The organism is Hymenobacter puniceus, assembly GCF_014333525.1.
Lineage (GTDB): Bacteria > Bacteroidota > Bacteroidia > Cytophagales > Hymenobacteraceae > Hymenobacter.
Window position 1 is genome coordinate 518285 of record NZ_JACSCX010000001.1, and the last position, 56929, is coordinate 575213.

56 protein-coding genes and 1 riboswitch (2 of these 57 cut by a window edge) are annotated in these 56929 nt (G+C 59.5%); of the genes, 33 read left to right on the top strand and 23 right to left on the bottom strand.

All coding sequences use genetic code 11. The features are described 5' to 3' along the window. Positions 1-998, bottom strand: the 5' portion of a protein-coding gene (gene aroC / locus H8B14_RS02130; protein ID WP_187313978.1) for a chorismate synthase. 79 nt of this gene lie to the left of the window's left edge; the window shows 998 of its 1077 coding nt (coding positions 1-998); its start codon is at positions 996-998; its stop codon lies beyond the left edge, outside the window. 188 nt (positions 999-1186) lie between these two features. Next, a complete protein-coding gene (locus H8B14_RS02135; RefSeq protein WP_187313979.1) occupies positions 1187-2575 on the bottom strand; it encodes a BatD family protein in 1389 nt (462 codons plus the stop codon). Between the two features lie 398 nt (positions 2576-2973). On the opposite strand from H8B14_RS02135, the gene H8B14_RS02140 reads away from it, so the two are divergent. The 5 genes from H8B14_RS02140 to H8B14_RS02160 all read left to right on the top strand — a co-directional run bounded on the left by H8B14_RS02140 (position 2974) and on the right by H8B14_RS02160 (position 6821). After that, complete coding sequence (locus H8B14_RS02140; RefSeq protein ID WP_187313980.1) at positions 2974-3711, top strand: ferritin-like domain-containing protein; 738 nt, start codon at positions 2974-2976, stop codon at positions 3709-3711. A gap of 32 nt (positions 3712-3743) precedes the next feature. Next, on the top strand, positions 3744-4610 hold the full coding sequence (locus tag H8B14_RS02145) for a ferritin-like domain-containing protein (protein ID WP_187313981.1): 867 nt from the start codon (positions 3744-3746) through the stop codon (positions 4608-4610). Between the two features lie 166 nt (positions 4611-4776). Next, positions 4777-5493, top strand: coding sequence for a ferritin-like domain-containing protein (locus H8B14_RS02150; protein ID WP_187313982.1), 717 nt, complete (start codon positions 4777-4779; stop codon positions 5491-5493). 13 nt (positions 5494-5506) lie between these two features. Beyond that, the gene (locus H8B14_RS02155; RefSeq protein ID WP_187313983.1) at positions 5507-6373 is read left to right on the top strand and encodes a ferritin-like domain-containing protein; all 867 of its coding nucleotides are present in this window, start codon (positions 5507-5509) and stop codon (positions 6371-6373) included. A 253-nt stretch (positions 6374-6626) separates the two neighbouring features. After that, positions 6627-6821 carry a hypothetical protein gene (locus H8B14_RS02160; protein WP_187313984.1) on the top strand — a complete coding sequence of 65 codons (195 nt, stop codon included), beginning with the start codon at positions 6627-6629 and terminating at the stop codon, positions 6819-6821. An 84-nt stretch (positions 6822-6905) separates the two neighbouring features. Here the strand turns inward: H8B14_RS02160 and queG are convergent, their stop codons facing one another. Together queG and ruvB are read right to left on the bottom strand one after the other, a co-directional pair. After that, positions 6906-7841, bottom strand: coding sequence for a tRNA epoxyqueuosine(34) reductase QueG (gene queG, locus H8B14_RS02165; protein ID WP_187313985.1), 936 nt, complete (start codon positions 7839-7841; stop codon positions 6906-6908). A 145-nt stretch (positions 7842-7986) separates the two neighbouring features. Continuing rightward, positions 7987-9033, bottom strand: coding sequence for a Holliday junction branch migration DNA helicase RuvB (gene ruvB / locus H8B14_RS02170; protein WP_187313986.1), 1047 nt, complete (start codon positions 9031-9033; stop codon positions 7987-7989). Positions 9034-9232: 199 nt separating this feature from the next. On the opposite strand from ruvB, the gene H8B14_RS02175 reads away from it, so the two are divergent. Further along, a complete protein-coding gene (locus H8B14_RS02175; protein WP_187313987.1) occupies positions 9233-10210 on the top strand; it encodes a hypothetical protein in 978 nt (325 codons plus the stop codon). A gap of 108 nt (positions 10211-10318) precedes the next feature. Here H8B14_RS02175 and H8B14_RS02180 read toward each other — a convergent pair whose 3' ends face one another. After that, positions 10319-10648, bottom strand: coding sequence for an HIRAN domain-containing protein (locus H8B14_RS02180; RefSeq protein WP_187313988.1), 330 nt, complete (start codon positions 10646-10648; stop codon positions 10319-10321). A gap of 247 nt (positions 10649-10895) precedes the next feature. Between H8B14_RS02180 and H8B14_RS02185 the strand changes: the two genes are divergently transcribed. After that, the gene (locus H8B14_RS02185; protein ID WP_187313989.1) at positions 10896-11357 is read left to right on the top strand and encodes a DUF4268 domain-containing protein; all 462 of its coding nucleotides are present in this window, start codon (positions 10896-10898) and stop codon (positions 11355-11357) included. 21 nt (positions 11358-11378) lie between these two features. After that, the gene (locus tag H8B14_RS02190; protein WP_187313990.1) at positions 11379-11735 is read left to right on the top strand and encodes a hypothetical protein; all 357 of its coding nucleotides are present in this window, start codon (positions 11379-11381) and stop codon (positions 11733-11735) included. 313 nt (positions 11736-12048) lie between these two features. Here the strand turns inward: H8B14_RS02190 and H8B14_RS02195 are convergent, their stop codons facing one another. The 3 genes from H8B14_RS02195 to H8B14_RS02205 all read right to left on the bottom strand — a co-directional run bounded on the left by H8B14_RS02195 (position 12049) and on the right by H8B14_RS02205 (position 14424). Next, entirely contained in the window at positions 12049-12399 is a 351-nt protein-coding gene (locus tag H8B14_RS02195) for an acyl carrier protein (protein ID WP_187313991.1), read from the bottom strand. A gap of 16 nt (positions 12400-12415) precedes the next feature. Further along, the gene (locus tag H8B14_RS02200) at positions 12416-13114 is read right to left on the bottom strand and encodes a hypothetical protein (protein ID WP_187313992.1); all 699 of its coding nucleotides are present in this window, start codon (positions 13112-13114) and stop codon (positions 12416-12418) included. Between the two features lie 74 nt (positions 13115-13188). After that, complete coding sequence (locus tag H8B14_RS02205; RefSeq protein WP_261989846.1) at positions 13189-14424, bottom strand: acyl-CoA dehydrogenase family protein; 1236 nt, start codon at positions 14422-14424, stop codon at positions 13189-13191. 256 nt (positions 14425-14680) lie between these two features. Between H8B14_RS02205 and H8B14_RS02210 the strand changes: the two genes are divergently transcribed. Further along, on the top strand, positions 14681-15757 hold the full coding sequence (locus H8B14_RS02210) for an NAD(P)-dependent alcohol dehydrogenase (RefSeq protein ID WP_187313993.1): 1077 nt from the start codon (positions 14681-14683) through the stop codon (positions 15755-15757). A gap of 90 nt (positions 15758-15847) precedes the next feature. Here H8B14_RS02210 and H8B14_RS02215 read toward each other — a convergent pair whose 3' ends face one another. Beyond that, the gene (locus H8B14_RS02215; protein ID WP_187313994.1) at positions 15848-18343 is read right to left on the bottom strand and encodes a TonB-dependent receptor; all 2496 of its coding nucleotides are present in this window, start codon (positions 18341-18343) and stop codon (positions 15848-15850) included. A gap of 59 nt (positions 18344-18402) precedes the next feature. Then, a riboswitch (TPP riboswitch) is annotated at positions 18403-18509 on the bottom strand. Positions 18510-18774: 265 nt separating this feature from the next. Here H8B14_RS02215 and H8B14_RS02220 point away from each other — a divergent pair. Further along, positions 18775-19020, top strand: a complete 246-nt coding sequence (locus tag H8B14_RS02220) for a hypothetical protein (protein ID WP_187314539.1) — start codon at positions 18775-18777, stop codon at positions 19018-19020. Between the two features lie 152 nt (positions 19021-19172). Here H8B14_RS02220 and H8B14_RS02225 read toward each other — a convergent pair whose 3' ends face one another. The 4 genes from H8B14_RS02225 to pnuC all read right to left on the bottom strand — a co-directional run bounded on the left by H8B14_RS02225 (position 19173) and on the right by pnuC (position 21929). After that, complete coding sequence (locus H8B14_RS02225; protein ID WP_187313995.1) at positions 19173-19589, bottom strand: GNAT family N-acetyltransferase; 417 nt, start codon at positions 19587-19589, stop codon at positions 19173-19175. A 1-nt stretch (position 19590) separates the two neighbouring features. After that, positions 19591-20466, bottom strand: a complete 876-nt coding sequence (locus H8B14_RS02230) for an aldose 1-epimerase family protein (protein WP_187313996.1) — start codon at positions 20464-20466, stop codon at positions 19591-19593. A 195-nt stretch (positions 20467-20661) separates the two neighbouring features. Further along, positions 20662-21195 carry an AAA family ATPase gene (locus tag H8B14_RS02235; protein WP_187313997.1) on the bottom strand — a complete coding sequence of 178 codons (534 nt, stop codon included), beginning with the start codon at positions 21193-21195 and terminating at the stop codon, positions 20662-20664. A 107-nt stretch (positions 21196-21302) separates the two neighbouring features. Next, positions 21303-21929, bottom strand: a complete 627-nt coding sequence (pnuC, locus tag H8B14_RS02240) for a nicotinamide riboside transporter PnuC (protein ID WP_187313998.1) — start codon at positions 21927-21929, stop codon at positions 21303-21305. A gap of 116 nt (positions 21930-22045) precedes the next feature. On the opposite strand from pnuC, the gene H8B14_RS02245 reads away from it, so the two are divergent. The 4 genes from H8B14_RS02245 to H8B14_RS02260 all read left to right on the top strand — a co-directional run bounded on the left by H8B14_RS02245 (position 22046) and on the right by H8B14_RS02260 (position 26424). After that, a complete protein-coding gene (locus H8B14_RS02245) occupies positions 22046-22369 on the top strand; it encodes a rhodanese-like domain-containing protein (RefSeq protein ID WP_187313999.1) in 324 nt (107 codons plus the stop codon). Between the two features lie 95 nt (positions 22370-22464). Then, positions 22465-25134, top strand: a complete 2670-nt coding sequence (gene hrpB / locus H8B14_RS20985; protein WP_187314000.1) for an ATP-dependent helicase HrpB — start codon at positions 22465-22467, stop codon at positions 25132-25134. Between the two features lie 59 nt (positions 25135-25193). Then, the gene (locus H8B14_RS02255; protein WP_187314001.1) at positions 25194-25562 is read left to right on the top strand and encodes a hypothetical protein; all 369 of its coding nucleotides are present in this window, start codon (positions 25194-25196) and stop codon (positions 25560-25562) included. A 67-nt stretch (positions 25563-25629) separates the two neighbouring features. After that, the gene (locus H8B14_RS02260; protein ID WP_187314002.1) at positions 25630-26424 is read left to right on the top strand and encodes a DUF2490 domain-containing protein; all 795 of its coding nucleotides are present in this window, start codon (positions 25630-25632) and stop codon (positions 26422-26424) included. A gap of 44 nt (positions 26425-26468) precedes the next feature. On the opposite strand, the gene H8B14_RS02265 is transcribed toward H8B14_RS02260, so the two are convergent. Both H8B14_RS02265 and H8B14_RS02270 read right to left on the bottom strand, forming a co-directional pair. Next, the gene (locus tag H8B14_RS02265; protein WP_315984793.1) at positions 26469-27308 is read right to left on the bottom strand and encodes an FRG domain-containing protein; all 840 of its coding nucleotides are present in this window, start codon (positions 27306-27308) and stop codon (positions 26469-26471) included. Positions 27309-27493: 185 nt separating this feature from the next. Further along, on the bottom strand, positions 27494-28339 hold the full coding sequence (locus H8B14_RS02270) for an oxidoreductase (RefSeq protein ID WP_187314003.1): 846 nt from the start codon (positions 28337-28339) through the stop codon (positions 27494-27496). Positions 28340-28577: 238 nt separating this feature from the next. Between H8B14_RS02270 and guaB the strand changes: the two genes are divergently transcribed. The 8 genes from guaB to H8B14_RS02310 all read left to right on the top strand — a co-directional run bounded on the left by guaB (position 28578) and on the right by H8B14_RS02310 (position 39009). Continuing rightward, the gene (guaB, locus tag H8B14_RS02275) at positions 28578-30050 is read left to right on the top strand and encodes an IMP dehydrogenase (protein ID WP_187314004.1); all 1473 of its coding nucleotides are present in this window, start codon (positions 28578-28580) and stop codon (positions 30048-30050) included. 201 nt (positions 30051-30251) lie between these two features. Then, positions 30252-32354 (top strand): PP2C family protein-serine/threonine phosphatase, encoded by a 2103-nt coding sequence (locus H8B14_RS02280; protein WP_187314005.1) that lies wholly within the window; start codon positions 30252-30254, stop codon positions 32352-32354. 14 nt (positions 32355-32368) lie between these two features. After that, on the top strand, positions 32369-32698 hold the full coding sequence (locus tag H8B14_RS02285) for an STAS domain-containing protein (RefSeq protein ID WP_044016181.1): 330 nt from the start codon (positions 32369-32371) through the stop codon (positions 32696-32698). Between the two features lie 29 nt (positions 32699-32727). After that, positions 32728-33144 carry an ATP-binding protein gene (locus tag H8B14_RS02290; RefSeq protein ID WP_187314006.1) on the top strand — a complete coding sequence of 139 codons (417 nt, stop codon included), beginning with the start codon at positions 32728-32730 and terminating at the stop codon, positions 33142-33144. Positions 33145-33376: 232 nt separating this feature from the next. Beyond that, positions 33377-35686, top strand: coding sequence for a peptidylprolyl isomerase (locus tag H8B14_RS02295; RefSeq protein WP_187314007.1), 2310 nt, complete (start codon positions 33377-33379; stop codon positions 35684-35686). 293 nt (positions 35687-35979) lie between these two features. Continuing rightward, positions 35980-37368: a peptidylprolyl isomerase gene (locus H8B14_RS02300; protein ID WP_187314008.1), complete on the top strand. Its 1389-nt coding sequence runs from the start codon at positions 35980-35982 to the stop codon at positions 37366-37368. Positions 37369-37487: 119 nt separating this feature from the next. Then, positions 37488-38459, top strand: coding sequence for an AAA family ATPase (locus H8B14_RS02305; protein ID WP_222840528.1), 972 nt, complete (start codon positions 37488-37490; stop codon positions 38457-38459). 109 nt (positions 38460-38568) lie between these two features. Further along, positions 38569-39009, top strand: coding sequence for a hypothetical protein (locus H8B14_RS02310; protein ID WP_187314009.1), 441 nt, complete (start codon positions 38569-38571; stop codon positions 39007-39009). Between the two features lie 163 nt (positions 39010-39172). Here H8B14_RS02310 and H8B14_RS02315 read toward each other — a convergent pair whose 3' ends face one another. Continuing rightward, on the bottom strand, positions 39173-40066 hold the full coding sequence (locus H8B14_RS02315; RefSeq protein ID WP_187314010.1) for an SDR family NAD(P)-dependent oxidoreductase: 894 nt from the start codon (positions 40064-40066) through the stop codon (positions 39173-39175). 235 nt (positions 40067-40301) lie between these two features. Between H8B14_RS02315 and H8B14_RS02320 the strand changes: the two genes are divergently transcribed. Further along, the gene (locus H8B14_RS02320) at positions 40302-40859 is read left to right on the top strand and encodes a GNAT family N-acetyltransferase (protein ID WP_187314011.1); all 558 of its coding nucleotides are present in this window, start codon (positions 40302-40304) and stop codon (positions 40857-40859) included. Positions 40860-40864: 5 nt separating this feature from the next. On the opposite strand, the gene H8B14_RS02325 is transcribed toward H8B14_RS02320, so the two are convergent. Further along, positions 40865-42016 (bottom strand): hypothetical protein, encoded by a 1152-nt coding sequence (locus H8B14_RS02325; protein ID WP_187314012.1) that lies wholly within the window; start codon positions 42014-42016, stop codon positions 40865-40867. A gap of 294 nt (positions 42017-42310) precedes the next feature. Here H8B14_RS02325 and recA point away from each other — a divergent pair, with 294 nt between their 5' ends. From recA to tsf, 9 genes are all read left to right on the top strand, one after another. After that, positions 42311-43360 carry a recombinase RecA gene (gene recA, locus H8B14_RS02330; protein ID WP_261989887.1) on the top strand — a complete coding sequence of 350 codons (1050 nt, stop codon included), beginning with the start codon at positions 42311-42313 and terminating at the stop codon, positions 43358-43360. Positions 43361-43521: 161 nt separating this feature from the next. Beyond that, positions 43522-44349 (top strand): DUF3108 domain-containing protein, encoded by an 828-nt coding sequence (locus H8B14_RS02335; RefSeq protein WP_187314014.1) that lies wholly within the window; start codon positions 43522-43524, stop codon positions 44347-44349. 226 nt (positions 44350-44575) lie between these two features. Continuing rightward, complete coding sequence (locus H8B14_RS02340) at positions 44576-45277, top strand: response regulator transcription factor (RefSeq protein ID WP_187314015.1); 702 nt, start codon at positions 44576-44578, stop codon at positions 45275-45277. A 131-nt stretch (positions 45278-45408) separates the two neighbouring features. Continuing rightward, complete coding sequence (locus H8B14_RS02345; RefSeq protein ID WP_222840529.1) at positions 45409-46506, top strand: sensor histidine kinase; 1098 nt, start codon at positions 45409-45411, stop codon at positions 46504-46506. Between the two features lie 87 nt (positions 46507-46593). Next, positions 46594-47307 carry an RluA family pseudouridine synthase gene (locus tag H8B14_RS02350; protein WP_187314016.1) on the top strand — a complete coding sequence of 238 codons (714 nt, stop codon included), beginning with the start codon at positions 46594-46596 and terminating at the stop codon, positions 47305-47307. 239 nt (positions 47308-47546) lie between these two features. Continuing rightward, the gene (gene rplM, locus H8B14_RS02355; protein ID WP_044016164.1) at positions 47547-47999 is read left to right on the top strand and encodes a 50S ribosomal protein L13; all 453 of its coding nucleotides are present in this window, start codon (positions 47547-47549) and stop codon (positions 47997-47999) included. A gap of 38 nt (positions 48000-48037) precedes the next feature. After that, positions 48038-48424 (top strand): 30S ribosomal protein S9, encoded by a 387-nt coding sequence (gene rpsI / locus H8B14_RS02360; RefSeq protein WP_187314017.1) that lies wholly within the window; start codon positions 48038-48040, stop codon positions 48422-48424. Between the two features lie 18 nt (positions 48425-48442). Beyond that, positions 48443-49210: a 30S ribosomal protein S2 gene (rpsB, locus tag H8B14_RS02365; protein ID WP_187314018.1), complete on the top strand. Its 768-nt coding sequence runs from the start codon at positions 48443-48445 to the stop codon at positions 49208-49210. Between the two features lie 132 nt (positions 49211-49342). Beyond that, the gene (tsf, locus tag H8B14_RS02370; protein WP_187314019.1) at positions 49343-50179 is read left to right on the top strand and encodes a translation elongation factor Ts; all 837 of its coding nucleotides are present in this window, start codon (positions 49343-49345) and stop codon (positions 50177-50179) included. 597 nt (positions 50180-50776) lie between these two features. On the opposite strand, the gene H8B14_RS02375 is transcribed toward tsf, so the two are convergent. The 6 genes from H8B14_RS02375 to H8B14_RS02400 all read right to left on the bottom strand — a co-directional run bounded on the left by H8B14_RS02375 (position 50777) and on the right by H8B14_RS02400 (position 56406). Then, a complete protein-coding gene (locus tag H8B14_RS02375; protein ID WP_187314020.1) occupies positions 50777-51847 on the bottom strand; it encodes a DUF3089 domain-containing protein in 1071 nt (356 codons plus the stop codon). Between the two features lie 82 nt (positions 51848-51929). Continuing rightward, positions 51930-53066, bottom strand: coding sequence for a hypothetical protein (locus H8B14_RS02380; protein ID WP_187314021.1), 1137 nt, complete (start codon positions 53064-53066; stop codon positions 51930-51932). 127 nt (positions 53067-53193) lie between these two features. Continuing rightward, entirely contained in the window at positions 53194-53919 is a 726-nt protein-coding gene (locus H8B14_RS02385; protein WP_187314022.1) for a hypothetical protein, read from the bottom strand. Between the two features lie 53 nt (positions 53920-53972). Continuing rightward, positions 53973-54218: a hypothetical protein gene (locus tag H8B14_RS02390; RefSeq protein WP_187314023.1), complete on the bottom strand. Its 246-nt coding sequence runs from the start codon at positions 54216-54218 to the stop codon at positions 53973-53975. Positions 54219-54436: 218 nt separating this feature from the next. Continuing rightward, entirely contained in the window at positions 54437-55429 is a 993-nt protein-coding gene (locus tag H8B14_RS02395) for a YeiH family protein (protein WP_187314024.1), read from the bottom strand. Between the two features lie 74 nt (positions 55430-55503). Further along, positions 55504-56406, bottom strand: a complete 903-nt coding sequence (locus H8B14_RS02400) for a LysR substrate-binding domain-containing protein (RefSeq protein ID WP_187314025.1) — start codon at positions 56404-56406, stop codon at positions 55504-55506. Positions 56407-56511: 105 nt separating this feature from the next. On the opposite strand from H8B14_RS02400, the gene H8B14_RS02405 reads away from it, so the two are divergent. Continuing rightward, positions 56512-56929, top strand: partial view of a S9 family peptidase gene (locus H8B14_RS02405; protein WP_187314026.1) — the 5' portion only. The gene runs 1634 nt beyond the window's last position; the window shows 418 of its 2052 coding nt (coding positions 1-418); its start codon is at positions 56512-56514; its stop codon lies off the right edge, out of view.

A 56929-nucleotide genomic window follows, 5' to 3' on the forward strand; every position in this document is an offset into this window, starting at 1 on the left:
CGCGGCAGCACGCACGGGTCGTGGCGGCCACGGCCAGCCAGGCTGATAGCCTCGCCCTGGTCGTTGATGGTGGCCTGAGGCTGCAGAATAGTGGCTACAGGCTTGAAGGCGACCCGAAAGTAGATATCCTGCCCATTAGAAATGCCGCCCTGAATGCCCCCCGAATGATTGGTATGGGTGCGCACCTGCCCGGTTTCGTCAGTATAGAATGGGTCGTTGTGCTCGGAGCCGAACAGCAGCGTGCCCGCAAAGCCAGAGCCGTACTCGAAGCCTTTCACGGCGTTGATGCCCAACATGGCCCGGCCCAGCTCGGAATGCAGCTTGTCGAACACTGGCTCGCCGAGGCCGGCCGGCACGCCCGTCAGCACGCCCGTCACGAGGCCGCCTACCGTGTCGTGCCGGTCGCGGGTCTGGCGGATCAGCTCGGCCATGCGCTCAGCCGTTTCCGGGTGCGGGCAGCGCACTGGGTTCGAGTCGATCAGGCGCAGGTCCAGCTGCTCATAGCCTACCGGCACGGCCACCGCGCCCACCTGCGACACGTAGCTCTGCACCCGAATACCTTGCTGCTCAAGCAACTGCTGGGCCACAGCGCCGGCGGCCACGCGGGCAGCTGTTTCGCGGGCCGAGCTGCGGCCGCCGCCGCGGTAGTCACGCCGGCCGTATTTCTGGTCGTAAGTGTAGTCTGCGTGCGAAGGGCGGTAGGCGTGCTCGATGTGGGAGTAGTCGTGGCTGGCCTGGTCCTGGTTGCGGATGTAAAGGCTAATAGGCGTGCCCGTGGTTTGGCCTTGGAAAATGCCCGACTGTACCTCCACCCGGTCGGCCTCCTGGCGCGGCGTGGTTAGGTCGCTCTGGCCGGGCCGGCGCCGGTCCAGCGCCGCCTGAATAGTTTCGGTGGCCACTACCAATCCCGCCGGACAGCCGTCAATCACCACTCCAATTCCCGGCCCGTGCGATTCTCCAAACGTGGTAATACGAAACAGCGAGCCGAAAGAATTCATGGGATGATGTGATGATGTGATGATGTGATGATGTGACAGGTGACAGGTGACAGGTGACAGGTGACAAAGGTAGCTGTCCTGCTGAGCCTGGGCTGAACCTTAATTACGCGCAGGCGGAAAGGGCAGCAATTATTCTGCAGTAAGGAGGCCTTCTGCAGCTTCAGAATACTGAGTCCCCTTATCACCTGTCACCTTTTCGCCTGCCACCAGCCCCAGCTGGCAACAGCCAGCAACCCAGCCAGAATATAAGTGGCGTAGCGGCGCACGTCGCGGTAGGCATCCAGCGGCTGCAGGCGGTTGCTGGCATCAAAGAGCACCGTTTGGTAAAATGGGTCGTCGGTGTGAGCCCGGAAAGCCAGCTCGGTCCGGACGGCGCCGCGCACGGTGGGGCGCAGTTCTGGCCGCAGCGTATCGTAGCGCCCGGTTGCGGGGTCGAAATATATCAGTTGCAACAGGCTGTCGAGAGGCAACATGCCTGGCTGGCGTGCTACCAGCCGGTACTGGAACGCCTTGCGCCCCCCTACCCGGCCGGTCTGGCGGGTTACTTCCTGCTGCACATCGGGCCCGTACACTTCCAGGCCCGGCCGGGGCTGTACCAGCGGCGCATTCAGGGCCGCCAGATTGCCTTCCCCTTCCACCCCAAACGTGTACGTGAAAGCCTGCCCCGTGCGAAACGCGGTGCGGTCAATAGCTTCGCGGAGCTGGTAGCTGCCCACAGCTACTTGGTCGCGTAGCGGGTGCGGCGGCAGGGGCTTTACGGCAATGGTGCGAGCGGCGGCACGGTAGGTTTTGTAGCCTTCCATGCGGTTGTCAAGGCCCTCCGCAGGCTTTTTGGCTAAACGATACTTCACCATCTGCAGCGCCACCTCCCCAAACACCAGCGGCTCGGTGTTAAGCGGGTAATATTCGGCCTCGTAGAGACGGTAGCGCAGAAATGGCTTGCCGCCCATCGTTACTGGCTCCGGCACTATCTCCTGCTCGTTGAATGCCTCTTCCCAGGCAGTACGCTGCCGCAGCTGACGCAGAATACCTGGCAACTGGCCCGGAAAGTTGTAGAAATCCAGTAGCCCTTGGTCGGAGGGCGTGAGGTAGAAATATAATCCCAGGTGCACGCCTTCCCCCACGTACACGCTAGTTTTGTCGGGTACCAAGGCTAGAAAAGCGTTGTCTTTGGGCTCGACGTACTCCTGCGGTTTAGGCTTACCAAACAACAGATCCATCAGGCCAATGCCCTGCGGCGCTCCGCCGGCCGACGGAGCAGGCGCTGCGGTTGGCGCGGGAGCTACCACTAGCTTGGCTCCGGCCGAGCGCACCACTTGCCCGTTTACGGTCAGGGAAAACGGTTTGAGGGTGTATTCACCTTCGGCATAGGCGGCGTAGCGCTGCGTAATCGTCAGTTCAGTGGTTGTGCGGCCCTCCACAATGCGGGTGGTGGTGGTACTGGACTTACCGCTTTTTTTGAACCCTTCCAGATCAGGAAAAGCCGAATACCGCTCTAGCGTAGCGCCGCTCAGCTTAAAGCTGATAGTGAAGTACTCTGTTATGGGAAAGGTTGTACGGCCCAGCTCCAGCTTCACTTGGAAACTGGTAGTAGCAGGCGGCTTGGCGGGCGGCTGTGCTCTAGCAACTGGCGGCCCAACAGCAAGGCACAGCAAAAAGATTACCCAACCTACAAACCGAAGCATACTGTGTCTTATCAACTCCAAAATTACGCTAAAAAGCCTTCTTGGCGCTAACCCCTTGACCTGACCTATTTTGCTTGCAGCAAACACCTGTATTACTGTAAATTATCTATACCCATTACTATGAATAAGGTGCAAAATTTTGGCTTACTACAATCCCTGCACAGAGGGGCGTCGTAAGTGAAGCCAAATACCCAATTCTACCTCTATTTCTTTTTCAGAAAAAGCTTCTTTTCAAAGACTAGCAAGGTAGTTCACCGCCGAAACATTCCCCTTACCAAATTTTCTACTCCATGTCCGACAACCTCAAAAAAGGTGGCGAAGAGGCTGATTTCACCAAGCCTCTTCACGTCCCAATCCAGCGCCGTTCGTTCTTCATGTATGCTGGCGCCACTGCTGGCGCTACCGCTTTGCTGCTCTCAGGCTGCGACGACGACGATGACGACAATGGCACCACTCCTGCCGGTACCGTAAATCTAGGATCGGGCGACGTGGGTGTATTGAACTATGCGTATGCCTTAGAGCAATTGGAAGCTGCTTTCTATGCGCAGGTAATTGCTACTCCTTACGCCAACATTACCACGGATGAGCGCGCAGCACTGACGGCTATTTCCCGCCACGAAGCCATTCACCGCGACTTTTTCAAAGCCGCCATTACGGCTGTTGCTCCAACCCAGGTCATCCCGGGTTTGACGCCAAATTTCAGCACCGTGAATTTCAACGACCGTAACTCGGTACTGACCACGGCTCGCACGTTTGAAGATCTGGGCGTAGCGGCCTACAACGGCGCTGCTCGTCTTATCCAGAGCCCAACGTATCTGCTGCTGGCCGGCAAGATTGTTTCGGTGGAAGCCCGTCATGCTGCTTACATCCGCGACTTGCTGACGCCCGGCAGCTTTGCTGCCGCTACCTCCGCCAGCGGCACTGTAGACGCCAATGGTCTTGACCAGGCGTTTACCGTAACGCAGGTACTGGCTGCCGCTCAGCCGTTCATCCGGGAAACTATCAACGGTGCCAACGTAGGTAGCTAATTCTCCTTTTCCAACCCTGAATCTTCTCTTGTATGAATCTCTTCAAATTAATCTCTGAGCTGGAAAAGGCAGATCCTGAAATTATGGACCGCCTCACGCACCGTCGTAGCGCCCTCACGGCCCTCGGTGACATCAGCAAGAAGATGGCCCTGGCGGCTGCTCCGATTGCCATCGGCTCGGCGTTCAACAAGGCCATGGGCCAGAACACGCTGACCGCAGTAAACGATATCCTGAACTACGCGCTGCTGCTGGAGCGCCTGGAATACAGCTATTACAACCAGGCGTTGTCGGCCGCTACTCTCACGGCTGCACTCACGGGTACTGCCCGTACGTCCGTTGAAACCATCCGCGCCCACGAGTTGGCTCACGTTAGATTGTTAGAAACGGCTCTGGGCGCTGCAGCAGCCCCGGCGCCGGCCAACTTCAACTTCGGTACTGCTTTCGCAACGTATGCCAGCTTCCTCGGCACGGCTCAGGCCCTCGAAGACACAGGTGTGCGTGCCTATAAAGGCCAGGTAAATAACATCCCCCGTACTCTCAACCCAACAGTAGGTGGCAATACGGTGAACCTGCTGACGGTAGCTGTGCAGATTCACTCGGTAGAGGCCCGTCACGCAGCGCATATCCGCTATATGCGCCGCGGTGCCACTGCCGGCAACCAGACCACCATCTTCCCTTGGATCAATAACGCTGATGCAAATGGTGTTCCAGCCGTGGTATATGGCGCCGGCAACCCGGTAGCTACGTTCCCGGCGGAGAGCAACGTTTCGCAAGGTGGCCTCACGCTGACTACCATCGGCACGACCACCTACGCTGCTGAAGATGTAAGCGCTGCTTTCGACGAAGGCCTCGACAACACGACCGTAACGGCAATAGCCCGGGCTACGGCCACTTTCTAAGCGTCTGCTGCGCAGGTTCTAGAATTGCTTGCAAAAGGGCACTCCATAATGGGGTGCCCTTTTTTGTGCAACCATTTTTCCTGTTAGAGCATCCCATCTTAACAGGCTATCTTTGTTAGGTTGGTGCCAGGCTGTTTTCTGCTTCGGAACCGCTCAATTCTTTCTTATGCACACTCCTTCCTCTCCGGCGCGGATGCTTGCCCGCCGCTCTTTCTTTCGCGTAGCCGGAGCCGGTGCGGCAGCTACGGCGCTTGTGTTGACTGGCTGCGGCGACGATGATGACCCGGCACCTGTTGTTGGCACCAATTTGCTCAGCTTGGGTAGTTTTGTCGCCACACCTACCAGCAGCCCCAACTTGTCGGTGCTCAACTACGCTTATCTACTGGAGCAACTGGAGGCTGCATTCTATGACAAGGTAGTGACCACGCCCCCTACTGATCTGCTGCCGGGTGAACTGGCTTACCTCACCGACCTGCGCGACCATGAGCTGATTCACCGCGAGTACCTGAAGTACGCCCTTGGCACCTCAGCCTACGACAGCACGCTGGCTACGCCGCTGGTTTTCGACTTCTCTACCTTCACGCTCACTACCCGCGCCGGCGTGTGGGCTGCTGCTCGCCAGCTAGAAGAAATTGGGGTGGCTGCTTATAACGGCGCGGCCAAATACCTGACCTCGGCTGAGTACCTGAATGCCTTGGGCAAGCTGGCTTCAGTGGAGGCCCGGCATGCCGCTCTGGTCCGCGAAGTATTGCAGCCTGGCTCCTTCGCCGACAACGTGGGCACCACTGGCCTTGATGACGCCAAAACGCCGGCCCAGGTGGTGGCGTTGATTCAGCCCTTTGTGCCAGTAACCATTTCCACGGCAAACCTGCCGACCACTTAAGGCACTGCTTGCTATGTATCTTTTGAAGCTTCTGGCCGAACTGGCTACTACCGATTCATTACAGCTGGAGCAGTCGGCACCGCGCCGTGCCGCACTGGAAAACCTTGGCCGTTTTAGCGCCAAAACCCTGGCGGCTGCGCTGCCGCTAGGTTTGGCTGCACTTCCAACTCAGGCGGCCACCACCACCATCATCGACTCGCTGACCGTTGCACTGCAGCTGGAGCGGCTGCAGGAGGCTTTCTACACGCGGGCACTGGCAGCCCCGGCAGGCTTCTTCCCTGCCGATGCCACTGTTCGGGCGTCCATCGTAACGATGCAGCGCCAGCAGCAGCAGCATATCACGCTGCTCACTGATGCCATCACCAACTCGGGCGCTACGGTGCCGGCCCGGCCTAACTACGACTTCACGGGCAGCCGCAATGGCACGCAGCCTGCCTTTTTTGCGTCAGTGTTCAGTAACTTCGATGACTTCCTGCGGCTTGCGCAGCTGCTGGAAGATGCCGGTGTACGGGCTTATAAAGGACAGGTGGAGTTTCTGATGGGCAATACCTTTATTCTGCAGACTGCTTTGCAGATGCATTCCACAGAAGCCCGGCACGCAGCCCGCATCCGCCTGATCCGACAAAAGCGCGGCGCTGTAGTGAAGCCCTGGCCCAGCCCAGCCGACGCCTCCATTACGGTTGCCGGAAAAACGGACGTCGTATATAGCGGAGAAAATGCGCTTGAGCAGTCAGTACCCAGCTACCGGCCTGTGCCGTTCCGGCTGCTGCCTATCGGCTTCCCGGGCACCAACATCCTGACACAGGGCGTACCAGAGGCATTTGACGAGCCGCTCACCACAGCGCAAGCCAGCAGTATACTGGCGTTATTTTCTTATTAAGCTTTCTGTTTCGGCATCGTCCAGTACGCCAAGGGAACGACATTTGTCGTTCCCTTTTTTGTTCGCGGCTCAAAGCCCTGATAGGGCTTGGCCATAATCCTGTTTGAACCAAACGAGGTTTTTTTTGTAGTTTTCAACAAAATATTGAATACTCCCCGGCACGGGGCCGACTGTTTTTTACTGGCTCCGTATAGCTTGCCTGCCATCCTTCCATACTCCACCCACCCCACCAGAACACAATATTTAACCTGAGATGCTAGAATACGCTAAAACCATCCTGCTGAAAGTAAGCTTCGACAAGATTCTCTTCGAGAAGGAGCTTCGCAAGGCGTTACGTACTATGCTCCCCGACGAACTGCTGCAACTCAAAGCATGGTGCTACGAGCAGTTTTCTACTCTCTACCGCCGGATCCTGAACCGTGTATTCACGCAGGCTACCCCGGCTTAACAAGCTCCTATCACAAAGCAGAACTGCCCCGGTCACCACAAGTGGTAGCCGGGGCAGTTCTGCTTTATCAAAGCTTCAGCAAGTTCACTCCTCACCCACGACAAACCGGATATTGCGCGTGAGGCCCGCGTAGCCGGTGCGCTTCACGGCCGACTGCCTAAATAGCTCCGAAAACAGCTCGTGCGTGATTTCCTGCCAGTCCGTGGCCGACAGGTCTCTCAGGCCAGGGTGCGGGCTGAACTGCGGCTCCTGGTGGGGCTTACTGAATCGGTTCCAGGGGCACACATCCTGACAGATGTCGCAGCCGAACACCCAATTGCCGAATTTACCGTCTACTTCACGCGGAATCTGGTCTTTCAGTTCGATGGTGAAGTAGCTGATGCATTTGCTGCCATCTACTACATAAGGCTCCGTAATAGCCTGCGTGGGGCAGGCATCCACGCACTTGGTGCAGGTGCCGCAGTAGTCCTTGATGGGTCCGTCGTAGTCCAGCGGCACGTCCACAATCAGCTCGGCAATAAAGAAGAAGCTGCCGGTGCCGGGTCGGATCAGGTTGGAATTTTTGCCAACCCAGCCCAGCCCACTCTTCTTGGCCCAGGCCTTGTCCATCACCGGCGCCGAATCGACAAAACAGCGCCCACCTATTTCTCCAATTTCCTCCTGCATGTCGGCCAGCAGCGTTTTCAGCTTGTCTTTGATGACGAAGTGGTAGTCGCGGCCGTAGGCGTATTTGCTGATTTTGAGTGTGTCGTCGGGCTGCTGCGTTTCCTCAGGCGGGTAGTAGTTGAGCAGCAACGAAATCACCGACCGGGCCCCATCCACGAGCAGGCGCGGGTCGAGGCGCTTATCGAAGTGGTTGGCCATGTAGGCCATCTGGCCGTGCATGTTCTGGTTCAGCCAGCTTTCGAGGCGCGGGGCTTCTTCCTCCAGAAACCCGGCCTCAGAAATCCCGCAGTACATAAAGCCCAATTCCGCCGCGCGGCGCTTGATGAAGGCGGTATAATGGGCGGTAGGTAACACGAGAGCTGGGTAGATAAGCCACAAAAATACATCATCCTGAGCACAGCAAAGGACCTCACCACGCCGAAACGACAATCGACTCACGACTCGTTCCAACGCAGCAAGGTCCTTCGCTGTGCTCAGGATGACAAGAGCAGCTACCGGCTTAGCTGAACAACTCCCCGGTAGTGGTGTTGCCGCGCAGGTGCTGCGGCATAGCGCGGCCGAGGTGCAGGTAGGCAGCTTCGGTAGCCTCGCGGCCGCGGCTGGTGCGCTTGATGTATCCTTCCTGAATCAGGAAGGGCTCGTACACTTCCTCGATAGTTTCGCCTTCCTCGCCGCAGGCCGTGGCAATGGTGCTGATGCCCACCGGCCCGCCTTTGAACTTGTCGATGATGGTGGTCAGAATGCGCTTGTCCATGTCGTCGAGGCCGCGGGCGTCCACGTCGAGGGCGTTAAGTGCAAACTGAGCAATGTCCATGGTGATGCTGCCGTCGCCTTTCACCTGCGCAAAGTCGCGGGTGCGGCGCAACAGGTTGTTGGCAATACGCGGCGTCCCGCGCGAGCGGCGGGCAATTTCGTAGGCGGCATCTTCGTAAATCGGAGTGCCCAGAATTTCGGCCGAGCGCTGCACAATGCTGGTCAGCAGCTTGGAATCATAGTATTCAAGGCGGGAGCTGATGCCGAAGCGGGCCCGCAACGGTGACGTGAGCATACCCGAGCGGGTGGTGGCCCCAATCAGCGTGAACGGCGACAGCGAAATCTGCACCGACCGCGCATTCGGACCCGAATCGAGCATGATGTCAATGCGGTAGTCTTCCATGGCCGAGTAGAGGTATTCCTCTACCACGGGGTTCAGACGGTGGATTTCGTCGATGAACAGCACGTCGTGCGGCTCCAGGTTGGTAAGTAGGCCGGCCAGGTCGGAGGGCTTGTCGAGCACCGGGCCGCTGGTCATTTTGATGCCCGACTGCAGCTCGTTGGCGATGATGTGCGAGAGAGTGGTTTTGCCCAGGCCGGGAGGACCGTGCAGCAACACATGGTCGAGGGCGTCGCCGCGGCGGCGGGCGGCGGCCACAAACACCTTCAGATTCTCGACCACCTTGTCCTGGCCCGCGAAATCGTCGAAGGAAAGCGGCCGGAGCGCCTTGTCAATGTCTTTTTCGGTGGCGTCCATGTGGTCGTCGCCGCCGGTGAGAAATGGTTCGCGCATGATGCGGAGAGTAAAAGTTGGTAGCAGCAAGGTAACACCTGCGCCCGGCAGATTGTGCCCTTTTTAGCAAAAAAATAGCGCAACTCTATTATTTACTAATATGGATAGCAAAATCATGTATCCGGCAGGGCGGCAGCGCGTCATCGGCGGCATCTGCGCGAGGCGCTGCCTACCTTTGCCGTCTTCCGCCTGTTGCCTTATGCCTACGCCCTCCACTCCTTCTGACTGGCTGCACGCCATTCCAGCCGACTTCTACGACCAGCTGGCGCACTGCCTTTCACTGCACGGCATGGCCTGCGCCGAGCTGCTGAGCCGCCCGCAGGATGCGCCGCTGCTACAGCTGACGGCCCTCACCGGCCTCAACACCCTGCGCGTAGCCGAACTGAACACCATTGCCAGCCACGAACAGCTACTGCAGGCCCTGGAACAGCAGCCCCGCGCCCTCTACGACCTGCTGCTGCTGGGCCGCCTCACCCTCGACACCAGCCTGGCCGCTCCCGTGCTGCAGTATGTGCAGCGCCAGATGGCTATCGACGCCGACCAGTTACAGGCGCTGAAAACGTACTGCCTAGAGCTGAGCGGCGCTTTTCTGGCGCTGCTGGAAGAACACCTGCCCGGCACGCCGTCGTTGGGGCTGCACCGGCTGGGCGTGGAGGAAGCGTTTGCGCACTATGTAGCGGCACATCCGGCCCCGGCGCCGGTAGCGGCCACGGTGCGCTTTTCGGAGCCGCAACTGCAGATGATGCGGCTGGCCCTGCTGCTGGTACACTCGCTGCCGGAAGCCGGCGAGCATCCGTTCCTGACTGCTGTGGCTGCCCTGGAGGATTTGCGCCCGGCCGCACTGGAGCCGATGATAGCACGCTTGAGCACGCTGGAGCCCGGCGCAGAGTTTGCGCTTTCTATGCCGGAGCTGGTGCAGCTTTATCAGGCCATGCAGGTGTGCGGCATGGTGTTCGTGAGCGAGGTGCTAGAAAAGGTTGGCCTAGGCAGCGTGTTTCCAACTCTTCCGCCCGAAGAATCGGCTGCCTCTACGCCTGCCACCACCGAGCCCAGCGGCCGGCAGGCAGTAGGCGAAATGGTGAGCGGCTTTACACGCTGGGTGCAATACACATTCCCGCAGGAGCCCGCCCTACACAAAGCCCGTGAGCAAGTGCTGGCCTTAGCCGATTCTCTTTAGGGCTTCGGTGTCAGGGCCTGGAAAAAAGGCTTGGTTCTTAGGTCGTTGAATGCAGTGGAGCACAATTACCTAATCACCAAGCCCTATTTCCCAGGCCCTAACCACCAGCTACCGCGGCATCAGCACTTCGATTTCCAGGTGCAGCCACTCGTCTTCCCAGGCTTTGTGGGTGAGGCGGCTGGTCAGCGGAAAACCGGCGTCGAGCATGCGGGCCACGGTTTCGTTGTGGCCTTCGGGCAGGTAGCCCAGCCAGAACGGCTCCGCACCTTCAGTCAGCACGCGCACGGCCCAATCGTCGTAGGCGCTGTCGGCTTCGCGCTGCAGTGCGAGGCGCTGGCCGGCTTTCAGCTGGGGCTCAAACTCGCGCAAACCAGGGCGGTGTGTGGTGCCTGCCACCAGGCATTCAAGCAGAATCAGGGAATCGGAGGTTTTGGGCATGGAGGAAAGCCGTTGTGAGGCGGTAAAATACGGAGCAAAACGGGTTTTCAGCTGCGGACCTGGCAAGTTGCGCGGGCGGCAGCCGGCAGGCAGCTTGTTTGTTGCCTGCTGCACTCATTGCCCGGTTGGCCTGATTGCGCGTACTACCCTGCCCGGTAACCCGTCTTTCCACCGCGCCTGGCCTTATCCTGCCCAACCAAGCTGACTGTGCCTTACCATTTCACCCGGGATTTTACCTTTACGGCTCATGTATAGCAAAACCGAAGTAACGCAACTCCGTCAGGCATTCTGGACCACTTTCGGCCAGTATATGGCGCCGGTGCCTTCCGCCGAGGGCGTGCCCACTAACTGGATCAATTACAAAACTGGCCTCAAGCACGTGCACTTCCGCCTGCACGCCGACGCCCGCCACGCCACCATAGCCATCGAGCTGACGCACCCGGACGCCGGGGTGCGGGAGCTGTTCTTTGAGCAGCTGCGCGAGCTGAAGACCATGCTACAAGAGGCCGTAGGGGAACCCTGGCGCTGGGAAGCCGACACCACCGACGCCAACGGCCAGCCCATCAGCCGCGTATTCGCGGAACTGACGCCCGTAAACCTGTTCAGCCGCGACGACTGGCCCGCCCTGATTTCGTTCTTCAAGCCCCGCCTGATGGCCCTGGATGAGTTCTGGAGCACCGGGCAATACGCTTTTGACGAGTTGCGGTAAGGTTTTTGAACGGCGGATAGCATGAAAAAATCTATCCTCTATCTACTCGCACTACTGGCCATATATAGCAGCCTGGCTTTCCATCCTAAACCAACCTCCGAGGAGGGCTACATGCTGCTGACGCTGCATACTGGGGGCCGTCCTGCGCTGGTTTCCATCTCCCCCACCGGGGAGCAGCACGAATACCCGTTAATCAAAAAGACCAAAGGGTCGCATGATTATCACGCGCAGCTCATGCTGAAGCTCAACGAGCTGCGGCAGCAAGGCTGGACCGTGGTGCAAATGCAAACCACCGAATCCGTAGTTCCGGATCTGCAACACCCACTGCTGAGCCCGGATAAGCTCAATACGCTCACATTTCTGCTGGAAAAACGGTAAGCTTTGGTAATTCCAACTTGACTCTGGGTTGTATTTATCAATTGGAGTTTAGTTGGCATTCTTAATCCATGCCCAAGTCGTTGGTGAAGCTGTCTGTTAGCCGGATTTCGGGCACCAGCACGCCGCACCGGTCGCTGGTGAGGCCGACGACGGCCCGCTGCACCTCGTAGAGCGTAGCGGGCTGTGGCAGTAGCAGCTGGTAGTTCTGGGCCAGCAGCCACTCCGTGAGGTCGGCGACGGTGCTTTGGGCCCAGTCGGGTGAAAGTGGCGGCGGCGTAGGGGGCGCTGGCGTAGCTCCGAACAGGCGCTGCCATCAGCCCGGCAGACGGGGCGGCCAGCCGGTCTGAGCCAAATCGGGCATTTGCAACTGCAGGCAGGCGGCCAGGTCCTGGGTTCGCGCCTTGTTGGCACCCAGCAGCTCAAGCTGGGTGAGCATTGTGGCCTCGGAGAGGGCCGGGTGGCGCGGAGGCAGGCACGCCAGCAGGCGCGCGAGTAGCTGGTCGTACACTGCCGTGCGCACCGGGTCGGCGGGCAGGCCTTTCAGATGGGAAATGACCGCCGCGGCCTGCTCCACGGTGCCGATTGTTTCCGCCACCCGGTTCGGGATGGCCAGTTGTAAATGCTCCTCAAAAGCAACGATAAGTTCAACGGTATCGAGGCCCATAATGATTGTTTGGCTACTAACTCACCCAACTACGCAGCGGCCGCACTTTGCGCCATTTGCCCTGGCGGCGCTTCAGCACCCACGTTTCGCCACTGCCGCACAGGCTGCCACAGGTAGTGGAGATTTCCACGATTACGGTCTTCCCATCACGAGAGAAAAGAGGGGACGTCAGGTATGAATAGTCATGCGTTTTGTAGCGTTGTTCCAGCGTACTTAAAAAAATAAATGGCTCTTCTGATCGATTTACTATTGCCCGAACTGTGTCGGCCGAAACAACCTGATGGCCGGGTAAAAACCGTTGTTCTAGCCCAAAACCTGAGGAATAATTCATTTGGAGCCGCATATAAGCCGTGTCAGCCGGCGACAACAGGCGGCGGTTGCATAGTTCCTGCAATGTCCAGCCATCCTCCTGAGCGGCATACTGATATGGAGGATTACCTAGCGCCGGAAGCAGGCTATGTTCCAACAGCACTCGGCTGATATAGAAATCGGCGTGCGCCATGCCTTTGGGCGACATATCGGTGCTGGATTGCGCTAGCAGCTCCCGCACAAACCCATACAGCACGCTGTCGGACACCAGCAGGCGCGGCGCCCCCCACCGCCGCTCCGGCTTTAGCTCCGGCGGCGGCGGGTACGCCACCCGCAGATACACCGCGCAGAACACGGCCCCCAGCAACAGGGCGGCACCCAGGAAACGACGGGTATCGGCTTGCATAGTCGAGTAGATAACAAATAAAAAACGGCCGCCCTGCTTCCAGAACGGCCGTTTGAAGATACGCGGGCAGACGCTTACTTGAAGGCCTGAATGCCGGTAATATCGGCGCCGGTGATGAGCAGGTGGATGTCGTGGGTTCCTTCGTAGGTCACCACCGACTCCAGGTTCATCATGTGGCGCATGATGGGGTATTCGCCGGTGATGCCCATGCCGCCATGAATCTGGCGGGCTTCGCGGGCAATGTGCAGGGCAATTTCCACGGAGTTGCGCTTGGCCATCGAAATCTGGGCCGAAGTGGCCTTACCTTCGTTTTTGAGCACCCCGAGGCGCCACACTAGCAACTGGGCCTTGGTGATTTCGGTCAGCATTTCGGCCAGCTTCTTCTGCTGCAACTGGAAACCGCCAATCGGCTTGCCGAATTGCTCGCGCTCCAGCGAGTACTTCAGCGCCGACTCGTAGCAGTCGATGGCAGCACCGATGGCACCCCAGGCAATGCCGAAGCGGGCCGAGTCGAGGCAGGAAAGCGGGCCGCGGAGGCCATCGATGTTGGGCAGCAGGTTTTCCTTCGGGATTTTCACGTTGTCGAACACCAGCTCGCCGGTGGTGCTGGCGCGCAGGCTCCACTTGTTGTGGATTTCGGGGGTAGTGAAGCCTTCCATGCCGCGCTCCACGATAACACCCTTGATGCGGCCGGTTTCGTCTTTGGCCCACACCACCGCTACCTGGCACTCGGGCGAGTTGCTGATCCAGAGCTTGGCCCCGTTCAGCAGGTAGTAGTCGCCCATGTCCTTGATGTTGGTGGTCATGCCACCGGGGTTGGAGCCGTGGTCGGGCTCCGTGAGGCCGAAGCAGCCCAGCCACTCGCCGGAGGCCAGCTTGGGCAGGAACTTCTTGCGCTGCTCTTCCGAGCCGTAGGCGTAAATCGGGAACATCACCAACGAGCCCTGCACCGAGGCCGTGGAGCGCATGCCGGAGTCGCCGCGCTCAATCTCCTGCATAATCAGGCCGTAGCTGATGTAGTCGAGGCCGCCGCCGCCGTACTCGGTGGGAATGGTGGGCCCGAACGCGCCCACGTCGCCGAACTTGCGCACGATTTCCGACGGAAAATGCGCGTCCTGCGCCCACTTCTCGATGTTGGGGCTGATTTCCTTCTTCACGAAGTCGCGGATGCTCTGGCGGATGAGCTTGTGCTCCTCGGTCAGCAGGCCGTCGAGGTCGAAGTAGTCGGTGAAGCCGGCGGCGTTGGTGCTGCCTTTTTGGGCAGAGTGGGCCTTCGACTGCGGGGAAAGTACGTCAGCTTCGGATGACATGGGGCGGTATGTTAGGAGGATGGGGGGGAGTTTCAGCAAAGATAACAGGCGAGGCTGAACTACGTTTGCCGGGCTCCTGCCCGCCCCGCCCGCCCGGGCCTGGCAATTGCCCCAAATCTTTTGGGAGCCGGCCGCTAACTCCGCTTTCCGGATTGCGTTAAAAAGGGCCCTGACAGGGGTTACAGGGGCTTTAAGCGCGACCGTAGCCCCCGGCCGGGGCCCCTATCTTTCACCTTCCTACTCCTGTTCTTCCTCTATGGAACCCATCAAAACCAAAGCGTACGGCGCCAGCAACTCCATCTTCAGCGGGCTGTCGGAAATGGAAATCGAGCGTCAGGCTCCCAAGGCCGACGAGGTGCACATCGACATCCTGTACTGCGGCGTGTGCCACTCCGACCTGCACCAGGTGAAAAACGACTGGCACAACACCATCTACCCCTGCGTGCCGGGCCACGAGGTGGTGGGCCGCATCGACGCCGTAGGCAGCGCCGTGACCAAGTTCCGGGTGGGCGACTTGGTGGGCGTGGGCTGCATGATTGACTCCTGCGGCACCTGCCCCAGCTGCCAGCAGAAAGAAGAGCACTACTGCGAAGGACCTGTGAGCTGGACGGCCACCTACAACGGCTACATGAAGCCCCAGAATAAAGATTTCAACACCTTCGGCGGCTACTCCACCAACATGACGGTGAAGGAAGACTTTGTGCTGCGCATCCCCGAAAGCCTCGACCTGAAAGCCGTGGCGCCCATTCTGTGCGCCGGCATTACCACCTACTCGCCCCTGAAGCACTGGAACGTGGGCCCCGGCAAGAGCGTGGCCGTGGTGGGCATCGGCGGGCTGGGCCACATGGGCGTGCAGCTAGCCCGCGCGCTGGGCGCCACCGTCACGGCCATCACCCGCGACAAAGCCAAGCTGGAAGACGCCAAGAAGCTCGGCGCCCACGAGGTGCTGCTCTCAACCGACGCCGACGCCATGAAGGCACACGAGCTGAAGTTCGACTTCATCCTCATCACCATCCCCGACGCCTTCGAGCTCAACGACTACGTGACGCTGGCCAAGCGCGACGGCGTCATCACCACCGTGGGCCTGCTCGGGCCCTACAAGTCGGCCCTGAACAACCAGGAGGTGGCCATGCACCGCCGCACCATTGCCGGCTCCATCATCGGCAGCATCGCCGAAACCCAGGAGGTGCTCGACTTCTGCGCCCAGCACCAGATTCTGCCCGAGGTGGAAATGATTCGGATGCAGGACATCAACAAGGCATACGACAAGATGAAGGATGAGGAAGTGCGCTTCCGCTACGTCATCGACATGGCCTCGCTGAAAGAGGCGTAAGGTCCACCAGTACCAGAAGCAGAAAGCCCCGACGCTACGCAGCGCCGGGGCTTTTTCTGTGGTTGCGGGGAGGCCAGGCCGCCCGTGGGCCTAGAACTTCACGCCCACCGAGGCCAGGAAGTTGCGGGTGGCCTGGGGGTAGTACCAGTTGAAGGTATCGAGGCCGCCGCTGGCGCCGGGGTAGCTGTAGGTGTAGCCGTTGGCCACGTACTCGCGGTTAAGCACGTTATTTACCAACAAGCCCAGCTCAATTTCCTTCACAAACTGCGGCCGGATGGTGTAGCGCGCCCGGAAATCGAGCACTTGGTAGGGCTTGATGCTGCGGCCCAAACTTGCGGAGTTGTCGAGGTACTGGCGGCTCACGGTTTTGTAGAGCAGCGCCAAGCGCAGACCTTTCAGCGGCTGCCCTTCCAGCGTGTGCGCCGATACGGCGCTTGGCGAGTAGGAAATGGTGCTGGTGCGCCGCGCAAATGTGCTATCCGAAATGGCCTCTTGGTAGCCCAGGATGCGGTTCTGGCTGAGCGTGAGCGTGCTGCTAAGGCTGATTTTGTCATTGGCCGACACAAAGCCGGTCAGTTCCGCGCCGCGGCGGTAGCTGCGGGCCACGTTGGTGCGCAGCGGCGTACCCACATCATTGAGCTGCCCGATGGACACCAGCTGGTTGCGGTAGTTCATGTAGAAGAAGTTGGCTTCCAGCCGCGCCACGGCCCGGGTGCCCAGCACGCTGGCGTTGGGCAAACTGAGGCGGTAGCCGCCTTCCAGATCGTGCAGCCGCTCGGCTTTGGGAGCGGCGTCGGCCGTAATCCGGTCGGTGAAGTCGGAGCGCACCGGCTCGCGCTGGCCCACCGCGAAGCTGGCGTAGAGCTGCTGGCCCTCAGCCAAGGTGAGCGTGGCGCCGGCTTTGGGGTTGAAGAAGGTGTAGCGGGCGCGGGTGCGCACGTCCACCACGCCGCGCACGGCACTGGGGTCGTCGGGCTTGTGCTGGGTGCCATCGATGGTGTACTCGATGTGGCGCAGCTGCAGGTCGCCGTAGATGCCCAGCTGCGGCAGCAGCTGCCAGGTGGCGCGGGCGTAGCCGTTATAGTCGGTCTTGACGGCGTTGTTGAAGTAGTAGCGCTGCCGGATGGAACCGTTAGAGGCGTACTGGGCCCAGATGATTTCGCCGTAATGGTCACCGTCGTATCGGTTCCACGCGCCGCCCAGCGTAGCCTGCAGCCGGTCGTCGGTTTTGGGCTGGTAGTTGAGGGCGAAGGTGCCGCCGTAGAAGTAGTTGTCCAGCCACTTGCGGTCAATCAGGTCGGTGCGCGTGAGCGTCTGGTTCCCAATTACTACGTTGTCGAGGCCGTAGTTGAGGAAGCGGCGGCGGGCCCGGTAGCTTTCGTAGTAGCCGAAGCCGCGCGTCAGGTGCAGGGCCGCGCCCAGGTTCCAGTCCTCACCCAGGCCCTGCGAGAGGTGCAGCTGGTAGTGATTCTGCTGGTAGTTGTCGGTCTGGTTGTCGTAGGTGTAGTAGCTGTAGCGGCGGCCTTCCCGGCGTACCCGCTCAGCATCGACTTCGCTCAGCTCGCCGTTGTCGATATAGTTCTGCAGCAGCGTTTGGTCGCCGGTGAGGGCGGGCTCGGGCACGCCGTTCCAGGCTTGGTAGGTTTTCTCCCGGCCCGAGAAGGTGATGAACTTGAGCAGCGTATTGGCCTGCTGGTAGCCGGCCGCGAAGTAGTACGACTTCAGATCCGACGCCGCCCGGTTCATGTAGCCATCGGACTTGATGCGCGACAACCGGCCGTCCAGCGTGAAGTGCCCGCTCACCAGGCCGGTGCCGAACTGCACCGTGTTCTTCACCGTGCCGAAGGAGCCGACGCTGTTCTGGGTTTCGCCGTAGGCCTCGCGGCGGTTGTCGAGGGTGCTGATGTTCACGCTGGCACCGAAGGCCGCGCCGCCGTTCTGGCTGGTGCCTACGCCGCGCTGCACCTGCAGGCTGCTCACTGAGGAGGCCAGATCCGGCAGGTTCACCAGAAACGCGCCGTGCGACTCGGCATCATTCAGCGGCACCCCGTTGATGGTCATGTTGATGCCAGTTGTGCTCGTGCCCCGGATGCGGATATCGGTGTAGCCCACGCCTGCACCGGCATCAGACGTCACCACCACCGACGGCGTCTGGTCGAGCAGGTAGGGCAAATCCTGACCGAAGTTGCGCTTGGCTAGGTCTTCCTTACTCACGTTGGTGTAGGCCGTGGCCGTGCGCTCGTTGGCGCGGCTGGCCGTCACGAGGGCCTCGCCGGTGAGCACACCGCCGGGCCGCAGCGTGGCGCTGATACGTTGCGCGTCGGCCTGGCCCTGCAGCTGGCGCACCAGCGGCTCGTAGCCGACGAACGTGACGCGCAGCTCGTGTGCACCGGCCGGCACCGCCTCAATAGCAAAATTGCCCGCCGCATCGGTAGCGGCGCTGGGGCGGCCGTCGAGCAGCACCGTGGCGCCGGGCAAAACAGCGCCCGTCTGGGCATCGGTGAGCGTGCCGGACACGGGACCTTGCGCCCATGCCGGACCGGACAGCACTAAAAGCGCCACGCCGGTGGTCAGAAAATTTTTCAAAAGTGAAAAATGGAAAAAGTGGAACGGACCGGGCCCCAGGGGTCGGGGCCTTCGGCTTGTCGCTCGCGGATCGTTTGTTCCCTTCGCCGGCATTACCCGGACAGGTTCAATGGGTATGATCTCAGCCTCGCACCACTCCCGGTACGGGGCACCCCTAAACTATGGTGCAAATGTACACGCCGATTCGGCTTTTCCAGCAGCAGCGGCTTCGTTTTGAGTGGGCAGAGAGTTGGTCCGCTACCGGCAGGCTGCGCCGTAAGCTGTTATTGACTGAAGTAAAGGACTTTCCTTTTGATTGATTATCAGTTAACTTAGAAAGACAGTTGCTCGCCAAAATCCCCGCATTTTCTAAAACAACGCCCCCGCGCGCACCGTTACTTACCACGCGGCACTTGCCGGGCCTGTTCGTTCGTTTTTCAGCTTTCCCAGCCATGACTCCCCTTGTCTACCTGCTGCTGTTTCTGGCTCTGGCCATCTATTTTGTCGTGATTCCGCGGCGGCGCTTCCCCAGTCCGCCCCACCCCGACAACGACGACGAAGGCGGCGAACCGCTCGACGACGGCCTACCCGACCTGGACTTACCGCCCGGCATCACACGCCCCATCAACGACTGGGAACCCGACTACAACCGCCGCCCCCAAACGCCCGTGCGCCCATCAGAACCGCTAATGGTGTGAGGCGGCTGGGTTGATAATTGCATCAAAAAAGGCCGTCATGCTGAGCTTGTCGAAGCATCTCTACCGCAGTGCTAATCAAAGAAGTTAGCCAGCGGTAGAGATGCTTCGACAAGCTCAGCATGACGGCCTTTGCATTCTATAAGACCTGCTATCTACAGCTCCACCCCCATCCGCACGTACGGGATGCTGCCTTTGTAGAATACTGCGCCCTCAGGCAGCAACCTGAATCGGGCATAAAAGGCGGCGCTGTCTTGGCGGGCGTCGCACCAGAGGCGGTGGGCGCCCAGGCGGCGTGCTTCGGCCACCACGTAGCGCAGCAGCGCGCTACCAATGCCCCGGCGCTGATAGGCGGGCATGACGGCAAACTTGCGAAAACGCGCTTCGTCGCCAGCTACGAACAGGGAAATGACGCCCACCAGATGGTCGTCCTGGAAGGCGCCGTAGTGGTATCCGGCAGCATCTTCGGGTAGCTTCACGTAGTCCAGCGGCTTATCGGGCCAGAGCACTTCGTGGCGCAGCAGGTAGGTGTGGCTGGGCGCAATGGCCCATATTGCGGGTTCGGCGGCCATCCTACCCTACTGTGATGCTGTAGGACGTACTGAACTCCTGGCCGGGCTCCAGCGCCAAGATGCCTTCCTTATCAGCCAGCTCACCGGAAGAACCAACAGAGCTGGCAATGCCGTGCCAGGGCTCGATGCAGACGAAAGGCGCACCGGGCCCTTTCGTCCAGAAGCCGAGGTAGGGAAACCCGTCGAAGCGCAACCGCACGGCGCGGCCCGACTGGCGACTGCGCAGCGTAATATGCGTGAAGTCGAAGTGTTTCAGTACCAGCGCGTCCTGCGCAAACAGCTCGTAGCGGAGCGGCAGAGTGGCTTGCTGCTGCAATACGGGCTCGGTCTGGCCGGTGAGCAGGCCGCCCTCCAGCAGATACCGCTCGAAGCTGACCGGATGGTCGAACACGAATTCGTAGTCCTCAAAGGTCTCGCCGGGCAGCAGCGGGCACCGGAAAGCCGGGTGCGCCCCGATGCTGAACAGCAGCTCCGTGGTGCCCACGTTGCGCACGTCCCAGCCGATGGTGAGCTGCGACCCGGCCAAGCGATACGAAATCTGCAAGTTAAACTCGAACGGAAACACGGCGCGGGTAGCGTCGTTGGCCTGCAGCTCCAGTACCAACTCGGCCGCAGTCTGGCGCACCAGCCTGAACTCCTGGTCGCGGGCAAAGCCGTGCTGGGGCAGCCGATACGACTGGCCCTGGTGCTGGTAGGTATCCTGCGGCAGGCGGCCCACTATCGGGAACAGCACCGGCGCGTGGCGGCCCCACACGGCCGGGTCGGCCTCCCAGATATACTCCAGGTTATCAAGGTCTTTGCGCACGAAGCTGCTTAGCTCGGCGCCGTGGGCTTGCACCTGCACGCGGCACAGCTCGTTTTCGAGGGTATAGGTCATCGGGGCAGAAAGCGCACCGGCCCAGAGCCCGTGCGGTGAAAGAGGAATACGGCGTGTATACTGTAGCGCGAACTTTGTAGTTCGCATTTCGGCGCTGGGTTAGTAGATGGTTAGCTTTTTTACTGCTCTACAGCACGTCATGCAGAACGTAGCGAAACATGCCTTTCTTTTGGCTTTCTGGCCACACAACCCAGCCTAGCCCAGCAGCAATTCATCCACGTGGTAGCAGGCCTGCTCGAAGCGCTGGGGCGGCGGGCCGCTGATTTCGGCGAAGTGCGACAGCTGCTCCTGCAGCGTGTGGTGGTAGAGGCGGTAGAACTGCTGCCGCAGGTGTGGATGCTCGCGCAGCGGGTCCGGCGCCCAGGGCAGATCCACGTTCAGCAGCAGCACCAGATCATACTGCTGCTCTTCAATCTGCTCCAGAATCCACTCGGGGCAGTGGCCAAACGCGTGTTCCGACCAGATTTTTATCACTAGTAGATCGGTGTCGCAGAAAAACAGCGGCCGGTCCTGCTGGATGGCCTGGATTTCCGCCTCAGCCTCGGCCCGCAGCTGGCCGTGGGCAATATCCTCCAGGTCGGCGAGGGTGTAGCGGTAGTGCGCCCCACGCTTCTCCAAATACGCCCGCGCATACTCTGGGGCCCAGCTGGTTTGGTAGTGGGCAGCCAACTGGCGGCTAAGAGTGGTTTTGCCCGTCGATTCGGGGCCGGTGAGGGCAACACGCAGCATTTTCAGGTAGCAATGAAGAAAGTGATGAGCAGGAAATGCAGCGGCAAAAAATGAGAAGCGCAGGAGCGAAAAACAGTGTCAGCAGAGCCGGCTACAATGTTGCTTTTTCAAGCCAGATTGCCTGTTGCAGCTTGTTCTTTGGTCATTGACTTCCGCCATTCCCAGTAGCCGTACACGGCCACGCCCAGGTACAACGCATACAGCACGCTGGTGGGGTAGAGCTGCTTGTACCACAGAATGGGCACGTAGATGAGGTCAACCAGAATCCAGAGCCACCAGTTTTCCAGGCGCTTTCGCATGAGCAGAAACTGCGCCGCCAGGCTGCCGGCCGTCGTGAAACTGTCCCAGTGCGGCAGAGCTGCGTCGGTGCGGGTGCTGAGATAGTAGCCGAAGCCAGCCGTGAAGGCGGCTACAAACGTAAGCGTGGCCAGCCACTCCCAGCGCCGAGTGCGTGTCACCGGTAGTTCGGTTTTGCTGGTGCCGCCATACAGCCACTCATACCAGCCGTAGAGGCTGAGCACAATGAACATAATCTGCAGCAGTGAGTCGGAATAGAGGCCGGCGCGGTAGTACACCACAATGTAGAGCGCGCAGCTGACCAAGGCCACCGGGAAATTCCACAACGACTCACGGGCGGCCAGCCAGACGCAGGCAAATCCGGTGAGCACGGCTATCCATTCCAACGGGCCGGGCCCGGCGGCCGCGGTCCAGAACTCATACAAGGTCTGCAGCAAGGTGACAGGTAACAGGTGAGAGGTGAAGGGCTCGGGCGGGCAGCCCGCAAAGGCCGGGGCCAAAGCTAACCAGCCACCGACTAATTTTGCGCTTTCCTTTCATCTGCTTTGCTGCCATGCTGCCCGAACTCACGCCCGAAGACCTGCACTCCCGCCTCGCCAACGGCGAAAACCTGCAGCTCGTGGACGTGCGGCAGCCCGAGGAATACGCCTACTGTCGCATCGAAGGCAGCGTGCTGATTCCACTGGGTGAGCTGGCCCGCCGCGCCGACGAAATCGACGAAGACCGGCCCGTGGTGCTTATCTGCCACCACGGCGTGCGCTCTATGCAGGCGCTGGCCTACCTGCAGCACCGCCTGGAGCGAACCAATCTGCTGAACCTGCGCGGCGGCATCCACGCCTGGAGCGTGCGCGTGGACCCATCCGTGGCGGTGTATTGATTTTTCTCGCTGAAATTTTCCTCTGAGGTTTGCAGTGAATGGCCTCCGCGAACCTTAGCGGAAAACCGCAGCGAACCTCAGCGAGAAATAACTCCATGCAATACCCCGACCTCCCGATAGTTGCCGCCCTGCCCGACCTGCTGCAGGCCCTGCAAACCCACGAGCGGGTGGTACTGCAGGCTCCGCCCGGCGCCGGCAAAACCACCGTGGTGCCGCTGGCGCTGCTGGAAGCTGCCTGGCGCGACGGAGGCCGGATTCTGATGTTGGAGCCCCGGCAGCTGGCCGCCCGCGCCGCCGCCAACCGCCTGGCCAAGCTGCTGCACGAGCCCGTGGGTGACACCGTGGGCTACCGTGTGCGGCTGGAAAGTAAAGTATCGGCCCGCACCCGCATCGAGGTCATCACCGAAGGCATCCTCACGCGCCTCATTCAGGACGATCCGGCCCTGGAAGGCGTGGCAGCCGTCATCTTCGACGAGTTCCACGAACGTAGCCTGCGGGCCGACCTGGGTTTGGCGCTGGCGCTCGATGCCCAGGCCGTGCTGCGGCCCGAGCTGCGCATTCTGGTGATGAGCGCCACGCTGGAAGCCGAGCGGATGGGCGCCTGGTTGCAGGCACCGGTGGTGAGCAGCGCGGGTTTTCTGTTCCCCGTCGAGACGCACTACCTGAGCCCCCGCCAAGCCGCGGCTGGCGGCAGCCGCTCCGCCGAACGACTGGCCACACTAGTACCTACGGCCGTGCGCGAGGCTCTGTGCCAGCACTCCACCGGCGACGTGCTGGTCTTCCTGCCCGGCCTCGCCGACCTGCGTCGCGTAGCCGACAAGCTGCAAAACGCCCTGCCCGACGCCGTACAGCTGCACCTGCTGCACGGCGAGCTGCCCCTGGCTGAGCAGGACGCCGCCCTGCGCCCGGTGCCGGCCGGGCAGCGCAAAATCGTGCTCAGCACGGCCATTTCCGAAACCAGCCTCACCATTGAGGGCGTGACAGTGGTGATTGACGGCGGCTTTGCGCGGGTCCCACGCTTCCAGGCTCGCACTGGCTTCAGCACCCTCGAAACCGTGCCCGTCAGCCAGGCCGCCGCCGACCAGCGTCGGGGCCGCGCCGGGCGCCTCGGCCCCGGCACCTGCTACCGCCTCTGGACCACCGCCGAGCACGACGCCCTGCCCACCTACCTGCCCCCCGAAATCCTTACCGCCGACCTCAGCGGCCTGGCTTTGGAACTGGCTCTCTGGGGCGCCGCCCCACAAAGCCTGCGCTGGCTCGACGCCCCCCCCGCCCCCGCCCTGGCCCTCGCCCACGACCTGCTCCGCCGCCTGGGAGCCGTTATTGGTGATAGTTTAAATGGTGATGAGGTGAACAGTAATGAAGTGAATGGTGATGAAGCCAGTCCACCCTTTTCCCCCCATCACTTCATCACCCCATCACCTAAAACCACCTCATCACCTAAAATCAATCCACCACTGAAACCCACGCCGCACGGCCGGGCATTGGCGCGGCTGGGGCTGGCGCCGCGTCTGGGCCATTTGGTGGTGCGCGGGCACGAGCTGGGCCACGGCCCCGCCGCCGCCGCGCTGGCGGCGCTGCTCTCGGAGCGCGACGTGCTGCGGGCCGCTGACACCCACCCTACCCCGCCCGATTTGCGGCTGCGGTTCGAGGCCATTGCCAACGGCCGCGCACCGCTACCGGGTTTGCTGGTGCAGCACAACACCCTGCACCGCGTCCGCGATGCGGCCCGCAACCTGCGCCAGCGCGCCGGCATCCGCGACGCGGCTACTTCTGCTGATGCCGACGCGGCCGGCCTGCTCACAGCCCTAGCGTACCCCGACCGCCTCGCCCAGCGCGAAACCCCGGACCGGGTGCGCCTGGCTACCGGCCAGCGCGTGGCCCTTCCCGCCGAGCACTTCGGCCGCGACGACCAGTTTCTGGCCGTCGCCTACCTCGATGGGCCACCACACCAGCTGCGCGCTGCCCTGGCCGCGCCCGTAAGCCGCCAGGAACTGGAAGAGCTGTTTGCAGACCAGATTGAACAGGTGGACGAAGTGCGCTGGGATGCTGCCGCCGGCCGCGTGCAGGCCCGCCGCCAGCGCCGCCTGGGTGCGCTGCTGCTCTCTGATGCCGCGCTGGCCCAGCCCGACGCAGCCCTGGTGGCCAATGCGCTGCTGGAAGCCCTGCGCACAGCCGGTGTGGCGCGTTTGCCGTGGAGCGAAGCCGCTACCGCGCTGCGGCAGCGGCTGGCATTTCTGCACCACCACTTTCCAGAAAACTGGCCAGCGGTGTCGGATGAAGCGCTAACGGAGGAATTGGATGAGTGGCTCACCCCGCACCTGGTGGGCCTTAAAAGTCTAAACGACGTTAGCCGCCTCGACTGGCCCGAGCTACTGCTGCAGCGCCTGCCCGGCGGCTGGGCGCAGCGCCAGGAGTTGGACCGCCTTGCGCCCGCCTACCTGGCCGTGCCCAGTGGCTCGCACGTCGCCCTCAACTACTCTGACCCGGCTACGCCAGTGCTGGCCGTGAAGCTGCAGGAGTTGTTCGGCCTCACCGAAACGCCTGCTGTGGCCGGCGGCCGGGTACCACTGCTGCTGCACCTACTCTCGCCCAGCGGCCGCCCCGCCCAGGTCACGCGCGACCTGCGCAGCTTCTGGGAGAAAGGCTACTTCGAGGTGCGCAAAGATCTGAAAGGCCGATACCCCAAGCATCCCTGGCCCGACAAACCCATGGAGCACGTCCCAACTAAGCTCACTAAAAAGCGCTTTGAAGCGAATCAGTAGCATACTTAGCGTTATACAGTGACGCGTTCAGACCCCACGACTTATCCTTTTCGAGTTATATGATCACAATTCCAACTCCCTGGCAGTATCCGCCCCAGCCCGCAGATGCGGCAACCTGGTGCAGCATTATCAGCCGGCTTCCGCTGGGCTCGCCCATTACCGGCTATGTAGTGGCCCAAGTACCCTTCGGGGTGTTTCTGAGCGTAGCTGGAATGCCAGCGGGAGTTACGGTGCTGCTGGAATTTCTGGAGATGTTCTTTCCGCCGCTACCCTATCCGGCGCCAATGCCGCCCCTTGGCGCCTGTTTGGACTGCTTTGCCCTTCAGCATATCAGCCAGCATACGCAGATAAAAGTGAGTCCTCGCCAGTATCCGGACACTGTCTATCAGCCAACTGATACCTATAGCAACTCCATACCGACCAGCTGACTGCACTCCAGAAAATATAGTTGGTAACATTGGCGTAACAAACGTCATAATTTGGTAATATGGGTATATGACCCCACTACTACCTGTTCTGTCCTGGAAGCAGTTGCTGGCGGCGCTGGTTCTGATCCTGGCAACAGGTATGGCTGGTTACGCCCAGCGCGCTGCTTCATCACTTAGTACTGCACCAGCCGGCGCCAATACCTGGCTCACGTTTCTTAGCGACGCCCGCCTAAGCAAGCGCTGGGGTTTGCACCTCGACGGGCAGCTGCGCCGGGCCAAAGACGCGTACCAGCCGCAGCAGCTGGCCCGGATTGGTATCAACTACCACGTAGCACCGGCCCTGCAGCTCACAGCCGGCTACGCCCGGGCCTCATCATACTTCCACAACGACTATGCCTCGGCCAGCCCGCTGCCCGAGCACCGCCTCTACCAACAGGTGCTGCTGCGCAACGATTCCGGCCGGGTGCACACTCAGCACCGCTACCGCCTGGAGCAGCGCTGGGTGCGCCGCCCCGGCGATGCGCAGGCAACCTACCTGAACCGCATGCGCTACCAGCTGCGCTTGGTTGTACCGCTCGGCAACAAAGGCAAGCTGGAGCCCGGCACACCTTATTTAGCCGGCGCCGACGAAATATTTCTAGGGTTCGGGGCCAGTGCGGGCCGCAATTTCTTCGAGCAGAACCGAGCGTACCTGGCATTGGGCTATCAGTTCACGAAAACCGTGGCCATGGAGGCCGGCTACCAGCATCAGATGGTGCAGCCCGCCGCCGGCTATTCCATGCAGTATCACCACACGCTGCAGCTCGGCCTGAGCGTAACTACGGATTTGCGGCGAGGCCTCGCGCTAGCTACGGCGCTGTAAAAAGGCACTTATTCGGCCCATCGTCTGCGGAAGCGAACCGGAGTTCAGCCTGGAATCTGGTCGTCGAGCAGGTCCTGGGCGGTTTGGTTGGGCGTGGGCGTGTAGTGGCGGTGCAGCCAGCGGCTCAGCCCCCCAAGGCCCGGGAACAGCACCCGCTCCGTAATGCCGGCCTGGTCGAGCTTGTCGCGGATTTCCCACTTCAGCCGGGCCGGAATGATGATACGGAAATACAGCTCCGGATGCTGCTCCAGCCAGCCATGCAGCGTGTCCTGGGCCGTGTTGATCAGCGAAAACAGCGCGTACTGGTGCACAATGCGCGCATCCAGCGAAGGCGGCTCCAGAAACAGCAGAAACGGCTCCCGCTGCAGCAGCTCCAGCTCCCGCAGGTTGGTGCAAAGCGGCTCTAGCAGCTCGGGCGTAAACACGTTGGAACCCTCATTGCGCAAAGCCTCACGCAGGCTGGGCGGCAGAAATTCGGCCGTTTTCACGTAGTTGATGGCCCAAATGACGCCCGGCTGGTCGTAGGCGTCCAGATCGTCGGTGGCGAAGTGCAGGGCCACGTAAGGCGAGTAGGTCCAGTCGAGCAGGCGGGTGGGCAGGCCGTGGTGCTGGGCCAGCGCCAGCCAGTTCCACACCGAAGCGCCCGGCAGCGCCGAGTCGCGGGCGTACTTGCGAAAATTGCGCAGCAGATGGTTTTCCAGCAGTTGATACTCGCCGCCGAGGCGCTGCAGGCTGGTAGTCAGCGGCCAGCTTTGCGTGCGCAGCCCGCGGTAGACAAACGGCGAGCGAAACCGCCCGATGCGGCCGTCCCAGGTTTCCTGAAACAGTGCCTGCTGCAAATCAGCCCAGGACGTTACTTCGATGTCGTTGGTGGTGTGCAGCACGGGCGGCAGGTTTTGAAGACGAAGAATGACAGACCTGGGCAAGATACGCAGGCCCCGATACCCATGCAGCCTACCTCGCGGCTTTACCGCTTCTGTTGACAGAAAAGAGCCGCCAACTTGCGTTAGCGGCTCTTTCAGAATGCGCGGCCTCTTGCCTGACTGCTACTGAGCCCGCAATGAGGCTGTTATTCGCCAGCCAGGAAGTCAGCCGAGTCACCGATTTCGGCTACGGCGGCCAGCTCCTCTACCAAAGCCGTGAACTTCTCGCGGGCGCCTTTCACAGCAGCTTTGCCAATCGGCAGATGCAGCGGTGGGTTTTCCTGGCGCACGAGGTCGTACATGATCTGCGCGGCGCGGTCGGGGTCGCCGGGCTGGCGGCCGCTGTAGCCCTGGATGCCTTTCAGGTTTTCGCCCACCGTGGCGCGGTAGTCCTCAATCTGGGTGTCCACGTACGTGGCCGAGCTGCCCGCCCACTCGGTGCGGAAGCCGCTGGGCTCGATGTTGGTGACCTTGATGCCGAGTGGCTTCACCTGCTGAGCCAAACTTTCGCCGATGGCTTCGAGGGCAAACTTGCTGGCATTATAAACACCCACGCCGGGGAAGGTTTTCAGGCCGCCGATGCTGGTGATGTTGAGCACGTGGCCGCTTTTCCGCTCGCGCAGGTGCGGCAGTACGGCCCGCAGCACATGCAGCGGCCCGAACACGTTGACGTCGAACTGGCGCTGTACTTCGGCCGCGTCAATCTCTTCGATACTGCCCAGCGAGCCATAGCCGGCATTGTTAACAATCACGTCGAGGTGGCCGAAGCGCGCAATGGCGTCCTGTACACCCTTTTTCACCTGCGCTTCGTCGGTTACTTCCACCACGAAGCCCTGGCCGTTTTCGCCGGCTTTTTTCGTGAAGGCGTCGGCCTGCTCCTGTTTGCGGAATGTGGCCGCTACTTTGTCGCCTTTGGCGAGCAGCAGCTCGGCCAGCGAGGCGCCGAATCCGGTGCTGACGCCGGTAATAAACCAGTTTTTGGTAGTTGACATGCGTTTTCTGTCGAAAGGAATACGAAACAAACCGCCCTTTCTGCGGGCGGCCTGGGAAGTTTAACTCCCGAACCGGCGCCGGGGTTTTCAGGTAGCGCCCGTAAGCTCGTCGGTGCCAGCCGGCCACGGCCGCGTACCAATATCGGCGCCATACAAATACAACCACTCGATAACACAAACCCCAACTTTCCGCCGTAGCTTTGTCTGGCAACAAGCCTCACCTAACTTCCTTGTTGCCATGGCCGACTACGCTGCCAAAATTGCCTTCGAGGCGCTGACCTACGACGACGTCCTGCTACTGCCCGGTTATTCCGAGGTATTGCCCCGCGACGCCGACCCGAGCGCCCAACTCACCCGCAACATCCGGCTCAAACTTCCCTTCGTTTCGGCGGCCATGGACACCGTGACCGAAGCCGAAATGGCCATTGCCATGGCTCAGGAAGGTGGCATCGGTATCATTCACAAGAACATGAGCATCCGGGCGCAGGCTGAGCTGGTGCGCCGCGTGAAGCGCTCCGAAAGCGGCATGATCCTCGACCCGTTTACGCTCGAGGAAACGGCCACCCTCGCCGACGCCAAAAAGCTGATGCGCACCAATAACATCGGTGGCATTCCGATTGTGGACGGGCAAAACCGCCTCAAGGGCATCCTCACCAACCGCGACCTGCGCTTTGAGAAGGACATGAGCCGCCCTGTGACGGCCGTCATGACGGCCGCGCCCTTGGTGACGGCCAACGCCGGCACCGAGCTGGCCGCCGCCGAGGACATTCTGCAGGATTCTAAAGTGGAAAAGCTGCCGGTAGTGGACACCGACGGTCGTCTCGTGGGCCTCATCACTTATAAGGATATCCGCAAGCGCCGCCGCACGCCTAATGCCTGCAAAGATGAGCTGGGCCGTCTGCGTGTGGGGGCCGCCGTGGGCGTAACGCCCGATCTGCTGGACCGCGTGGCCGCTCTCGTGGAAGCCGGCGTGGATGTGGTGAGCGTGGACACGGCCCACGGCCACAGCAAAGGCGTGCTTGACGCTGTGCGTAACCTCAAACAGCAGTACCCGAATCTGGAAGTAATTGCGGGCAACGTGGCTACCGCCGAAGGCGCCCGCGCCCTGGCCGATGCCGGCGCCGACGCCGTGAAGGTGGGCGTAGGCCCCGGCTCGATTTGTACCACCCGCATCATTGCCGGCATCGGTGTGCCTCAGCTCTCAGCAGTGCTGGAAGCAGCCCGCGGCCTCGAAGGCACCGGCGTGCCGCTGATTGCCGACGGCGGCATCAAGTTTTCCGGCGACGTAGTGAAAGCCCTGGCCGCCGGCGCTTCCACTATTATGGTGGGCTCGTTGCTGGCCGGTACCGAGGAAGCGCCTGGCGAAGTGACCTTGTTTGAGGGCCGCAAGTACAAAAGCTACCGCGGCATGGGCTCGGTGGAGGCGATGGAAGACGGCTCCAAGGACCGCTACTTCCAAGATGCCGAAGACGACGTGAAGAAGCTGGTGCCCGAAGGCATTGTGGGCCGCGTGCCCTATAAAGGCCTAGCCTCGGAGGTGTTGTTTCAGCTGGCAGGCGGCCTGCGCGCCGGCATGGGCTACTGCGGCGCCGCTACCGTAGAGGCCCTGCAAACCGCCCGCTTCGTGCGCATCACCGGGGCCGGCCTGCGCGAGTCGCACCCGCACGACGTGCAAATCACGCAGGAAGCGCCCAACTATAGCAGCAAGTAACTTGCTGCTGCCATCCGGCTAGCGAAACACATAAACAAGACAGAAGTAACGGCCGGCAAGCTCAACAGCAGCTTCCGGTGGTTACTTCTGTCGTTCTTTTCTCCTATTGTCCCACATCTAAAAGCCGCCTTATCTTAGCGGCCCGCTTTGCCCCCGCGTCTTACCTGAATTGTGCGGAACACGGGGGACACTATTCCGCCTATGCCCCTTCGCCACCGCATACAAGCCACTATATACCCACTGGCATTGCTCAGTTGGATTGTGTTGCTGCTCAGCACCCTCAGCCAAACCCAGGGCAAAGCGGCCATTTGGCTGAATGGCCCCTGGCCGGAGTGGGTGACATTGGTGGCTCAGGCACTGTTTGCGGCCGGCATGTTTATGCACCAGCGCGAATTGCCCGACCCTTTGCGCGGCAACGATTTTGTGGGCCTGCTCCGTCGCTTGGTATTAGGCCCGGGGTTGTTGGCCACCCTATGTGTCGGGCTGCATCTGGTGGAGCGGGTCGTTCAGTATCAGCTTCCCACCAACGACCGGACGCTGTTTGCTTTGATTTACACCGTAAATCTGGGGCTATTTGTGCTGTTTCTGGCCAAAACCAACTACTCCTGGCGCAGCCTGGTGCTGTTCCGGGCCAGCAGCCGTATTCAGCGCGAATGGGTCTGGTTTGAAATCCTGCTCGGCGTTACGCTGCTGTTCCGGCTTTTTGACTGGGTACCGCCACATCCATTTGATTATATCATTATCGGTGGGCTGGGAGCTTTTGGCGTATATCTGAGCGGCAACCAGCAGTGGGTGGCCTACCTGAGTCACCGCCAAAAGTGGGAGGCCGTGCTGCTGCAGGTGGCGCTACTGCTCTCGATGGCCGTATTTGTGTCGTATTTTCTGCGAATTGCCCACGACCCCAAGTTGGTGGCACCGGCTCCGCAACACGCTTTCCTGGTGCTCACGGTGTTCTTCTCAGCTTTTTATGCCCTCATGGGGCTGCTGGTAACGCTGTTCAACCTGCCAACTGCTGGTGTATTCGAGCAGAAGCGAGAAGAAATTCTTAGCCTGCAGCGTCTTACGCAACTTATCCAGAAAGGCCAGAGTGAGGAGGAAATCCACCGTATGTTGCTCGAATCGGCGGTGCAGACCGTGGATGCGGATGCCGCCTGGATTATGCTGGAAACCGAAAATGCGGTGGCGCAAATAGCGCAGAACTACCAGATAGCCCCCAGCCAGATGCAGCAGGTATACCAGCTGCTGCAGGACCATAATCTGCACCTGATTGAGTACCTCAACAACGACCTGCCGAACTCCAATGGCTTCCGAGGCCTCAACCTGCCCTACGGCTCGCTGATTGTTATGCCGCTGCGGTCGGCCAAGCGCCGCTATGGTGCTATCTACATGCTTAAGAAAAGCCGGCAAGGCTTCGACCGCGAGAACCTGAGCATCCTGCAAACCTTCGCCAGCCAGACCGTACTCAGCATTGAGAACCTGCGCCTGATGAACGTGTCGCTGGAAAACCAGCGGGTGCAGGAAGAACTGAAGATTGCCTCGCTGGTACAGGACAGCCTGATTCCAAAAAATCTGCCCATCGACAGCTGGTTTGCCATTAGCTCCTATGCCGAGTCGGCCAAGGAAGTAGGCGGCGACTTTTATGACTTTCTGCATCTGCCCGGCCGCCGGTTGGCTATCCTCATCGGCGACGTGAGCGGCAAAGGCGTGACGGCAGCTTTCCACGTGGCTCAGATGAAAGGCATTTTTCATGCGCTGATGCAGGAAAATCCGCTGGCCCGCAACGAGCGTGACAAATTTCCGCTGCCCAGTAAGTTCATGGCCCAGGCCAACCACGCCTTGGCGCGCTGCCTAGAGAAAGCGGCTTTTATCACGGCGTCGCTCTACATCATCGACTATGAGAACGGCGGGTTCATGTTTGCGCGCGCCGGACACTGCCACACGCTCTATTACCACTCTATCAAAGAGGAAGTATCCTACTTCCAGACGGCAGGACTGGGGCTGGGCATCATCCGCAACGAGTCGTACGAAAAGCACATCAAAAACCAGTTCTACGACTACAATCCCGGCGACGTAATGGTAATTTATACTGACGGCATTGTGGAAGCCCGCAACGCAGCGCAGGATGAATACGGCGAAGAACGGCTGCAGCAAATGCTGGAGCAAACCTACTTCCTGGACGCTGACGCCATCAAAGAACGGATTCTGGCTGATCTGGCCGAATTCAGCCACGGCCAGCCCATGCACGACGACCAGACGTTGCTGGTGGTCAAGTTTAAGTCCGCCCAACCTGGCCCCCACAACTGACGTAAGCCCGACGTATGAAAATAACCCAACACTCCTCCGCAACTACTCTTACCCTTAGCCTAGATGGTGAACTGGACGCCAGTTCTTCCGTTTTGCTGGATACCGAGCTGGCAAAGCCAGAAACGCTCCAGTTTCAGAAGGTATTGATTGATTGCCAGAAGCTGAATTATATCTCTTCGGCGGGCTTGGGCGTATTCATTTCCCACTTGCAGCAGTTTCAGGATGCAGGTGTTAAGCTGGTGTTCTTCAATATGCAGGACAAAGTGCACAACGTATTCGAAATCCTGGGTTTGGATGCGCTGATGACCATCGTACCCTCGGAAGCCGAGGCTACGGCTATATAAATTGCCTTGTATCCCGATAGGCCCGCAGGATGAAAAACGCCCTCCGTATCAGCTGTAGTCGCAACAACCTCAAGGTTGTTCGCGACTTTGTGACGGACTACCTTGCTGCGTATCATCTAGCAGATCTGCAACTCAACCAGATTGTGCTGGCTGTAGACGAAGTGGTAGCCAACCTGATTATTCACGGCAACGCCGAGGATGAGTCGCAGCATCTGGATCTGGCGGTGGAAGTGGAGGGCGAGATGTTTGGCATTGAGATATTCGATCAGGCCATGCAGACGTACAAACCGGCCAGCTACCACGAACCTGATTTGCAGGAATTCATTCGTCAAGGTAAAAAAGGCGGCATGGGCATGACGCTGGTCAACCGTATCATGGACCGGGTGGAATTCACAACCAGTGGCAGCCGCAACGTATGCCGGCTTTATAAGCGTATAGCCGTTTAGCCGTCACCTAGTATTCTGCTTACTTCCTGGCTTTCAAGCGCCTCCTGTGCTCCCTGCAGCACAGGAGGCGCTTGCAGTAGTACCCTATCCGGTAGCAATATGACCGGGCTGGCCAACGTTGGCGGAGAAAGTCCTTTCCCCCGAAAAAAATCCGTAAAATTGCAACAGGCAGCTTGCCAGTTTCCGCCTCGTTGGCAGTATTTGCCACGTATTGCAGTTTCTACTATCTCGTATGCACAAACGCATTTTGTACGTCGGCACTGCTGCCGTCGGGCTGCTGGCCGCGTGCCAGGCCACCAAGCCTACCACTTCCAAGCAACCAGTTATCGAAACGCTGGGCACTACCCCGGTACCTGCCGGAGAGTTTGCTTATGTGTATCGCAAAAACAACGGCACAGCGCCCGAGTACGGCACCCGGCCCAGCGTAACAGAGTACCTGGATCTGTACACCAACTTCAAGCTGAAAGTGCTGGAGGCCGAACAGCGCGGCCTCGACACCACCCAGGCTTTCAAGCGTGAGCTGGACGGCTACAAGCAGCAACTGGCCCAGCCCTACCTCACCGAAAAAAGTGTTACGGACCTGCTGGTGCGCGAGGCATACGAGCGGATGGGCAAGGAAATCAATGCCTCCCATATTCTGCTGCGCCTTGCCCCCGACGCCGAGCCCAAAGATACCCTGGCGGCCTACCAGAAGGTGGTAGCCCTGCGCCAGCGCGTGAGCGGCGGCGAAAACTTCGAGCAGGTAGCCCGTGAGGTTAGCGAAGACCCTTCGGCCCGCGAAAATGGCGGCAAGTTGGGCTACTTCACGGCCATGCAGATGGTATATCCGTTTGAGTCGGCCGCGTTCAAAACGCCGGTCGGCCAAGTGTCGCAGCCGGTGCGTACCCGCTTCGGCTACCACCTGATCAAGGTAAACGACATCCGGCCGGCGCAGGGCGAAATCAAGGTAGCGCACCTGATGATTCGCTCGACGCCCGGCATGCCCAAAGCCGACTCCGTGACGGCCAAAAAGAAAATTGATGAGCTCTACAGCCGCCTTACCCAGCGCAAAGAGCCTTGGGAAAAGCTGGTGGCCCAATTTTCGGAGGATGCCGGCTCGGCTGCCAACGGCGGTGAGCTGCCACCTTTCGGCACGGGCCGCATGATTCCCAACTTCGAGGAAGTGGCTTTCAAGATGAGCACGCCCGGCGAGCTGTCGAAGCCGGTGCAGACGCCTTACGGCTGGCACATCATCAAGCTGCTTGAAAAGCAGCCGGTGCCTACGTTTGAGGCCATGGAGCCTTCCCTGAAGAGCAAGGTGGCCAAAGACTCGCGCTCGGAGCTCAACAAAACGGCCTTCCTGAAGCGTGTCCGGACTGAAAATCAGTTCGTGGAAAACCAGGCCGCCAAAGACTATGTGCTGGGCAAAACCGATACCTCGCTGGTAAACGGCCGCTTTAAGTATACGGCACCAGCTGCCCCGGCCACCACCGGCAAAGCCAGCAAAAAAGCGGAAGGCGACGCGCAGACGCTGTTCAGCATCAAGGGCAAGCCCTACACAGCCGCCGACTTCCTGACCTATGCCCAGCAAAACCAGCGGCCCCGCCCCGGCGCCGAGCCCCGCTTCGTGACCCAGCAGCTCTACGACCAGTACGTGGAGCAGAGCCTGACCAACTTCGAGCGCGACAACCTGGAAAACAAATACGAAGATTACCGCATGCTCGTAAAAGAGTACCGCGACGGTATTCTGCTGTTCCAGCTCATGGACGAGAAAGTGTGGAGCAAGGCTATCGAGGACACCGTGGGTTTGCAGAAGTTCTTCACCGAAAATCAAAGCAAATACCAGTGGGACGCCCGCGTGCAGGGCACGGTTATCAGCGCGGCTTCGCCGGAGCTTCTGGCCAAAGCCAAGCAGCAGCTTAAAACCGGCCGCTACGAGCTGACACGCCTTACCCTGCAGCCTGCTGGCTATTCTCCCGGCACCGATAAGCTGCTGAAGGGCGCCAAGCTCAACCTCGACCGGTTGGTGAGCGTGCTTCAGGGCGACACCAGCCTGAGCGTGACGCTTACAGGCCGCGCCCGCAAAGGCGAGGCTGCTGGTATGGCCCGCCGCCGTGCTGCCGCTGTAGCCACCTACCTTACCAGCAAAGGCGTGGAAGCCGGCCGCATTCGGCAGGTAGCCCAGGCCAAGCCTTCCACTGATATTTCTACGCTGCAAACAATATCCAGCACCAGCCTCACGGCCTTGGAAGAGCAGTTGAACGCACAGAATCCACTGTCGGTGCAGATTACGCAGAAGGCCTTTGCCAAAGGCGACAACAAAGTGGTGGATGAGCTGACAGGCCGCGGCCCTGGCTCCTACGACGTGCAAAAGGATGGCCGCTACTACACCGTCATGATTGACAAGGTGCTGCCCGCCGGCCCCAAAACGCTGGCCGAAGCCCGCGGCCAGGCTACTTCCGACTACCAGAACTACTTGGAGAAAGAGTGGATTGCTCAGCTCAAAGCCAAATACCCGGTTCAAATCAACCAGGCCGAAGTAGATAAGCTCGTAACGAAATAAAAAAAGCCCGGCCCTGGCCGGGCTTTTTTGTGGCACAGACTTCACTCCGTAGCCTTGTTACACCGGGCCATCTATACAAGGGATGTAAACTACGGCCTGAAGTCCGGGCTACAGCCACGCACATGCAACGTCGTGCTACGTTTCCGGCTCTGTAGCCTGTAGCCTGTAGCCTGGCCGGCAATGGGCGTTTTTGCCGGAGAAGGGATTTATGTTGAAATTTACCGGCGACTTTGTGCGTTCAGCCAAGTGTCGGGGCCAGGGCTCACAAGCTGGCCACACCTATTGATGCTTCCATGATTCAGTTCTTTTCCTTGCCAAAGCGGGCTGTCCTGCTGACCGCCGTGCTGCTGGCCGGCACTATCACCTCGGGTTTTGCCCAGCTCGGCATCGGCCGGCCCGCGGGCCGTCAGGTGGTAGATGGCATTATCGCCAAGATTGATAACCAGATTGTACTGCGCTCCGACCTGGAGGCTATTTACGCCCAGGAAGTAGCACGGGCCGACGGCAAGCCGCTACCGCCTAATTTGCAGTGCCGGATAATGCAGAGCCTGGCCCTCAACAAACTGCTGCTGGCCAAGGCTGAAACCGACTCCGTAGTGGTTGAAGATGCCCAGGTGAAAAGCGAGCTGGACCGCCGCATGAATTATTTCGCCCAGCAAATCGGGTCGGAGAAGAAGCTGGAGGAGTACTACAACAAGCCCATCAAGCAGCTAAAGGAGGACTTGCGGCCCCAAGTACGCGAGCAGCTCACGCAGCAAAAAATGCAGGAACAGATTGCCGGCAAAGTCACCGTCACGCCCCGCGAGGTGCGCCAGTATTTCAGCCGTATTCCCAAGGATAGCCTGCCGTACTACTCTACGGAGGTGGAAGTGGGCCAGATTATCAAGTACGCCAAAATCAATTCCTCGGCCAAGCAGGCAACCCAGGCCAAGCTTAACGAGTTGCGTGCCCGGATTCTGGCAGGCGAAAGTTTCGAGGAACTAGCCAAGAAGTACTCCGAAGACCCCGGCTCGGGAGCACAGGGCGGCTACTTGGGCTTCTTTAAGCGCAAAGAGCTGGTGCCGGAGTATGAGGCGGCAGCCTTGCGTCTGGAGCCGGGCGGCCTGTCGCCGGTAGTAGAGTCGCAGTTTGGCTTTCACCTCATTCAGCTTATTGAGCGCAAAGGCGAGCAGTACAGCACCCGCCACATCCTGCTGAAGCCAGCCACGGGCACCACCGATGCCAACGAAGCCGCCAAGGAGCTCACCAAGCTGCGCCGCCGCATTCTGGCCGACAGCATCACGTTTGCGAAAGCCGCCAAGGATAATTCCGACGATAAGACCAGCGGCGCCAACGGCGGCCTGCTCTCCAACCGTGAAGATGGTAGCAGCTACCTGCCACTCGACAAGTTGGACCCCGCTATCTTCTTCACCATTGACACCATGAAGGTAGGCCACATCACGCCGCCCATGCCTTACCGCACCGACGATGGGAAAGACGCCGTGCGCATCATCTGGCTGAAATCGAACACAGCCCCACACCAGGCCAATTTCAAGGACGACTACCAGAAATTGTCGCAGGCAGCGCTTAGCGAAAAGAAAAACAAAGCCCTGGACGAGTGGTTCCGTGAGAACCGCGGCAGCGTCTACATCGAGGTAGACCCGCAGTATACAGGCTGCAACCTGCTGGACGCTACCAACTAATGTAACTTTGAAGCTGACGTAGTAAGCGCCTTAGTTGGTGCACCGACAGTTTCAGACGGCGCCTTCCGGAAGGTTTATTATTCGCGCAGCTCTATTTCCCTTCTTAGGTCTTTGTTGGCATGTCTGTTATAAAATTCTCTTCTGATAAGGAAGCCGCCGACGCGCTGGCCCGGTCCTACCAAGTGTTGCGCCAGGAAATCGGCAAGGTCATTATTGGGCAGGACGAAGTAGTGCAGCTGGTGCTGACCGCCGTGTTTTCGCAGGGCCATTGCCTGTTGGTGGGCGTGCCGGGCCTGGCCAAGACACTGCTGATTCAAACCATTGCCGACTCGCTGGATTTGTCGTTCAACCGGGTGCAGTTTACGCCCGATTTGATGCCGTCTGATATTGTGGGGTCTGAGACCCTCACCCAGCAGCGCGACTTTCAGTTTGTGCCGGGCCCCATCTTCGCCAACATTGTGCTGGCCGACGAAATCAACCGGACACCACCTAAAACGCAGGCTGCGCTGCTGGAAGCCATGCAGGAATACGCCGTGACGGTGGCTGGCAAACGCTATCCGCTGGAGCGCCCGTTTTTTGTGCTGGCTACCCAAAACCCCATTGAGCAAGAAGGTACCTACCCGCTGCCCGAGGCGCAGCTGGACCGCTTCATGTTCAATATCGAACTAGGCTACCCCAGCTACGAGGCCGAGTTGCAGATTGTCAAGAATACCACGTCCGACACCAAGCCCACGGTAAACAAAGTGTTGCACGCCGACGAGATTCAGGCGTTTCAGCACTTGGTGCGTCGCGTGCCGGTGGCCGACAACGTGGTGGAGTACGCCGTGAGTTTAGTGCACAAAACCCGCCCCAACACCGACCGAGGTGCGGCGCGTGCCAGCCAGTTGCTGGAGTGGGGCGCCGGTCCGCGCGCCTCCCAGCACCTGATTGTGGGGGCCAAGTGCAACGCCCTGCTCAACGGCAAATACTCGCCCGACATCGAGGATGTGAAGGCCGTAGCGCTGCCCATCTTGCGCCACCGCTTGGTGCGCAACTTCAAAGCTGAAGCCGAAGGTGTCACGGTCGAGCAGATCATCAAAGAACTCCTCTGAATCAATTAGAAATTAAAAATTGAGAATTAAAGATGAGTAGCTGCAATGTGCATTTTCACTCTTTGGCATCAATTTTTAGTTTTTAGTTCTCAATTTTTACTTGACAAAAATGGAAGTCCCTGGCTACTATCAGCAGTTTGAGCGCAACATCGACATCCTGCTAGATGCCCTGCAAGCAGGCCTCAATCTTCGCACCACGGCCCTCGAAACGTCCTTACCACTTGAAATCTACGTGCTTTGCGAAGTGCTGAACCAAGGCGGCGGGCAGTATCGTCTTACCACTGAAGGTCTGGCCCGCGTGCAGGAATTCCAGACGCAGTTTGCAGCACAGAAAACGGAAACCGACGCCATCATGCGCCGCCTTCTGGATGACCAGCGGTCCAGCATGCGCACGCCCGAAGGCCGCGTTCTGACCAAAGAAATGTTGATTCGCCGGCTGGAATACTTCAATGAGGCCGCCCGCCAGGTAAATGTGATGCGCAACCAGCAGGCCCTTGGTAGCCCCAACCAGCGCAAATCCGGCATCGGCGCCGAGCTGCAAAAAGGCTGAGTACGGATTATAGCGGATTAGACGGATTAATCGGATTTTGTGGATGGCGCTAGGTCAGCCTGAATTACACATTGTCTACAACAAAAAAGAGGCGTGCCGATTGGCACGCCTCTTTTCTTTGAACATCAATCGTTCACAAAATCCGATTAATTCGTCTAACCCGCTATGATCCGTGATTCATGGTACCGGCGGCCTCCTTGCGGATTTCAGCGTGCCCTTCTTTGCCGTGGCTCAGGGGAAGGCTGGGGGCCGGCTGCTGCTTGAGGTTGCCGGGGACTTCCTCACCCGCCAGGCTCTTGGATGAGGTTACGCCGCCATCCACGAAATACGTAGCGCCCGTCACGTAGCTGGCCTCGTCGGAAGCCAGGAACAAGTACACATTGGCTACCTCCTCAGGCGTACCGCGGCGGCCCATCGGCACGCCATTCACGGTGTTCTTTTCCATCTTGCTGTCCATGGGGCCGGTTTCCTTGTGCGTCCAGGCGGTATCAATCGGGCCGGGCCCAACGCAGTTCACCCGTACGCCGTGCTTGGCCTGTTCCACTGCCAGTCCTTTGCTGAAGGTCATTACCCAAGCTTTGGTGCCGCCGTAGGGCGTAATCATTGGCGAGCCCATCTGGCCGGCTTCCGAGCCGGCCGACACAATATTGCCTTTGGTTTTCTGCAAGTGCGGCAGTGCGGCCCGCGTCATCATGAAGGCCGTGTAGATATTGTTCTTAATCATATACTCGAATGCCTCTACCGGGTACTTATCCAGCTCGGCAGTGGCCGGGAACACGCCCGCGTTATTGATCAGGATATCGAGCTTGCCAAAGTCATTCAGTGCCAGCTGTACGCACTCCTGCGCCTGCTTTTCCACTGATACATCCCCGAGGTAGCCAACGGCGCGGCCACCACTATGCAGGATTTCGTCTACCACTTTGCGCACCGGGTCGCTGTCCAAGCCGCATACCACTACTGCTGCACCTTCGGCTGCAAACTTTTTGCTGATGGCCTCACCAATTCCGGCACCACCACCCGTTACGATGGCTACTTTACCTTCCAGTCTTCTTTTCATGACACGTACTTTGCAAATAAGGAATAAGAATCTGCCAGCGCTCCAGCGGAGCCACAACCCAACGTGCTAGCTGACGTTTTGGGTGATCTTGCAGTGCTGAAACAAACGGTATCCGTTGCAGGGAGTTATGGTTAGGCCACCACTGGCACGAACAGTTGGTCTGTTTTTCAGCCTTGCCACGCTGCCTGGGCGTACTCAACTCTATTAGCTTCCCAAAATCCTGTACGCCGTTTCTGTGTTGCTTACTGCCCCGTCTACTGCTCCGCGCCACACGGCCCGCCTTACACTTCGCCCCTACCAGCCCAGCGACGAGGCCGTCTTTTTTGCGGTGCTGCACCAGAACCGCAGTCGGCTGCAAGCTGCTTTTCCAAGCCGGGTGGCAGCCGTACAGGCCTTGCCCGATGCCGGCCGGGTACTCCGGCAATTCACACAGGACTGGCAGCAAGGCCGGCTATACGTGTTTGGCATCTGGCATACTGCCTCCGGCGCTTACCTCGGCGACATCAGCCTACGGCCTTCCTGGAGTGCACCGGTTAGTGCTGAAATCGGGTATTATCTGACTGCAGAGGCCGAAGGGCACGGCTACGCTCGGGAAGCCCTGGCTGCCGCTGTGCAGTTCGGGTTCGGAGCCCCACTACTAGCGGCCAGCCTCTCGCTGCGCTGCCGACCCACCAACCCCCGCAGTATGGCCGTGGCAGAGCACGCCGGCTTTCGGCCGGTAGTGGCCCGGCGGCGCCTCTGGGCCCTGCGCGGTGCCTCCGACATTGTGCACTACCGGCTGGACCGAGCCTGAAGCCTCTACTCGCCGCGTACAGTGGTCAGCAGGAAGCTCTGGTTGAAATTGAAATACAGCGCAAAAGAGAAGTCGAACTCGCTGGTGTTAAGATTATAAAGCGGCTCAAAACGGGTGGTCATGATAAGGTTGCCGGGCAACCGGTAGTCTTTCAGGAAACGCGCAATCAGCAGCTGCCGGTCTTTTTCCAGGTACTGCGGGTCGCTGACGGAATTGGAAATGGACCGGTACAGCAGGCCGCCCAGTGGCGAGATGTAGCCGTTGCCGCGCCAGTAGGCCACCTGCACGTTGGAAAGGCGCGTATCCACTCCCGCATTCAGGTACAGGCCGGTGCCCCGCTGGTAGGGCAGCTGGTACGTGAAGGAATAGTCATGGAAGTAGGTGGCATACAGATCAGCATGAACGGCGTGAACAAACCGCGACGCCAGCGGCTTGCGCACTCGCACGCCACTGGCCAGGTTGAACAGTGTCTGGAGCGGCGTGTCTATGGTATCAATCTGGCCGCCGCGGTGCGTGCCCGTGAACTGAAACGGCACCCGTAGCCACCAGGAACTGGAGTCGCCGAGTACGGTTTGCTCCAGGGCCAGCCCCCCCGCCACTTCTTCCTGAAAGTTGCTGAACCGGTACTGCTGCCGCTGCCAGTCCACCCAGGCGTCCAAGCTCAGGCGCGGCTTCTGTAATTTATACTGCACCCCTTCTTCCAGGCGGTTATTGATTACCCGCTCAAAGTCAAACATCGGCTCAATGTAGCCGTGGTGCAGGTTGCCTTCAATGTTGCCGAACAGGATGCTGTGCGGGCCGTTCTGGTATTTCACCGTCAGCAGTGGCCGCACCTGCCGGAAGCGCGGCGTGCCATAGTCCTTCCACAGAAAGATGCCGGCTTCCACCCGCAGGTTAGCAGTCGGGAAATACACCAGTCGCGGCAGCAGGTGCGTTCCGAAGTAGGTGCGGCCAGGCTCAATCTTGTTGAAATACTCGTTGTCTTTGTTGAACAGAAATGCTTGCACATCCAGCCGCAGCTGGCGCGCATACTGTGGCCCTACCGGCAAAGGGTGCAAAAAAGCCCGGTTGTCTAGCTGCGCGCGGGTTTCGTGCGGCCACAGCAGCGCACCTACCAGCATCAGTATCAATGTGGTAGAAAGTCGTAGTTTTGCCAAATATTTTAGCACAGAAAATCTGCTTCAGATTCAACGAATTTTTTTAGCATTGCGGGCACCAAATATAGGGCAGCTGCGTTACCACTAGCCGGCCCGAAAACAGCTGGCAACCCCGTTTTGGGAAGCCTAGCCGCGGTTTGCGCGGCCCACCGAAAACGCCTACATTCACCAAACCTAAGCATTTCCTAACAACCCATTCTAATGGCTGCAACCACCACTGACAAGGCTGAAAAAGCGGAGAAGGCTGACAAATCAAGCAAGCCCACCAACCTCAGCAACGCCAATGCCGAGAAAATGAAGGCGCTTCAGCTCACGCTGGACAAGCTGGATAAGGCCTACGGCAAGGGCACCGTCATGAAACTCAGCGACAACAAGGTGATGGACGTTGAAGTCATCAGCACCGGTTCGCTGGGCCTCGACATTGCGCTGGGCGTGGGCGGTCTGCCCAAAGGTCGTGTCGTTGAAATCTACGGCCCGGAATCGTCGGGTAAGACCACGCTTACCATGCACTGCATTGCCGAAGCGCAGAAGCGCGGCGGTGTTGCGGCTTTCATTGACGCCGAGCATGCCTTCGACCCGTTGTATGCCAAGAAGCTCGGCATTGACACCGAAAACCTGCTGATTGCGCAGCCCGACAACGGCGAGCAGGCCCTCGAAATTGCCGACCAGCTGATTTCCAGCGGCGCCATCGACATCATCGTAATTGACTCCGTGGCTGCGCTGGTGCCGAAAGGCGAACTGGAAGGCGACATGGGCGACTCGAAAGTGGGTCTCCACGCCCGCCTCATGAGCCAGGCCCTGCGCAAGCTCACCGGTACCATCAACAAAACTGGCTGCTGCTGCATTTTCATCAACCAGCTGCGTGAGAAAATCGGCGTAATGTTTGGTTCGCCCGAAACCACTACCGGTGGTAACGCTCTCAAGTTCTACGCCTCCGTCCGCCTCGATATTCGCCGCATTGGCCAGATCAAGGAAGACAAGGACAACGTGACCGGCAACCGCACCAAGGTGAAGGTGGTGAAGAACAAGGTGGCGCCACCGTTCAAGGTGATTGAGTTCGACATCATCTACAATGAAGGCATCAGCAAGGTGGGCGAAATCCTCGACCTGGGCGTCGACATGGGCATTATTGCCAAGTCGGGCTCGTGGTTCAGCTACAACGGCGACCGGCTCGGCCAGGGCCGTGAAGGCGTGAAAACCATTCTGCAGGACAACCCCGAGCTGGCTGACCAGATTGAGGCTAAAATCCGCGCCATGGTGAAAGGCGAGCCGGAGGCTGCTCTTGCCGCTATTCCGGAAGACCGGTCTACCGACGAGGACGACGACGCTGACGAAGCGCTGTAAGCAACCTATTTTGCGTACCGCATGAAAGCCTTCCCGGCATCCCGGGAAGGCTTTTTTGTGTCTGGCTTCGTATAGTCCGGCAACGGCGCATTCGCAGTATATTTGCTGGCACCGCTTTTGTCTGGAGTCCCAGGAATATCTTTTCCTGCTTTTTTCGCTGTATGAACCGCCGCTGGCTTCTTTCTCTTCTTTTGTTGTTGCCGGTTCTGGCGTTGCAGGCTTTTGGCCCCGCTGACACCCTACGGAAAGTCCCCAACACCAGCTTCCACTCGGGCGAGGTGCTGCAATACAAGGTGCATTACGGCCTCATCAACGCCGCCGAAGCCACCATCGAAGTAGCCGACGACCTGCAGCGCGTCAACGAGCGGCCCTGCTACAAGGCCACCGTCACGGGCCGCACTACGGGTTCCTTCGACTTCTTCCTGCGCATCCGCGACACGTGGCGCTCCTACATCGACACGACCAGCATTCTGCCACAGAAATTCTTCCGCAACATCGAGGAAAACCACTACCGCAAAAAGGAAACCGTAGACTTCGACCACGTGCGGGATGTGGCCGAGGTGGAAAAGCGCGGCAAAGACAAGAACGACGTGAAGCGCGGCACCTACAAAGTGCCCGACAACGTGCAGGACCTGGTTAGCGCCTTCTACTACCTGCGCACTCTCAACTACGACCAGCGCCGCATGGGCGAGGTTATTCGGGTGCAGGGTTTCTTCGATGAGGAAGTGTTTTCAATGGAGGTAATGTACCGGGGCCGCGAAACCGTAGAAACCAAAGCCGGCACTATCCGGGCCATTAAGCTGGTGCCCAAAATGCCCAGCAACAAGCTGTTTAAGGGTGAAAATGCTGTATCGGTGTACCTCTCCGATGACCGTAACAAAGTGCCCGTGCTAATTCAGGCCGAGCTGATGTTGGGCGCCGTGAAAGTGGACATGTACAAATACAAGGGTCTCAAGAGCCGGCTCAATCTGGTAGCCCGAAACCAATAGCATCTGTGGCGGCTCCTTCGGGAGTCGTTTTTTATGCCCACTGCGCAATCAAACGAGACAGGAATAAGTGGTAGCTTAGATAAATCCAGCAGTTTGACCGCCAACAAATTGCGTGGCACCCAGCAATAGTATAGCGCGCACTTAATGAAAACGTAACATGCCGGAGGCCAAGCCCGGCGGTACTTTTGGTCTTGCGTATTCAGTTTCATCTTAAACGCCCCGCCCCGTGCAAGCACCCGCCAACCCCAACGCCTACAAGATCCTCGTTGTCGATGATGACCCCGACATTGTGGAGCTGCTGGAGTACAACCTGCGCAAAGAGGGCTATACGGTAGCCTCGGCCCCGGACGGACGCAAAGCGCTGGAAGTTGCTCCCCAGTTCGGGCCCGACATCATTGTGCTCGATGTGATGATGCCGCACCTCGATGGTATTGCCACCTGCCGACAGCTGCGCGAGCAGCCCAAATTCAAGGACACTTATATTATTTTCTTGACAGCCCGCTCCGAGGAGTTTTCGGAAGTCGCGGCCTTTGAGGCTGGTGCCGACGACTTCATTGCCAAGCCCATCAAGCCTCGGGCGCTGCTCAGCCGCCTCGGAGCTTTCGTGCGCCGCGACCGGGACCCGCAAAGCATTCAGGATACCATCGAAATTAATGGCCTCAAGATTGACCGCACGGCGTTTTCGGTGTACCAGGAAGGCCGCAAAATCACGCTGCCCAAAAAGGAATTCGAGCTGCTGGCGTTCCTGGCGGCCACTCCCCACAAAGTATTCGGGCGCGAGGAGCTGCTGCAGAACATCTGGGGCAACGACGTTTTCGTGCTGGCCCGCACCGTGGACGTACACGTGCGCAAAGTGCGCGAGAAAGTCGGCGACCACCACATCCAGACCATCAAGGGCGTCGGCTACAAGTTCAATACGGATAACTAGCCACGCCAACGCTAGACCGTCATGCAGCGCGGAGCGAAGCATCTCGCCAGTGTAGTAACTTACTATACCGGCGAGATGCTTCGCTCCGCGCTGCATGACGGCCTGCCTGAAACCATTCAGCCATTACACCCTTGAGAATCAACATTTCCTCCCGCACCATTGCCATCCTGCTGTCGTTGCTGGTAGCTTGTGTGCTGACCACGCTGGCCTGGATTGGCCCAACTATGGACTTGCAGCAGGGCGTGCTGGCGGCGGGCATTACGGTGGCAGCCTGTTTTCTGCTGCTGTATCTGATGTTTGAGGCGCTGATTTTCCGCGAAATCAACAACATCTACGCCGGTCTGGAGCACATCAAGCGCAAGGAGCTACGGCGCATGTCCAGTAAATTCCTGTTCCGGCCGGAGCCGCTCAAGCGCATGCGCGACGAAATCCTGGACATGGCCCAGCGCAAGCAGCAGGAAATCGACGAGCTGAAGCGGCTGCAGGCGCTACGCCGCGAATTTCTGGCCGATGTATCACACGAGCTCAAAACGCCCATTTTTGCTGCCCAAGGCTTCCTACACACCGTCCTCGACGATGATGATGTAGATGACTTCACCCGCAAAAAATTTTTGCAGAAAGCTGCTAACAGCCTCGACGCGCTGGATGCTTTGGTGCAGGACCTCGTGACTATCTCGCAGCTGGAAAAGGGCGTGGTGCGCATGCGCCGCCAGGGCTTCAATATTGTGGCGTTGGTGCACGAGATATTTGAGCAGCTGGAGCGCAAGGCGGCCCTGCGGCAGGTGCAGCTGGAGCTGTTTCCACCCGAACTGCCTGCCAGTGGCCTGCGCGTGCTGGCCGACCGCAACCGCATCCGGCAGGTGCTCATCAACCTCATCGACAATGCCATCAAGTACGGTCGGGAAAACGGCCGCGTGGTCGTCAGCCTCACGGAAAGCGGCAAAGCTGTGCGCGTAAGCGTCCGCGACGATGGCGCCGGCATCCCGAAGCAGCACCTCAACCGTATTTTTGAGCGGTTCTACCGCATCGATAAGAGCCGCTCGCGCGACTCGGGTGGCTCGGGTTTGGGCCTGGCCATCAGCAAGCACATTGTGGAAGCGCACCGTTCCACCATCCGGGTGCGCAGCGAAATCGGGCAGGGCACTACGCTGGAGTTCAAGCTACCTAAGCCCAAAAACCCCGCCCCACCTGCTCACCATGTGCTGGTCGGGCCCGTTAGCGAGGCGTAGTTACTACGGATCTGTCAAAGTACTTGGCCTAGAGTGAGCTTCTGCGGAAGTGGTTGCAGCGGGGTTTCGTACCTTTGCGGCCGCCTTATGAAGCTACCCGATTTCCAAGACCTGATTCTGTTCGAGGACGACGACTACATCGTCATCAACAAGCCCCCGTTCCTGGCCACGCTCGACGAGCGGTTCGGTGGCGCGCCCAACATCCTGCGCCTGGCCCGCGAGCAGTACGACGACGTGCAGGCCTGCCACCGCCTCGACAAAGAAACCAGCGGCTCTTTGGCCTTGGCCAAAAACCCCGCCGCCTACCGCCACCTGGCTATGCAGTTCGAAGACCGCAAGGTGCGCAAGGTGTACCACGCCGCCGCCTGGGGCGTACACAACTACGACGGCCTGCGCGTAGAGCGGAGCATTGAAACCACCACCAAAGGCAAAGCGCGCCTGGCCTACAAGGGCAAACCCGCCGTGACGCTGGTGCGCACGTTGGAAGCCTTTGCCAAGCACACGCTGCTGGAATGCCAGCCCATTACGGGTCGCATGCACCAGATCCGGCTGCACCTGGCCTATCTGCAGGCCCCCATCATCGGCGACCAGATGTACGGCGGCGAAGATTTTTACCTGTCGTCGCTGAAGAAGAAGTTCAACATGAAGGAAGGACAGGAGGAACAGCCGTTCATCAAACGCTTTGCCTTGCACGCTGCCAACCTCACATTTGCCAAGCTCGATGGCGAATCCGTGACGGTGGAAGCGCCCTATCCCAAGGATTTCCGGGTGCTGGTCGAGACGCTGCGGCAGTATCAGTAAGCCAGGTGAGGAGGTGAATGGGGATGAAGTGAATCGTGTCATTTGATGCCTGTTCTCTCATCACTATTTGCTTTTTTACCTCATCCCCACTCACCGCTTCACTTCATTACCACTTCTATTTCAGGCACAAATACTCACCGGGGCCTTGCAAATACCGTGAAAGGCGGTAACTTTGTGTCCGTTTTTCCCGGACCGTGTGCCGGTTTCTCCTCATTTCCAAACGCTTACCCTCCTCCCCAATGGATCATCTGAGCTTCAAGACGGTATCCGTCAACAAAGCCAACGCCGATAAGGCCTGGGTCGTGGTTGATGCCAGTGTTGCGCCGCTGGGCCGTCTGGCTAGCCAGATTGCCAACATGCTGCGTGGCAAGCACAAGCCTTCGTTCACTCCCAACTCGGACTGTGGCGACAACGTTATTGTTCTGAACGCCGACAAGCTCTACGTTACGGGCAAGAAGCTGACCGACAAAATCTACATCACCCACTCGGGCTACCCCGGCGGTCAGAAGCGCATCAACCTGCGCGACAAGAAAGCCAAGGATTCGACCCGCGTGATTGAGCACGCCGTGAAAGGCATGCTGCAGGGCAACAAGCTCGGTGCCGAGCAGTTCCGCAACCTGTATGTGTACAAGGGCGACCAGCACCCCCACGAAGCCCAGCAGCCCAAAGCTGTTGAACTGACTAATCTCTAAGCCGATTTCGGCGTCTTTTTTCTTTAATTCTCCACTTAATGGAAATCTCCAATACCTCTGGTAGAAGAAAAACCTCGGTGGCCCGCATCTACATGCAGGCCGGGCAAGGGAATATCACTATCAACGGCCGGGACATCAAGGCTTACTTCAGCAATGAACTCCTGGAAAACATCGTGAACCAGCCTTTGGCTACTGTCGAGCAAGTCGGCCAGTACGACATCAAGGTGAATGTGCGCGGTGGTGGCATCTCGGCCCAGGCTGAAGCCATCCGTCTGGCCATCTCGAAAGCCCTTGTCGGCGACAACTCGGAAGTTCGTCCGGCCCTCAAGAAAGAAGGCTTCCTGACCCGTGACCCGCGCATGGTGGAACGCAAGAAATTCGGCAAGCGCAAAGCGCGTCGCTCGTTCCAGTTCTCGAAACGCTAATCCCAGAGGAAACTTATCATGGCTCAGTCCACCACCTATAAAGAGCTGCTCGACGCCGGTGCCCACTTTGGTCACCTTACGCGCAAGTGGGATCCGAAAATGGCGCCGTACATCTTCATGGAGAAGAACGGCATCCATATCATTGACCTGAACAAGACGCTGGTTTCGCTCGACCAGGCTGCTGCGGCTATCCGCAACATCGCCAAGAGCGGCCGCAAGATCATGTTCGTGGCCACCAAGAAGCAGGCGCAGGAAATCGTAACGGAAGAGGCTACCCGCCTGAAGATGCCGTTCGTAACCGACCGTTGGTTGGGCGGCATGCTCACCAACTTCGCCACGGTGCGCAAGTCGCTGAAGAAAATGAGCACCATCGACAAGATGGTGAAGGAAAATACGGCTTACGCGGCTCTGGCCAAGCGTGAGAAACTGATGATGTCGCGCGAGCGGGAGAAGCTGGAGCGTGTACTCGGTGGCGTTGCCGACCTGAGCCGCCTGCCCGCTGCTCTGTTCGTGATTGACGTGAAGCGTGAGCACATTGCCGTGAAAGAAGCCCAGAAACTGGGTATTCCGGTATTCGCTATGTGCGACACCAACTCCAACCCCGAGCTGGTGCAGTTCCCGATTCCTGCCAACGACGACGCCTCGAAGTCCATCCAGCTCATCGTGAGCGTAATGGGCAAGGCTATCGAAGATGGCCTGTCGGAGCGCAAAGTCGACAAAGAAGACGCCGACAAAAAGCAGGCTGAAGACGAAGGCATCCAGGAGAAGCAGAACGCCGAAGAATAGGCTCATCGCCCCTCCATTGAAAAGGGAACATGCGAAGCACTCGGCTCCGGTGTTCCCTTTTCTTTTGTTGGCGCGGGCTCCACTCGTGTCAATAGTCCAATAAAACCTCTCAACCCCCACATACTCACAACAATGGCAGCAATTACCGCCGCAGACGTGAACAAGCTCCGCACCATGACCGGTGCGGGCATGATGGATTGCAAAAAAGCACTGACCGAAGCCGATGGCGACTTCGAGGCCGCTCGCGACATTCTCCGCAAGCAGGGCCAGAAGATTGCTGACAAGCGTTCGGACAACGAAACGTCGGAAGGCTTTGTGGCCGTAGCCGTGAGCGAAGATGGCACCACCGGCAAGCTGGTGGCTCTGGCCTGCGAAACGGAGTCGGTAGCCAAAGTGGCTAACTTCCGCGAGCTGGTGCAGCGCATCCTCGACGCCGCTGTGCGCATCAACGCCACCTCGAAAGAGGAAGTGCTGGCCGCCAAAGAAGAAGATGGCCTGACTGTTCAGGAGCACATCACCGACCTGATGGGCAAAATCGGCGAGAAGCTGGACCTGACTTACGCCACGCTGACCGCTGAGAAAGTAGCTTCCTACATCCACTCCGACAACAAGAAAGGCGTACTAGTAGGCCTGAAGAACGTGGGTGATGCCGACACCGCTGCTGTTGGCCGCGACGTAGCTATGCAAATCGTAGCCATGAAGCCCGTAGCCGTTGATAAAGACGGTGTGGACTCGGCCGTTACGGAGCGCGAAATTGAAATCGGCAAAGAGCAGGCGCGCGCCGAAGGCAAGCCCGAGGCTATGCTGGAGAAAATTGCGCAGGGCAAGCTGAACAAGTTCTACAAAGAGAACACCCTGCTCAACCAGGAGTTCGTGAAAGACAGCTCGATGACCATTGCCCAGCTGCTCGACAAAACGTCGAAAGGCATGACGGTAACGGACTTCAAGCGTGTTGCTATTGGTGCCTAAGCTATCCGCTTAGCTGCTTTGAAAGAGCCCCGCCGGCATTGTGCCGGCGGGGCTTTTTTTGTTGTTTGCACTTATGGATGAAATCAGGAAGAATGCTTACCGCTATTTGCTTTATCAGGCTACACTAGATATCCGGTATTTACCATCGAGCCTGAATCCGATAAAGTGGATAAAACGCCGCCGTATTATCCGGTCTTTTGGGCCTCTAGCTAATTGGCTCCACGTCATGGCGCGCTATTCGTGCTATGATTTTGTCGGTTTTGACGAAACGATTTTCTGGAAAGAGCACACCAAGCTTAGCAAACGTTTCCCTAAAACTACTGTAGAACTATACCCTGCGCATTTCCAGGGGTTTTTAGACAACTTTTACAAACCGGAGAAAGACAGAGCAGTCTACTTCCTACCTCCAAACTGGCCGAACATATAAAACACAACTAGAATAAGTTTTTGCCATAGCAAAATATCAGCGTTTCTGCTCCGTAGAATTATTCCTCCGAGCCGCCCCACCTATCAGGTTTTTAGCCAGAACCGCCAGCAGTATCAGCACCAGCAATCCAATCAGGACGCGGGGCCAGTTAATCTTTTTCATAGCGCAGTTTAAGGGCGTGGGGACTGGTTGTTGAAGGCTTGCACACGCGCTACGGCGTTACGGCGCACGTTCAGGTAAAACAGGCCGTAGTCGGCGAGGTGAAAGGAGTGGCGCAGTTCGGGGCGGCCGGGCAGCAGGAAGCGGGGGTAGCCGCTGGCTTTGGGCGGGTGCACCCACAGCACTCCGTTGTGGATTTTGGCGGCCGTCAGTGTCGTGTCGAGGCGGTTGAAGCTGCTCGGAACACTGCCACGGTTGAGGACGGCGGGACCCGTCACGGTATCCGTTTTCCAGGTGAGCGGGTTCGTGACGACGGCGCCGTGGTAGGGCGGATAGTCGTAGCCCCACTCGGCGGTGTTCCAGCTCATGTAGCAGCTGGTTTGCAACGAGTCCTGGCAGGGTTGCAGCACTTTATACCGCTCGGGCCGCACCTCAAACCCAATTAGATAGGCGGCTACCAACTGGCGGCGCAGCTTGGGGTCTTCATCGAAAAACTCCTGCAGCAGCCGGCGGGCATGATAGGCGCCCTGGCTGTGCCCGGCCAGGATAATGGGGCGGCCCTGGTTGTAGTGCGTTAGATAGTAGCGGAACGACGCCTTTACATCCTGATAGGCCAGCTCCAGCGCCCGGGAGCCATTGGCGGTGCTATCGAAGAAGGCATAGAGCGTGGCCTGCCGGTAGTGCGGGGCGTAGATGCGGCCGGCAGCATTGAACACCGAGGCCTGCCGCATAATACTGAGCTTGTCGGTAAATTCATTCAGGCTGGTATTGGCAGGGTCGGCGTTCCAGCTTTTGGACAAAATCAGCGTAGTCAGGTGCACAAAGAACACATCGGCCGACGCGGTGGCTTGCTGGTCGCGCAGGTTGGTGTTGAGCGGCACGGCGTCGGCGGAGTCGCGGGTAGTAGGTAGGGCGGCCCAGTTGGCAGGCAGCGTATAGTCGGGCACGGGCGGCTCCTGCGCAGTGGTGAACTCGCGGCGCGGCCTGATGATGCCAATGCAGGAAACGAGCAGCAGCGGCAGCAGCCACACACTCAGCCGAGGCAGCCAGTCACAGAGAAATGAAAATCGACGGTAAAACATAGAGTGCGGCAAGCAAACAAAAATGCGCGCTGCCGGGCCACGGCAGCGCGCATCCGGCAGGCGGGCGCAAAGGTACGGCACCTCAGTCGGTGAACGTATTCTCCAGTAGCTTTTCCTGCCGCAGATACATGATCTTGAAGTTTTTGTCGAGGCGTACCCGCACCTGCGCGGCCGTTTGCTGGTGCTTCTGCATCGACTGCCGGAACGCCCGGCTTCGCTCGCGGTACGTGACCACGCGGGAGCCGTCGTTTACCGGCTCACTGACTTGCAGGCTGCCGGGCACAATCTGCGTTTCGGCCTCCGTAAACTCCGGGAAGTGCGTACGGTTCAGCTCGGCTTCAATAGCCGCGGGGGTGGTGCCGGAAAGTGTATAGAACCGCTCAACGGTGGGTGCAAAGTGCTGCGAGCCAGCAAAAGGCGCCGCCTGCAAGTCGACGTAGTAGGATTCCAATACCTGCTGCGCCCGGGCGGCCGCAGCATTATCAGACATAGCAGGCGGGGCCGATGGAGTTGGCGGAGCAGGCGTTTCAGTGGTGGCAGCTTCCACGGTATCGGGGTTGCTGGCAGTGGTGGTGGGCGGCACTACGGGGGCAACACGCACGGTTTCGGGAGCAGCTACCGGCGCCAGCTCAATCTGCTCGGCCTGGGGCCCTTCCTCGGGCGTGGCGGCCACCGAGTCGGCGGCGGTGCGCGAAGTGCTGGTCAGGCGTTCCGACTCCTGGTTGCCCAGCATCAGATACGCCACCAACGCCAGCAACGCCAGAATACCACCGACGATGAGGATAGTACTTAGTGGGCTCTTAGCTGGCGCTACGTACGGCATATCCTCTACCTCTTCCACCTCCTCGGGCTGAGGAGCGGTGTACTGCGGCGGAGCAGGCACCGAAGGCGACACGTTGGGCCGACCAGCCACAACGGGCCGGTTCAGGGGCTCGGCCGGTGAAGCTGGTATTGGGGGCATTGGTGGTATTGGCTCCGCCGCCGCATGGTGCGTGATGGGTGGCAGCATTGGGTCTTCTACCGGCGACACAGTGGTAGGCTCAAAAGCTGCAGGCGTGGGCGTAACCGCAGGCGCAGGCACTACGGGTGCTTCGGGGGCAGCGTCATTGAAGAGCAGTTTCTGCTTTAGCGTTGCAAATTCCTGGGGCGTGATGGTACCCGCGTCAAGCCATTCTTTAAGCTGCCGCAGCGTATCAAGCGGCGAAGAATCTTTTTCCATGAGCAGAGAGAGGTGAATACGAAAGCAGTGCCGGTCGCCGAAACGGGCGGCCAACACTGCTTTCTACGGACAAACGTACACAACGCTGCCTGCCATGGCAGGGCCAGGCAGCAGCCCGATCGAAGACTTACTTTTTGTCGAGGGTGGAAAGCCGGTCGCGGCGGCGCTGCAGCTTGGCTTTGCGCAGCTCCAGCTGCTGGGCATTCACCACGAGCTGGGCAGAATCCTGGCTGGATTTGAGCTTGTTCTCGATGTTCTGCTTTTTAAGCGCCTCGATTTTGTCGAGGTTGCTTTGCGTGTTGCTGCTCAAGCTGACCCGCTCCTTTTCCAGCCGCTCTTTTTCCTTCTCGGTTTCGCGCAGCTCTTTTTCGGCATTCGTTATTTGCTCGCGGTAGGCTTTGATGCGGGCAGCGGCGGCAAAGTTCGTGACGATGTTGCGCAAAGCGGCGTACTCGCTGGGCGTCTTGTCGGCGTCGAAATACGTGTCGGCGTTGAAGGCGGCAAAAACGGCCAGCTCCGTGATGGTGTCGGATGGCGCCGTGACCATACCGTAGAGGTCGATCAGCTTGCCCGAGACGCTGGAAGCCGGCACCTGCTTGGCCACCAGAATATCCCGCTTGCCCACGCCGAAAGTACCGTTGCCCTTCACCTTGATGTTGTAGGTATCTTTCAGCCAGGACTGCCAGAAGTCGCGCGTCCATTCGGGCGTGCCATCAATCTGCACTTTCAGGGCCGAACGCTCCCGCTTATCGTGGTTGACGGTGCTTTGGCGCACCTCGTAGAGTTGGGCCGTGGCGGCGGGTCCGGCCAGCAGCGTAGCCAGTAGCAGCAAAAAAGCAAACGTAGTTTTCATATCGAAAGTGAAATAGGCACTCGGAAAGAAGGCCTCTCAGCCGCGTTGCACGGCTACAGGCCGTGGCGGTCGAAGGCGGCCTGCAGGTCGTGGCGCATGTCGGTGAAGCGGGCCAGCGCCGCCTGCAGAAACTCGCTGTCGAGCAAGGCACGCACGTCGTCGTCGCTGGTGACGTCCAGCTCGCTCACTTTGTAGGTTTGCTCGAGCGAGCCTTTTTCCAGCTTGATCAGGTACTTACCGTTCCAGGAGAAAAGCGTGATTTTGGCCTCGGGGTGCGGAATATCGGCGAGCTGGCGCATACGGGCAGGAAAGAGCGTTGAAGGCGCGAAGATAAGCTAACTGCAGGGATGAGGTGGTAGGTGATAAAGAACGTCATTCCGAGCGGAGCGAGGAATCTCGCCAGTGTAGTGAATGATTCTACCACACTGGCGAGATTCCTCGCTCCGCTCGGAATGACGTTCTGTTTGATTCTTCTTGCCTAATTCCTCTTCACAAACTACCCCATCACTTCATCACCTCATCCTCCCATTACAATCACGTACAGCGACACGCTGGAAACTACCACCCACAGCAGCACGCCCAGCAAAAACGGCCGCGGCCCTACGGCCCGGATGGCTTTCAGCGACAATCCGGCGCCGATAAAGAATAGCGTGATGGTAAGGCCAATATGCGCGGCTTTCACCAGCCAGGCCCCCGCTTCGTGCGTGGCCGGCAGGTAGGTATTGAGCAACATAGCGCCGATAAAGCCCAGAATAAACCACGGAATCTTCACCTGCACATCTTTCTGCCGGAAAACCAGCGCCGTGCCCAGCGCCACAGGAATAATCCAGAGGGCGCGGGCCAGCTTGATGATAGTAGCCACACTCAGCGACTCGGACCCGTAGGCCGCCGCCGCCCCCACCACCGACGATGTATCGTGGATGGCAATGGCGCACCAGAGGCCGAACTGCTGCTGCGTGAGGGCCAGCGCGTGCCCGATGGGCGGAAACGCAAACAGCGCAATGGCATTGAGCACAAACACCGTGGCCAGGGCCATCGACATCTCCTCTTCCTTGGCCCGCAGCACCGGCCCGACGGCCGCAATGGCGCTACCGCCGCAAATGGCAGTACCGCAGGAAATGAGGTGCGTAACGTGGCGGCCCAGCTTCAGCCAGCGCCCCAGCAGGTAGCCCAGCACCAGCGTACCGGTGATAGAAGCCACTGTAAACAGAATGCCCTGCCGCCCGGCCTGCACCGCCGCGTGCGCATTCATCCCGAACCCCAAGCCGATTACCGAAAACTGCAGCAGCTTAGCCGTATACTTTTTGGTGAAAGCCGTAAACGGGTTGCCCACCGTTTGGGCCAAAACCAACCCGAGCGCCAGCGCCACTGGCGGCGCAATCCAAGGCGTGAGACACAGTAGCAGCAGTAGGCCAAACACCACCCGCGGCACCCAGGCAGCTTGGGGCCGCAGCAGTACGCTGGCCGGAGCAAGGCGGGGTTTGGTGGTAGGGGCGGGCAGAGTAGGCATACAATAGAGCGGAAACTTCCCCCAAAAATACGCCCCCTTCTCCCCTACCGATAATCCTGAATAGTTATCGGGTATTACTTCAGGTTATACTGCTGGCGTACGTAGCGCAGAAACCGCTCGGCGGGACGCGTAAGCGGCTGGCCCTGCGCCCACAGCGCCTCAAACTGCCGGGGCAGCCGCAACCCCGCCACCGGCACCTCTTCCAGCAGCCCCGCTGCTAGCTCCCGCGTGAGGGCCCGTCTGGACACGAAACCCAGCGCTTCCGGCGCGGCTTCAAGGTAGGTTTTGATGGCCTCGGTGTTGTCGAAGTAGAAGGCGACGCGCAGATTGGCCAGCTTGATTTTCTGCTCCCGAAGCGCAAATTCTAGCACTTCCAGCGTACCGGAGCCCCGCTCCCGCAGCACCAGCGGATGCGCCAGCGCGTCGGCCAGCGGCAGCGGCTGGGTGGGCGAGCCGGCGCTAGTGGCGCGGCGCACGGCTACCAGCTCATCGTCCAGCAGCGGCTCGTAGTGCAGGTCGCGGCTTTTAGTACGGCCTTCCACAAAGCCGAGGTCGAGCTGGCCCTGCAGAATGGCGTCGGCAATCTGCTCGGAATTGCCGTTGAGCAGTGTCAGCTCCATTTGGGGGTAGCGCTGCTGAAAGCCCGGTAGCAGCGCCGGCAGCTCGTATTGAGCCAGGGTGGTGCTGGCGCCCAAGCGCAGGCGGCCGGCCTCCTCGCCGTGCAGCGTGTGCAGCTGCTCGGTGAGCTGCTGATGCAGCAGCTCCACAGCATCGGCGTGCTGGAGCAGCAGCTGGCCGGCTTCGGTGAGGCTGATGCGGCTGCCGCGCCGCTCGAACAGGCGCTGCCCGTAGCTGCGCTCCAGCTCCCGGATGTGCTTGGTGATAGCCGGCTGGCTGATATACAGCTCCTGAGCGGCTTTGGTGAAGCTCAGGTGCCGGGCTACGGCCTGGAAAACGCGAAGTCGGAAATCGGGCATAACTGTGGCAGACGCTGTAGCTTGCAACCTGAGTTGTCGGCACCCCGACCAGCCCCAGGCAGGCGGCGACAACGCAAGCTAAACTCTACGCTCCATTCCTCTCGCATGAAACACCCACTTCTGACCGCGCTGGTGCTGCTGCCCCTAGCCGCTACCGCCCAGCAATCCGTCGTCTATACCCCCGAGCTGCTGATGAAACTGGGCCGGCTGGGCGAAATGCATGTGTCGCCGGACAAGAAAACGGTGGCCTACACCGTGACGCACTACAGCCTCAGCGAAAACAAAGGCAACACCGACATTTGGCTGGTGCCCGTGGCCGGCGGCCCGGCCCGGCAGCTGACCAACACGCCCGGCTCGGAAAACACCCTCAACTGGCGGCCCGACGGCAAGCTGACGTTCATTTCAGGGGAAAGCGGCACCGACCAGCTGTACGTGATGAACGCCGACGGCAGCGGCAAGCAACTGCTGAGCGAGTTCAAGGAGGAAGGCCTGGCCAACCTAAAATACGCGCCCACCGGCAAGT

Coding starts and splice junctions, on each gene's coding strand:
- H8B14_RS02255 (WP_187314001.1), top strand. CDS start 25,194: ATGATCACAATTCCAACTCCCTGGCAGTATCCGCCCCAGCCCGCAGAT.
- H8B14_RS02395 (WP_187314024.1), bottom strand. CDS start 55,429: ATGCCTACTCTGCCCGCCCCTACCACCAAACCCCGCCTTGCTCCGGCC.
- H8B14_RS02185 (WP_187313989.1), top strand. CDS start 10,896: ATGTATAGCAAAACCGAAGTAACGCAACTCCGTCAGGCATTCTGGACC.
- H8B14_RS02205 (WP_261989846.1), bottom strand. CDS start 14,424: ATGTCATCCGAAGCTGACGTACTTTCCCCGCAGTCGAAGGCCCACTCT.
- H8B14_RS02380 (WP_187314021.1), bottom strand. CDS start 53,066: ATGGAAAAAGATTCTTCGCCGCTTGATACGCTGCGGCAGCTTAAAGAA.
- H8B14_RS02350 (WP_187314016.1), top strand. CDS start 46,594: ATGAAGCTACCCGATTTCCAAGACCTGATTCTGTTCGAGGACGACGAC.
- H8B14_RS02285 (WP_044016181.1), top strand. CDS start 32,369: ATGAAAATAACCCAACACTCCTCCGCAACTACTCTTACCCTTAGCCTA.
- rplM (WP_044016164.1), top strand. CDS start 47,547: ATGGATCATCTGAGCTTCAAGACGGTATCCGTCAACAAAGCCAACGCC.
- H8B14_RS02295 (WP_187314007.1), top strand. CDS start 33,377: ATGCACAAACGCATTTTGTACGTCGGCACTGCTGCCGTCGGGCTGCTG.
- H8B14_RS02200 (WP_187313992.1), bottom strand. CDS start 13,114: ATGCAAGCCGATACCCGTCGTTTCCTGGGTGCCGCCCTGTTGCTGGGG.
- H8B14_RS02305 (WP_222840528.1), top strand. CDS start 37,488: ATGTCTGTTATAAAATTCTCTTCTGATAAGGAAGCCGCCGACGCGCTG.
- H8B14_RS02390 (WP_187314023.1), bottom strand. CDS start 54,218: ATGCGCCAGCTCGCCGATATTCCGCACCCCGAGGCCAAAATCACGCTT.
- H8B14_RS02150 (WP_187313982.1), top strand. CDS start 4,777: ATGCACACTCCTTCCTCTCCGGCGCGGATGCTTGCCCGCCGCTCTTTC.
- H8B14_RS02140 (WP_187313980.1), top strand. CDS start 2,974: ATGTCCGACAACCTCAAAAAAGGTGGCGAAGAGGCTGATTTCACCAAG.
- H8B14_RS02145 (WP_187313981.1), top strand. CDS start 3,744: ATGAATCTCTTCAAATTAATCTCTGAGCTGGAAAAGGCAGATCCTGAA.
- H8B14_RS02310 (WP_187314009.1), top strand. CDS start 38,569: ATGGAAGTCCCTGGCTACTATCAGCAGTTTGAGCGCAACATCGACATC.
- H8B14_RS02220 (WP_187314539.1), top strand. CDS start 18,775: ATGACTCCCCTTGTCTACCTGCTGCTGTTTCTGGCTCTGGCCATCTAT.
- H8B14_RS02270 (WP_187314003.1), bottom strand. CDS start 28,339: ATGTCAACTACCAAAAACTGGTTTATTACCGGCGTCAGCACCGGATTC.
- recA (WP_261989887.1), top strand. CDS start 42,311: ATGAAGGCGCTTCAGCTCACGCTGGACAAGCTGGATAAGGCCTACGGC.
- H8B14_RS02175 (WP_187313987.1), top strand. CDS start 9,233: ATGCCTACGCCCTCCACTCCTTCTGACTGGCTGCACGCCATTCCAGCC.
- ruvB (WP_187313986.1), bottom strand. CDS start 9,033: ATGCGCGAACCATTTCTCACCGGCGGCGACGACCACATGGACGCCACC.
- H8B14_RS02280 (WP_187314005.1), top strand. CDS start 30,252: ATGCCCCTTCGCCACCGCATACAAGCCACTATATACCCACTGGCATTG.
- H8B14_RS02315 (WP_187314010.1), bottom strand. CDS start 40,066: ATGAAAAGAAGACTGGAAGGTAAAGTAGCCATCGTAACGGGTGGTGGT.
- H8B14_RS02375 (WP_187314020.1), bottom strand. CDS start 51,847: ATGTTTTACCGTCGATTTTCATTTCTCTGTGACTGGCTGCCTCGGCTG.
- H8B14_RS02180 (WP_187313988.1), bottom strand. CDS start 10,648: ATGCCCAAAACCTCCGATTCCCTGATTCTGCTTGAATGCCTGGTGGCA.
- H8B14_RS02160 (WP_187313984.1), top strand. CDS start 6,627: ATGCTAGAATACGCTAAAACCATCCTGCTGAAAGTAAGCTTCGACAAG.
- H8B14_RS02235 (WP_187313997.1), bottom strand. CDS start 21,195: ATGCTGCGTGTTGCCCTCACCGGCCCCGAATCGACGGGCAAAACCACT.
- H8B14_RS02335 (WP_187314014.1), top strand. CDS start 43,522: ATGAACCGCCGCTGGCTTCTTTCTCTTCTTTTGTTGTTGCCGGTTCTG.
- H8B14_RS02210 (WP_187313993.1), top strand. CDS start 14,681: ATGGAACCCATCAAAACCAAAGCGTACGGCGCCAGCAACTCCATCTTC.
- H8B14_RS02155 (WP_187313983.1), top strand. CDS start 5,507: ATGTATCTTTTGAAGCTTCTGGCCGAACTGGCTACTACCGATTCATTA.
- H8B14_RS02230 (WP_187313996.1), bottom strand. CDS start 20,466: ATGACCTATACCCTCGAAAACGAGCTGTGCCGCGTGCAGGTGCAAGCC.
- H8B14_RS02190 (WP_187313990.1), top strand. CDS start 11,379: ATGAAAAAATCTATCCTCTATCTACTCGCACTACTGGCCATATATAGC.
- H8B14_RS02260 (WP_187314002.1), top strand. CDS start 25,630: ATGACCCCACTACTACCTGTTCTGTCCTGGAAGCAGTTGCTGGCGGCG.
- H8B14_RS02195 (WP_187313991.1), bottom strand. CDS start 12,399: ATGGGCCTCGATACCGTTGAACTTATCGTTGCTTTTGAGGAGCATTTA.
- hrpB (WP_187314000.1), top strand. CDS start 22,465: ATGCAATACCCCGACCTCCCGATAGTTGCCGCCCTGCCCGACCTGCTG.
- rpsB (WP_187314018.1), top strand. CDS start 48,443: ATGGCTCAGTCCACCACCTATAAAGAGCTGCTCGACGCCGGTGCCCAC.
- H8B14_RS02290 (WP_187314006.1), top strand. CDS start 32,728: ATGAAAAACGCCCTCCGTATCAGCTGTAGTCGCAACAACCTCAAGGTT.
- rpsI (WP_187314017.1), top strand. CDS start 48,038: ATGGAAATCTCCAATACCTCTGGTAGAAGAAAAACCTCGGTGGCCCGC.
- tsf (WP_187314019.1), top strand. CDS start 49,343: ATGGCAGCAATTACCGCCGCAGACGTGAACAAGCTCCGCACCATGACC.
- guaB (WP_187314004.1), top strand. CDS start 28,578: ATGGCCGACTACGCTGCCAAAATTGCCTTCGAGGCGCTGACCTACGAC.
- H8B14_RS02245 (WP_187313999.1), top strand. CDS start 22,046: ATGCTGCCCGAACTCACGCCCGAAGACCTGCACTCCCGCCTCGCCAAC.
- H8B14_RS02385 (WP_187314022.1), bottom strand. CDS start 53,919: ATGAAAACTACGTTTGCTTTTTTGCTGCTACTGGCTACGCTGCTGGCC.
- H8B14_RS02300 (WP_187314008.1), top strand. CDS start 35,980: ATGATTCAGTTCTTTTCCTTGCCAAAGCGGGCTGTCCTGCTGACCGCC.
- H8B14_RS02225 (WP_187313995.1), bottom strand. CDS start 19,589: ATGGCCGCCGAACCCGCAATATGGGCCATTGCGCCCAGCCACACCTAC.
- H8B14_RS02400 (WP_187314025.1), bottom strand. CDS start 56,406: ATGCCCGATTTCCGACTTCGCGTTTTCCAGGCCGTAGCCCGGCACCTG.